The 57,671-nt window shown below is 54.6% G+C and carries 41 protein-coding genes and 1 riboswitch (2 of these 42 cut by a window edge); of the genes, 7 read left to right on the forward strand and 34 right to left on the reverse strand.

Translation table 11 applies throughout. From position 1 onward, the window contains the following. The 5 genes from BN3277_RS16995 to BN3277_RS17015 form a co-directional block, all read right to left on the reverse strand. Positions 1-900 carry the 5' portion of a carbohydrate ABC transporter permease gene (locus BN3277_RS16995; protein WP_089153359.1) on the reverse strand. Its footprint begins 27 nt before the window's first position, so 900 of the gene's 927 nt are visible here — the first part of the coding sequence; the start codon lies at positions 898-900; its stop codon lies off the left edge, out of view. Next, positions 897-1,784, reverse strand: a complete 888-nt coding sequence (locus BN3277_RS17000) for a carbohydrate ABC transporter permease (RefSeq protein WP_059044586.1) — start codon at positions 1,782-1,784, stop codon at positions 897-899. Before BN3277_RS17000 ends, BN3277_RS16995 begins: the two co-directional genes overlap by 4 nt. A 27-nt stretch (positions 1,785-1,811) precedes the next feature. Beyond that, on the reverse strand, positions 1,812-3,137 hold the full coding sequence (locus tag BN3277_RS17005) for an ABC transporter substrate-binding protein (RefSeq protein ID WP_059044588.1): 1,326 nt from the start codon (positions 3,135-3,137) through the stop codon (positions 1,812-1,814). A gap of 629 nt (positions 3,138-3,766) precedes the next feature. Then, a complete protein-coding gene (locus BN3277_RS17010) occupies positions 3,767-4,951 on the reverse strand; it encodes a GntR family transcriptional regulator (protein ID WP_059044591.1) in 1,185 nt (394 codons plus the stop codon). A 120-nt stretch (positions 4,952-5,071) separates the two neighbouring features. Continuing rightward, on the reverse strand, positions 5,072-5,947 hold the full coding sequence (locus tag BN3277_RS17015) for an ROK family protein (RefSeq protein ID WP_059044594.1): 876 nt from the start codon (positions 5,945-5,947) through the stop codon (positions 5,072-5,074). 116 nt (positions 5,948-6,063) lie between these two features. Here BN3277_RS17015 and BN3277_RS17020 point away from each other — a divergent pair, with 116 nt between their 5' ends. After that, complete coding sequence (locus BN3277_RS17020) at positions 6,064-6,909, forward strand: M15 family metallopeptidase (protein WP_157688728.1); 846 nt, start codon at positions 6,064-6,066, stop codon at positions 6,907-6,909. Positions 6,910-6,931: 22 nt separating this feature from the next. Here the strand turns inward: BN3277_RS17020 and BN3277_RS17025 are convergent, their stop codons facing one another. The 8 genes from BN3277_RS17025 to BN3277_RS17060 all read right to left on the reverse strand — a co-directional run bounded on the left by BN3277_RS17025 (position 6,932) and on the right by BN3277_RS17060 (position 21,802). Next, positions 6,932-7,888, reverse strand: a complete 957-nt coding sequence (locus BN3277_RS17025; protein WP_059044596.1) for a 3'-5' exoribonuclease YhaM family protein — start codon at positions 7,886-7,888, stop codon at positions 6,932-6,934. 157 nt (positions 7,889-8,045) lie between these two features. Next, positions 8,046-9,101 (reverse strand): protein-glutamate methylesterase/protein-glutamine glutaminase, encoded by a 1,056-nt coding sequence (locus BN3277_RS17030; protein WP_059044601.1) that lies wholly within the window; start codon positions 9,099-9,101, stop codon positions 8,046-8,048. Positions 9,102-9,125: 24 nt separating this feature from the next. Next, a complete protein-coding gene (locus BN3277_RS17035; protein WP_059044603.1) occupies positions 9,126-9,941 on the reverse strand; it encodes a CheR family methyltransferase in 816 nt (271 codons plus the stop codon). 3 nt (positions 9,942-9,944) lie between these two features. Further along, a complete protein-coding gene (locus tag BN3277_RS17040; RefSeq protein WP_059044915.1) occupies positions 9,945-11,765 on the reverse strand; it encodes a methyl-accepting chemotaxis protein in 1,821 nt (606 codons plus the stop codon). Positions 11,766-11,785: 20 nt separating this feature from the next. Then, positions 11,786-12,280, reverse strand: coding sequence for a chemotaxis protein CheW (locus BN3277_RS17045; RefSeq protein ID WP_059044605.1), 495 nt, complete (start codon positions 12,278-12,280; stop codon positions 11,786-11,788). A gap of 24 nt (positions 12,281-12,304) precedes the next feature. Further along, a complete protein-coding gene (locus BN3277_RS17050) occupies positions 12,305-14,434 on the reverse strand; it encodes a chemotaxis protein CheA (protein ID WP_059044607.1) in 2,130 nt (709 codons plus the stop codon). A gap of 144 nt (positions 14,435-14,578) precedes the next feature. Then, a riboswitch (cyclic di-GMP riboswitch) is annotated at positions 14,579-14,663 on the reverse strand. A 161-nt stretch (positions 14,664-14,824) separates the two neighbouring features. Further along, positions 14,825-17,056, reverse strand: a complete 2,232-nt coding sequence (locus BN3277_RS17055; protein ID WP_059044610.1) for an FMN-binding protein — start codon at positions 17,054-17,056, stop codon at positions 14,825-14,827. Positions 17,057-17,422: 366 nt separating this feature from the next. Beyond that, positions 17,423-21,802, reverse strand: a complete 4,380-nt coding sequence (locus BN3277_RS17060) for a WIAG-tail domain (protein ID WP_059044612.1) — start codon at positions 21,800-21,802, stop codon at positions 17,423-17,425. An 83-nt stretch (positions 21,803-21,885) separates the two neighbouring features. Between BN3277_RS17060 and BN3277_RS17065 the strand changes: the two genes are divergently transcribed. Then, positions 21,886-22,656 carry an MFS transporter gene (locus tag BN3277_RS17065; protein ID WP_330981637.1) on the forward strand — a complete coding sequence of 257 codons (771 nt, stop codon included), beginning with the start codon at positions 21,886-21,888 and terminating at the stop codon, positions 22,654-22,656. 47 nt (positions 22,657-22,703) lie between these two features. Here the strand turns inward: BN3277_RS17065 and BN3277_RS17070 are convergent, their stop codons facing one another. Continuing rightward, positions 22,704-24,680, reverse strand: coding sequence for a glycoside hydrolase family 127 protein (locus BN3277_RS17070; RefSeq protein WP_059044615.1), 1,977 nt, complete (start codon positions 24,678-24,680; stop codon positions 22,704-22,706). 131 nt (positions 24,681-24,811) lie between these two features. Between BN3277_RS17070 and BN3277_RS17075 the strand changes: the two genes are divergently transcribed. After that, positions 24,812-25,708, forward strand: a complete 897-nt coding sequence (locus BN3277_RS17075) for an AraC family transcriptional regulator (protein WP_059044617.1) — start codon at positions 24,812-24,814, stop codon at positions 25,706-25,708. A gap of 373 nt (positions 25,709-26,081) precedes the next feature. On the opposite strand, the gene BN3277_RS17080 is transcribed toward BN3277_RS17075, so the two are convergent. From BN3277_RS17080 to BN3277_RS17095, 4 genes are all read right to left on the reverse strand, one after another. Further along, positions 26,082-27,002, reverse strand: coding sequence for a hypothetical protein (locus BN3277_RS17080; RefSeq protein WP_059044619.1), 921 nt, complete (start codon positions 27,000-27,002; stop codon positions 26,082-26,084). Between the two features lie 154 nt (positions 27,003-27,156). After that, a complete protein-coding gene (locus BN3277_RS17085) occupies positions 27,157-27,597 on the reverse strand; it encodes a disulfide oxidoreductase (protein WP_232436445.1) in 441 nt (146 codons plus the stop codon). Between the two features lie 177 nt (positions 27,598-27,774). Further along, on the reverse strand, positions 27,775-28,488 hold the full coding sequence (locus BN3277_RS17090; RefSeq protein ID WP_059044624.1) for a DsbA family protein: 714 nt from the start codon (positions 28,486-28,488) through the stop codon (positions 27,775-27,777). Between the two features lie 187 nt (positions 28,489-28,675). After that, positions 28,676-29,314, reverse strand: a complete 639-nt coding sequence (locus BN3277_RS17095; RefSeq protein WP_059044626.1) for a 50S ribosomal protein L25 — start codon at positions 29,312-29,314, stop codon at positions 28,676-28,678. Between the two features lie 259 nt (positions 29,315-29,573). Here BN3277_RS17095 and ppk1 point away from each other — a divergent pair, with 259 nt between their 5' ends. Then, the gene (ppk1, locus tag BN3277_RS17100) at positions 29,574-31,688 is read left to right on the forward strand and encodes a polyphosphate kinase 1 (protein ID WP_059044917.1); all 2,115 of its coding nucleotides are present in this window, start codon (positions 29,574-29,576) and stop codon (positions 31,686-31,688) included. Here ppk1 and BN3277_RS17105 read toward each other — a convergent pair. The 11 genes from BN3277_RS17105 to BN3277_RS17155 form a co-directional block, all read right to left on the reverse strand. Beyond that, positions 31,630-33,168, reverse strand: a complete 1,539-nt coding sequence (locus BN3277_RS17105) for a Ppx/GppA phosphatase family protein (protein ID WP_059044628.1) — start codon at positions 33,166-33,168, stop codon at positions 31,630-31,632. The genes ppk1 and BN3277_RS17105 overlap by 59 nt on opposite strands. 173 nt (positions 33,169-33,341) lie before the next feature. Then, on the reverse strand, positions 33,342-35,054 hold the full coding sequence (gene ptsP, locus BN3277_RS17110; protein ID WP_059044631.1) for a phosphoenolpyruvate--protein phosphotransferase: 1,713 nt from the start codon (positions 35,052-35,054) through the stop codon (positions 33,342-33,344). Beyond that, the gene (locus BN3277_RS17115; protein ID WP_059044632.1) at positions 35,047-35,322 is read right to left on the reverse strand and encodes an HPr family phosphocarrier protein; all 276 of its coding nucleotides are present in this window, start codon (positions 35,320-35,322) and stop codon (positions 35,047-35,049) included. The genes ptsP and BN3277_RS17115 overlap by 8 nt, the downstream gene beginning before the upstream one ends. A gap of 130 nt (positions 35,323-35,452) precedes the next feature. After that, on the reverse strand, positions 35,453-37,513 hold the full coding sequence (gene ptsG, locus BN3277_RS17120; protein WP_059044635.1) for a glucose-specific PTS transporter subunit IIBC: 2,061 nt from the start codon (positions 37,511-37,513) through the stop codon (positions 35,453-35,455). Between the two features lie 233 nt (positions 37,514-37,746). After that, the gene (gene glcT, locus BN3277_RS17125) at positions 37,747-38,592 is read right to left on the reverse strand and encodes a glucose PTS transporter transcription antiterminator GlcT (RefSeq protein ID WP_059044637.1); all 846 of its coding nucleotides are present in this window, start codon (positions 38,590-38,592) and stop codon (positions 37,747-37,749) included. A 197-nt stretch (positions 38,593-38,789) separates the two neighbouring features. Beyond that, positions 38,790-40,370, reverse strand: coding sequence for a flotillin family protein (locus tag BN3277_RS17130; RefSeq protein ID WP_089153363.1), 1,581 nt, complete (start codon positions 40,368-40,370; stop codon positions 38,790-38,792). 24 nt (positions 40,371-40,394) lie between these two features. Next, entirely contained in the window at positions 40,395-40,925 is a 531-nt protein-coding gene (locus tag BN3277_RS17135) for an NfeD family membrane protein (protein WP_059044639.1), read from the reverse strand. Between the two features lie 142 nt (positions 40,926-41,067). After that, complete coding sequence (locus BN3277_RS17140; RefSeq protein ID WP_059044641.1) at positions 41,068-42,231, reverse strand: iron-containing alcohol dehydrogenase; 1,164 nt, start codon at positions 42,229-42,231, stop codon at positions 41,068-41,070. A 183-nt stretch (positions 42,232-42,414) separates the two neighbouring features. Continuing rightward, positions 42,415-43,992, reverse strand: a complete 1,578-nt coding sequence (locus BN3277_RS17145) for a UDP-glucose--hexose-1-phosphate uridylyltransferase (protein WP_059044642.1) — start codon at positions 43,990-43,992, stop codon at positions 42,415-42,417. Between the two features lie 14 nt (positions 43,993-44,006). Beyond that, positions 44,007-44,993 carry a UDP-glucose 4-epimerase GalE gene (gene galE / locus BN3277_RS17150; protein ID WP_059044645.1) on the reverse strand — a complete coding sequence of 329 codons (987 nt, stop codon included), beginning with the start codon at positions 44,991-44,993 and terminating at the stop codon, positions 44,007-44,009. 2 nt (positions 44,994-44,995) lie between these two features. Continuing rightward, the gene (locus BN3277_RS17155) at positions 44,996-46,174 is read right to left on the reverse strand and encodes a galactokinase (RefSeq protein WP_059044647.1); all 1,179 of its coding nucleotides are present in this window, start codon (positions 46,172-46,174) and stop codon (positions 44,996-44,998) included. Between the two features lie 179 nt (positions 46,175-46,353). Here BN3277_RS17155 and BN3277_RS17160 point away from each other — a divergent pair, with 179 nt between their 5' ends. Beyond that, positions 46,354-47,217, forward strand: coding sequence for an AraC family transcriptional regulator (locus BN3277_RS17160; protein WP_059044649.1), 864 nt, complete (start codon positions 46,354-46,356; stop codon positions 47,215-47,217). 8 nt (positions 47,218-47,225) lie between these two features. Here the strand turns inward: BN3277_RS17160 and BN3277_RS17165 are convergent, their stop codons facing one another. Next, the gene (locus BN3277_RS17165; protein ID WP_059044651.1) at positions 47,226-47,975 is read right to left on the reverse strand and encodes an NAD-dependent protein deacylase; all 750 of its coding nucleotides are present in this window, start codon (positions 47,973-47,975) and stop codon (positions 47,226-47,228) included. Positions 47,976-47,978: 3 nt separating this feature from the next. Continuing rightward, positions 47,979-48,770 carry an HAD family hydrolase gene (locus tag BN3277_RS17170; protein WP_082691490.1) on the reverse strand — a complete coding sequence of 264 codons (792 nt, stop codon included), beginning with the start codon at positions 48,768-48,770 and terminating at the stop codon, positions 47,979-47,981. A gap of 220 nt (positions 48,771-48,990) precedes the next feature. Between BN3277_RS17170 and BN3277_RS17175 the strand changes: the two genes are divergently transcribed. Together BN3277_RS17175 and ilvD are read left to right on the forward strand one after the other, a co-directional pair. Then, a complete protein-coding gene (locus BN3277_RS17175; protein WP_059044656.1) occupies positions 48,991-49,257 on the forward strand; it encodes a KGG domain-containing protein in 267 nt (88 codons plus the stop codon). A gap of 187 nt (positions 49,258-49,444) precedes the next feature. Continuing rightward, positions 49,445-51,130, forward strand: coding sequence for a dihydroxy-acid dehydratase (gene ilvD, locus BN3277_RS17180; protein ID WP_059044658.1), 1,686 nt, complete (start codon positions 49,445-49,447; stop codon positions 51,128-51,130). 87 nt (positions 51,131-51,217) lie between these two features. On the opposite strand, the gene BN3277_RS17185 is transcribed toward ilvD, so the two are convergent. The 3 genes from BN3277_RS17185 to BN3277_RS17195 all read right to left on the reverse strand — a co-directional run. Next, entirely contained in the window at positions 51,218-52,636 is a 1,419-nt protein-coding gene (locus BN3277_RS17185; RefSeq protein WP_059044660.1) for a polysaccharide deacetylase family protein, read from the reverse strand. Between the two features lie 127 nt (positions 52,637-52,763). Beyond that, the gene (locus tag BN3277_RS17190; protein ID WP_059044661.1) at positions 52,764-54,548 is read right to left on the reverse strand and encodes a peptidoglycan D,D-transpeptidase FtsI family protein; all 1,785 of its coding nucleotides are present in this window, start codon (positions 54,546-54,548) and stop codon (positions 52,764-52,766) included. Positions 54,549-55,542: 994 nt separating this feature from the next. Beyond that, positions 55,543-57,671, reverse strand: the 3' portion of a protein-coding gene (locus BN3277_RS17195) for a methyl-accepting chemotaxis protein (protein WP_059044663.1). 49 nt of this gene lie beyond the right edge of the window; only the last 2,129 of its 2,178 coding nucleotides appear in the window; its start codon lies beyond the right edge, outside the window; it ends in the stop codon at positions 55,543-55,545.

Genomic DNA, 57,671 nt, shown 5'->3' on the forward strand with positions numbered 1-57,671 from the left:
CCCCTGGATAAAATACCGCTGCAGCAGCAGGAACAACAGCAGGATCGGCAGAATCGCCACCAGCGCCCCCGCCATCATCGGCCCATAGTCCGTCTGGTAATTGTACGAAAAAGCTTGCAGCCCCATCTGAATCGTCGCTTTTGCCGGATCGTTCAGGACGATCATCGGCCACAGGAAGCCGTTCCAGCCGGCTTGGAACGTAAAGATGCCAAGTGTGGCCAGCGCCGGTTTGGTCAGCGGCAGATAAATGCGCCAGAAGATTTTGAATTCACCGCAGCCCTCAATCCGAGCCGTCTCCATCATGTCATTCGGCAAAGTCAGAAAGAACTGTCGCATGAAAAATACCGCAAACGTCCCGGAAGCCCCCGGCAAAATAATCCCCCAAAATGAGTTCATCAGGCCGTGTCCCCCGCTGCCAAACAAGTCGTTGCCGCCGAAGAGCGGGATATGGCGCAGCACGTAGACACTAGGGATCATCGTCACGATCCCCGGCACCATCATGGAGACGAGCAGGATGCGGAAGAACGGCTGGTTCATGCGGAATTTCAACTTGGCAAACGCATAACCGCTCAGCGAACCGAAGAACAGATTGCACAACACCCCCGCCGCCGCCAGGATAAAGGAATTCCAAAAATAAAGTCCAAAAGGCACCGTCGTAAACGCGTTATAGTAATGCTCGAACGTCAGGTTCGTCGTAAACCATTTGATCGGTAAGGTGAACATGTCATCGTCATGTTTAAATGAGGTCATCACGCTCCAATAAAAGGGCAAAAACATAATAACCGCAATGATACCGCCAACCGTATAAAACAGTACATTCGCCAATCGCTTCTGCATAGGTACACCGATTTGTGGACGCCGGGTACCGATGCCCGTTTTTATCGTCTCTGGATTTGTCATACGATCGGCTCCTCCGCTTTGGTGATTTTCATGCTGACCAGCGAGAAGACGAGGATCGCCATCGCCAGCACAAATGCCTGCGCCGAGGCATACCCCATCTGCAGCTGATTAAAGCCCTGCTGGTAGATCAGGTAAACCGGGGTTTTGGTGACGTTCGCCGGCCCGCCCTGCGTCAGGACAAACGCCTGGTCAAACAGCTGCAAGGCCCCAATGATGGACATGACGCTGACGAGGAACGTCGTTGGGCGAAGCTGCGGCCAAGTGATATAGCGGAAGCAGGCGAACCGCGACGCTCCGTCCAAACGGGCCGTTTCATACAGATAGTCCGGAACGCCTTGAAGGCCGGCCAAATAGATAATCATGTTGGAGCCAACCGACTGCCAAAGCGTCATCACGATGATCGACAGCATCGCCGTCTCCGTCTGCGAGACCCAAGCCGGGCCGGTGATGCCAAAGTAGGCGAGCAGCCCGTTGATCAACCCGTATTCGGGATGCAGCATCCAGATCCATACCGTGGCCGCAGCGACGGCCGAGGTCAAGGTCGGCAGGTAGTAAAACGTGCGGAACAGCTTAACCCCGCGGATCTTTTTGTTAAGCAGCATCGCAAACAGCAAGGATATCAATAAATTCAGCGGTACAAAAACAATCGCATAATAGAACACGTTGATGAAAGTCTGCCAGAGTAGAGTATCGCCGATCAGGCGCCGGTAATTGTCCAGCCCCACCCAATCGTTGCTGCTCAGCACATCATAGTTGGTGAAGCTGAGGTATAGGGCCATCACGACGGGGATGACCATGAATACGGCAAACAACAGCATGGTTGGTGTAATGAACAGATAGGCCATACGGGCCTGATGCCGTTCGAGCTTATTGACGGATGCCATTCTTCGCTCCCCTTTCAGAGGCCGGTATTATTTCACGACCGCATTTTCCTCAAGCAGCTTGTCACCTTGCTCTTGGGCTTTTTTCAGCGTATCGTCAATCGATTGCTTGTTCTGAAGCAGCAACTGCAGATTGGGAATTAATGCGTTCTCCTCCATGACGGAGTATCCCGGATGCGTCGGACGCGTTTTCGCAAATTCCAATGTCTCTGTAAACGGCTTCCACAATGGATCTTCGGTGAAGAACGGGTCTCCCAGCGCCGGCTTAAAGCCCGGCAGGTTCAAGCTTGTTTTCGCCCACAGCAAAGCGTTGTCCTTGTTCGCCGTCCACCATTTGATGAACTCCCACGCCTCATCCGGGTGCTTGGAGCCTTGCGGGATGACAAGCCCGAAGCCGCCCATCACACTGCCTTTATCCCCATTTGGACCTGCTGGCGGCGGTACGATGCCGTAATCCAGATCCTTGCCGTATTTGTTGTATGTGCTCATCATCCAAGGTCCGGTGTACAGCATAGCCACTTTACCCGTAACAAACGCGTCGGTACCTTCGCCAAGCCCTTGTTCGAAGCCAACCTTATACACTTTGTCCTCGTTCAGCAAGCGCTGCCAAAACTCCAGAACCTGTTTGCCCTGCGCGTTGTTGAAGTTGGTTTTACCGTCCTCGCCAAGCATTTGCCCGCCAGCCTGCTGCAGATACATATTAAACAGACCCGCATCAGCCATGGAGAAACCGGAGGTTTCCAGCTTGCTGCCGTTCCATTTCGTCAACGTCTTGGCCGCCTGCTCCAATTCCTCCCACGTCGTTGGCGCCTCCAGCCCTGCATCCGCAAACATCTTCTTGTTGTAGAACAACGCGCGGGCATCCACTGTCAACGGCAGGCCGTACAATTTATCGTTATTAGTCAGTTCCTTTAAGGACTCCTCGAAAAAGTCCGCTTTGTTCACCCCGTCGCGCTCCATATAGTCATCAATCGGGCGAAGTACGTTTTTTGGAGCGTACAACGACGTTCTCCAGCGGTCCCAGAACAAAATGTCCGGCGCCCCGCCGCTCGTTGCAGCCGTCAGAAACTTCGTGACCATATCCTGCTGGAGCACGTATTTCACTTCAATCTTGTCCTGCGACTTGTTAAAGGCATCAACCATCGTCTCGAATTGCTTTTGCCCTTCGCCGCCCCAGTCGCCCCAGAACGTCAACTTCACTTTCTTGGTGTTGCCGCTATCCCCGCCGTCACCACCATTACCACTGCCGCTGCCGCCGCCGTTTCCAGCGTTGCCGCTGTTACCGCCTCCTCCACAAGCAGCCAGCATTGCACCAAACAAGACGGTCACCAGCATCACAAGCATCCACTTTTTCATTTCGTAAACCTCCCCTTTTCATTTCGAATAACATAGCAATTAAAGCGTTTTCAATAAGCATAGTATATTGGCATCATATCATTATGTCAATAGGGAAAAGGGTCAGGGTTGTTGGTATATGAAACACATACCAAGCTCCCCCTCTTGCTTTCGAATGCTGCAAAAAACCCTCTGGACGGGGGACTTGCTCAGCCGAATCGATTCATACCCACTTTGATCCGCCCAATGGTGAAGTACAGTTCTTGTTGATGCGGAATGTGCTAACGCAGGGCTTAAATGTAAAAGTACAGTTGGTATGTTGCGGATTGTACTGACAAGGTGGCTCAAATGTAAAAGTACAGTTCATTTCTGGTAAAAGGGGGCTGACAGGGGCATTCAACTGTAAAAGTGCAGTTCATTTCGGTTGAAATCGCCCATTTCGGCCAAATCGTCCATAATTAGATGTACTTTTACATTCCAAGGCCCGTAAAAAGGAAAAATGCCGAAGATCAACTGCACTTTTGCAGCTGATCTTCGACATCCATATGGGGGCAACAATTGGCTCCGCCAGAGGCTGCAATTCAAGCCCGATCTGGCGCTTGCGCCAGCCAGCGACTCACGTGCAATCGTGCACCTCATCGAATCATGCCCTACTTGCGCTCCGCCCTTGCGGGTCCGGTGGATTCCCCCGGAACAAGCGCGGCGGGCAGCTTGATTTTGTTCGCCACCGGCTGGTTCTCCAGCAAGGCCAGCACGTTCTCCACGGCCAGCTTACCCATATCTTCCTCGCTTTGGCGCATATGCGTGAAGGCGTAGCCCTCGCCGATGCGGAACTGCGGGCTGTCGAAGCAAATAATGGAGATATCTTCGGGAATGCGAAGCCCGAGCCGCGTCACCGCAGCTTTGGCCAACAGCGCAATGTTATATTCGATAGCAAAAAACGCCGTGATCGATGGATGCGCCTGCAAATGAAGCATAATCTTGTTAATGTCGCGTTCGATGTTCTCGTCGTAGAAGGAGTTCGGCAGCGTGGAGGTCAGGTCGCTGATCCATAGCTCACGCTCCGCGGCGATCCCGCGCCCGGCATGCGCCTGCACGAATCCTTCGATCCGCTCCTCAACGGCCGACGTATCAATCGGCGGCGGGGACAATAACGAAATATGCGCGTGCCCAAGATCAAACAAATACTCCGCCGCCTCCTGCGCCGCCTTCACATTGTCGGTGCTGATGGAAGCCGCCGCTACACCCTTCAGCTCCCGGTCAATCAATACCAGCGGAAAGCGTTCGATCACCATTTTCAAAATTTCCGCATTAAAATACTCCCCTTGCGCCGGGAAAACGATTAAACCGTCCACCCCCAGCTGCAACAGCTTGCGAATGGTCGCTTCCTCGTTCTCCTGGATGCCAAACGTCCGCTTCAGGACGAGAAAGCAGTCCTGTTCCCGCGCCGCATCCTCCATCCCGTAAATCAGCCGGGTTCCATAGCTGCCGGCGAAATCTGTCAGTACGACGCCAATCAGCTTCCCGGCGGCTTCCCGATCCGCTCCGTTTCTGCCGTAGCTCCCGTCCAGCCGGTCATGCTCCGCCGCGCTGGCCCCATCGGTCTCCGGATCGGCGACAAACGAGCCGCGCCCCGGTTTTCGCACGATGATGTGCTCGGCGGCGAGCATTTCGAGCGCTCGTTTGCTCGTAATCCGGCTCACTTGATATTCCTCGGCCAGCTCCTTCTCCGAAGGGATCCGATCCCCCGGCTTATAGCTTTGGTCCAGGATTTGCCGTTTCACATCATCAAAAATTTTCTCGTACATCGGTTTTGACGAGGTGCTTTCACTCATGACGTTCCTCCCACGTTCCCCACAAAAGGACACGATATATATTATAATATATCATGATATATCCCGTTTGTCGAACCCTGTTTGAAAAGGTTCCCAAAACGTGGAGTCCCCTAGTCAGTTTCAGTTCGTCAAGGCCTCCAAACCCAGCGCAAGCGCGCCGCACAACCCCGCCCGGCTGCCCAAGCCCGGGGGGACAATGTAATCCTCGATACCGCTTAAGATCGCCGGCGCGTTCACATAACCAGCCAGATTCCGGCGAACCTCCTCACGAATCAACGGGAACAGCTGCGGCTGCTGCATCACGCCGCCGCCCATGATCACCTTTTGCGGCGAGAGCATCAGGATCGCCCCGGTCACCGCCTGCGCCAAATAGTAGGCTTCGATGGACCAAGCTGGATGATCCGGCTCCAGCTCCTGTCCCTTCACCTTCCAGCGCGCTTCGAGGCTTGGCCCCGCGGCCATGCCCTCCAAGCAGTCGCCATGATAAGGGCATAAGCCGGGGAAGTCGTCATCCGGATGCCGCCGCGGCAGCACGTGCCCCCCCTCCGGATGGATTAACCCGTGCACGAGCTTACCTTCCGACAGTACCCCCACGCCGATGCCGGTCCCGACCGTATAATACACGCAGCTGTCCAGCCCCTGGGCCGCGCCCCACTTCGCTTCACCCAAGGCGGCGGCGTTCACGTCCGTATCCCAACCATAGGGAACATCCCATTTCGATTTTAGCTTGCCGAGCACATCATACCCGTTCCACCCCGGCTTCGGGGTAGTCGTGACGTAACCGTAAGTGGCACTGCCACGATTTAAATCAAGCGGGCCAAATGAACCCACGCCGATCGCCTCCACCTTTTTATCGCTGAAATAGGCGATTACCCGTTCCAGCGTTGGTTCCGGCAGCTCCGTTGGGAAGCTGACACTGTCCTCGATCACACCGTACTCATTTCCAACGCCGCAGACAAACTTCGTCCCACCCGCTTCAATCGCACCGATCCGCATCTAAATCTCCTCCTTCGAATGTCCGGGGTATGCTATAATCCTATAATCATAGAATGAGCCATAGAATTCAAACACTGCATCCTATCTATCATTTTATCCGTGTAAGGAGCATGATCATGTTACCTTTCCTTAAAAGCAAACAAGCCCACCACCCAACAGCCAAGGCTGGTTACAACTTGTCCCGGTCAGCGCGCAAGATCCGCATGTTCACCCTAGCCGCCTTGCTCTTAATGACCTGCGTGAGCGCAACCAACACGGGGGATACCGCTGCCGCCTCCCAGCCCGCCAAGCCAACCGAATCATCGGCCGTCTCCTCCAAAGCCGCGGAAATCACCAAGAAACATCAACTCCCTAAAGGGAAAGGCTTCGTATACCTAGACGAGGTGATCCCGAACGCCGTTTACGATCTCCGCTATTATACCGGCGATAACTTCATCGGGGAGCGAATCGACGGATACAACGGACCGTTCGCTATCCTGACCCTACGAGCGGCCCGCGCTTTGAAAAAGGCCAACGACGACCTAGAAAGCCAAGGCTACCGCCTAAAAATCATCGACGCCTATCGTCCGCAGAAGGCGGTGAATCATTTCGCCCGCTGGTCCAAGGACCCGCTGGATACCGAGATGAAAGAACGCTTCTATCCCGACGTGGAGAAGAAGAACTTGTTCAAACAAGGCTACTTGTCCTCCAAATCCGGCCATTCCCGGGGCAGTACAGTGGACCTGACTCTTGTATATAAAAAGACCGGCGAAGAGGTCGATATGGGCAGCCGGGTGGATTTCCTTGGCCCGATTTCCGCGCATGGTGCGAAGGGACTCACCAAGTCGCAGCGCGCAGCTCGCTATATCCTCAAAACGGCGATGGTCAAGCAAGGCTTCAAGCCTTATAGCAAAGAATGGTGGCATTATACGCTAAAAAACGAACCTTACCCGTCTACCTATTTCGATTTTGATGTAGAATAGCCTTCCGTCATTAGGCTGCAGCTTACCACTTCAACCGGTAAATCGCCTTGTTCTCCAGTCCCCGAATCAGCGGTGTCCACGCTTCGGACTCCGGCGTCGTAGCCAGCGCGTCCTCCACCATCTGCAGCTTGGCGTCCAGCGCGTCGATATGGTGCAGGGCGACGGCTTCCGGCGTCTGCGGCTGCACCGGGCTGCCCCATTCCCCCAAGTTGTGGTGGGACAACACCAAATGCTGCAGCCCGAGCACTTTCGGCGAATCCAGCGCAATGCCAAGACGAATCGCCGCCTCGGTCACCCACTGCGACGCCATCGAGATATGTCCCAACAGCTTGCCCGGCGTACTGTATTCGGACACGATGCCTAGCTCGGCCACCATTTCTTCCGGCTTGGCGATATCGTGCAGAATAATCCCCGCCTTCAACAGGTCCGGGTTCAAAAACGCACGCTGCCCGCACAGAAAATCGCCGATTTCCAGCATCCGCACCATATGGTAGGCCAATCCGCCGAAATAAGCATGGTGATGCGTTTTCGCCGCAGGATAATGGGACAGCTTCTCCTCCACCTTGCTAACGCAATATCGGACGATCGCCTGGATCTCCTCATCGGCAATATCGGTAATGACGCCCTGAATCGTATGAATCAACGCTTCCGATGAAATCGGAGCGGAACGGATAAAATCGGTCAGCCTCACGCCATCTTCCGGGTTGGCCGGCCGAATCTGCATCACCTTTACCTGCAGCTTCTCCCGATAAGTCTGTACGATCCCCCGCACTTTCACCAACCCCATTGGAAAAAAGGTCTCCTTGTCGGTTGATGAGGCATCCCAAAATTTCGCCGGCATTTCCCCGGTTGCATCGCACAGGACGATATCCAAATAATCCTTTGGCGGATTGGCGTTGGTCTGTTTTACCTCCAGCTCCTTCAGCAAATAAAAGCCAACGAACTCATCTTGATTTCTTAATTGATTAATTTGCGTCACCCAAAATTCCTCCAAACCCAAGATAGATAGACCCATTATACTATGGGAGCGCCAAAACCTCAGCGCCTTTTCGCCGCTGACAAGCCATCTTGGCAAAAAAAGGACGCCCCCCCCCCCGCGATCATCACGGAGTTGGCGTCCTTCTTTTCCCGGGAAATTACGATTCCCGTTTCGATTCCTCTTGCAGCAGGGAGCTTAATGCCCGCGGCAGCAGCTCCAGCGAGACCTGCTTCTCCACCGCGCCCAATTCGTAAGCCACTTTAGGCATTCCATATACCACCGAGGAGGACTCGTTTTGCCCCAGCGTCCGTGCCCCTTTGCGTCGCATCGCCAACAAGCCTTTGGCTCCGTCATAACCCATGCCGGTCAAAATGACGCCAACAGCCCGCGGACCGCATTCCCGAGCGGCCGATTCGAATAAGACGTCAATCGACGGGCAATGGCCATTGATCTTGTCGCCTTCAAAGCAGTCGACCCGGTAGCGGCCGTCCACCTTGCGCAACCGCATATGCCGGTCTCCCGGAGCGATCAACACTTTCCCCGGCTCCACCATGTCGCCGGTAGCGGCTTCTTTTACGGTAAAGCCCGTGCTCTGATTTAAACGGTCCGCGAACATCCGGGAGAAAACCGGCGGAATGTGCTGGACGATCACGATTCCGGGAAATGACGAAGGCAGCCGGTTCAACAAATAAGAGATGGCCTCGGTCCCTCCGGTGGATGCGCCGATGGCGACCACCCGGCCGGCGCCAAAGGGGCGCTCCGGTACTGGGAGCCCCCCACCCTTGGATTCGCTTGGATTACGGCGGGGCAACACGTTGGTCTTGGCTGCCATTTTTACCTTATCGATCAAATCGAGGATAAACCCTTCAACGCTCTTAGGTGACCTGGGATCCGGCTTGCAGGCAAACTCGACAGCGCCCGCCTCCATGGCGTCGAAAACAGCATGGCTGATCGTACTCACCACGATGACAGGCAGCGGGTATTGCGGAAGCAGACGGCGGAGAAATTCGATGCCGTTCATCTTCGGCATCTCCACATCGCAGATCATCACGTCCGGATGAACCCGCAAAATTTGATCCCGGGCATCAAACGGATCCACCGCCTTACCTACAACCTCGATGGCCGGGTCCGAGGACAACCCTAAAGCCAATACCTCACGGTACATCATGGAATCATCGACGATCAGCACGCGCAATTTACGATTGTCCCCCATGGCACCCTCCCCTTGGTATCCTTGTTATTCCTTCCGGTAAATCGCCGGCTTGATATACTTAAACGGCGTCGTTTCCCGATGCAGTGATTCGGAATGGCCGATGAACAAATACCCTCCGGGTTCCAAATGCTTGTAGAACTTGTCCACCAGCGCTTCCTTCGTCGGATTATCAAAATAGATCATTACGTTCCGGCAGAAAATAACGTGAAACTTGCGCCTAAACGGAAACGTCGGCTCCATCAGATTAAATTTGCGGAAGATCACTTCCCGTTTGAGCTTATCGTTAACGGTGAAATGCTCGCGGTCCCGGGCATTCAAATACTTCATTCGCCAAGAAGGGGGCAATGCCGAGATGTCGTCGGCCCCATATTCCCCTCGCTGCGCCTTGGCCAATATTTCCGCAGAGATATCCGTTGCCAGCACCTTGGCATCCCATAACGGTTTGCTTGCGCCAAAATATTCGTCCAGCAGCATCGCCAGCGTATACGGCTCCTCGCCCGAGGAGCAACCGGCGCTCCAAATCCGCAAATCCCGGTCCTTGACCACCGCTTCCAAATACGGCAGGACGCGGTCGCGGAAATACTCGAAATGATCAAACTCCCGCATGAAGAACGTATGGTTGGTTGTGATTTTGTCCACCAAGGTCATGACGGCTTCCCCGGTACGGTCCGAAACGACGTACTGATAATATTCCTTAAAGCTCGAGAATTGTCGGCTGACAAGAACCTGCTGCAGCCTGCCCATGACTAGCGCGCGCTTCTCTTCCTTCAGATGAATTCCGTAATGTTGGCGAATATATTCGGACAGCTGCCGAAACTCCTCATTCGTAATAACAATCATAACTTAATACTTTCCGAATTCCGAGTCGCTGAGCAAAATTTTCGGAGCTCCGGTTCCGCTGGCGCTGGCAACCTCGGATTTACGGGGTTCATTCATCTGTTCCAAAACACGCAGCACTTCGGGATTCATTTCCTCCCTGCCGGTATATTCGGTATAATGGCTGCGCTTCAATTTAAACCGAGCCACCTGCTGCTTCAGCAGTCCAGCTTGGCTCGACAATTCCTCGCTGGCAGCCGCGCTTTCCTCCGAGGTAGCCGAGTTCGTCTGAATTACTTGAGATACCTGCGAGATCCCTTGATTAATCTGCGTGATCGCGGCGGCCTGTTCGGTGGAAGCCATGGCAATATCGCCGACCAACCCAGCCACCCGTTCGATATCACCTACGATGGACTTCAACGCTTCGGCCGTTTGATCGGCGATACGTGTGCCATCCTGGACCTTGTTGATCGAACCCTCGATCATGTCGGTCGTCTCCTTGGCGGCATTCGCCGACCGGGCAGCTAGATTGCGCACCTCCTCAGCGACAACAGCAAAGCCCTTACCGTGCTGCCCGGCGCGCGCAGCTTCCACCGCAGCATTCAGCGCCAGGATATTCGTTTGAAATGCGATTTCATCAATGACTTTAATGATCTTGGAAATGCTGCTGGAGGCCTCATTAATCTCGCGCATCGCGCCTAGCATATCTTTCATCTGCTCATTCCCCTGCAGTGCGCTTTGTTTGGAATCCGCAGCCAGCTTATTTGCTTCATTGGCATTCTGTGCGTTTAGCTTCGTCTGGGTGGAGATCTCTTCCAGCGAGGCGGTGAGCTCCTCAACGGAACTCGCTTGTTCGGTGGCGCCTTGAGACAATGCGATGCTGGAATCGGAAACCTGCTTCGAACCGGAAGCGACCTGATCTGCAGCCGTATTGATGCTGGCCAGGATCTCGTTGTTCCGATCCACCATCTCCTGCAGCTTGATCCCCATCAGGTCGCGCTCGGATCTCACCTTCACCTGAACGGTCAAATCGCCGTTGGCTACCTGTTCCACAACGCGCGCTTGGTCGCGGATGCTCGCGATCATTCGGGAGAAGACTTGCATCAGCTTGCCGATCTCGTCTTGACTATTCGTTTCTACGCTGACGTTCACATCGCCCAGCGCCAGAGCCTCGGCGGCCTGTGACAGCTTGCCGATGGGTCTGATGATGCTCAGAACAATCAAAATCGCCAACCCTACGGCCACCAACGCCATGACGATAATGATGGTGATCAGGACGACGAAAGTGCTGCTGTACAACGCATCACCTTCATTGCTTTCTCTTTCCGCATTTGTCTGATTGAACTTGACAAGATTTAAGATTGTATCCGATGCCTCATCAAATTGGGTTCTCGAATCACCAGCTATCAAATCCATCGCTTTATCTGTTTCATGCTGAGAGACCAGGCTGCGGACCTGTTCGCCGGTATTCAGGTAATCGCTCCATTCCAGCTTAAAATTCTCGAATAGCCCCTTATCTTCTTCCCCTTGCAGCATGGTTTCATAATTCGCGATCTGCTGCTCTATCAATTGCCCTTCCTCTCCAAGGCGCTCCTTCATCTGCGCTAACTGGTCCGCATTCTCTCCCGCCATGACATAACGAAGCTCGGAAACTCGATAATTGGACGTTAACGTATTTAACGTATGTGCCGCGTCCATGGCCGGCAGCCATTCATCGCTGATCAGTGTGGATTGCAGGTTTACCTTGTTTACAGAATTGATCGAGTACAGGCCAAGCCCCACCAGCGCAAGGACCAAGATAGAAAAAGATAGAACTAACCGCGTTTTGATCGTCAACTTCTTCAGCATGTAGATTCCCCCGTTAGTATTCATAGATGACTTAAATGCTCCGCTTCCTCATGCTGAAGCAGCTTGTCGCCGTCCAGCAGCAGCTTGATTTCTCCTCCTACCTTTCCGACTCCCTTAATAAATCCCTGCGGGTTCCCCGATTTGATATCCGGCGGCGGGACGATGTCCTCCTCAGCGATTTGTACAACCTCGGACACGCTGTCGACGATCAAACCGATCGAGACCTCGCTTAATTCCACGACAACGATGCAGGTCCGGTCGTTATATTCGCGAAAAGGCTTTTTAAAACGCAACCTCACATCCATCACCGGAATGATTTTACCGCGCAAATTAATAATTCCGCGAATATGCTCCGGCAGCTCCGGCACCTCCGTAATCGCTTGAATTCCGATAATCTCGGTGACATACCGGATTTCGATGCCGTATACATCAGTTCCGATCAGAAACGTGAGGAACTTTCCCGTTTGGGTATCATCACTTGGCTCTGTCTGCAGCTGTGTGTTCTGGTCTGTCATGACTCGCTTCTCTCCTTTGCTGTTCTAAGATGTAAGGGCAAGTCCACCTACGTCGAGGATGAGGCTGATGCTGCCATCCCCAAGCATCGTACAGCCTGCCAAGCCTTGGATATTCCGGATTTTGCGGATATAGGACGGCAGGCTCTTCACAACGACCTGCTGCTGACCCAGCAATTCGTCGGCAAAGATGCAGAACGTCTGATCGTCCTGCTCCACCATGATGAGAATCCCTTCCTCCATGGCCGTAATCGGGGTCATCACTTTAAATCGTTCGTATAGGCGCAGCACGGCGTAACATTGTCCCCGCACCATCACCATTTCGTTTCCGTCGGGGTCCACGACCACACTGCCTCGATCCGCCCGGAACGATTCCTTGATTGCCGTGGTTGGGATCGTATACCGGGACGGCCCGACCTTGACATTCATGCCATCGATGATCGCCAACGTCAACGGGATACGGATCGTAATCGTTGTTCCCTCGCCTGCGGCGCTGTCGACGGATACACTTCCTCCCACACTTTCGATATTCCGCAGCACAACATCCATGCCAACGCCTCGACCGCTAAATTCGGTAATGACCTCTTTGGTCGAGAATCCCGGCAGGAAAATCAGGTTATAGATATCACGATCGCTCATTTCCGCTTCGTCTCGGAAAAGCAAATTACGCTCCCGGGCGCGCTGCAGGATTTTCTCCCGGTTTAAGCCGCGGCCGTCGTCGCGAACGAGGATCAACACCTCCCCGCCGACATTTTTGGCCTCGAGCGTTAGCGTTGCCGTCTCGTTCTTCCCGGCACTCGACCGCTCCCCCGGGGCTTCGATGCCATGGTCGATCGCATTGCGCACCAGGTGCATGATCGGATCCGAAATTTGCTCGATAATGTTCTTGTCCACTTCCGTATCCTCGCCGATCAGTTGAAGCCGAACCAGCTTTTCCTGCTTCTTGCACATATCGCGCACAATGCGGTGCATTTTCTGGAACGTATTCACCAGCGGTACCATACGGATAGACATGACCTTATCCTGAATTTCCCCGGTGATCTTCCGCAGTTGCCTTGCTGCCTTCCGAAACTGTTCCAGCTCCAGTCCCGCTAATTCCGGGTTTTGCGTAACCATCGACTCGGCGATGACCAACTCCCCGACCAAGTCCATCAGCTCATCCAGCTTGGCCAGATTAACGCTGATAAAGCTGGATTGCTGCGCTCCCGTCGAGGAAGCGGACGGTTTGGCTAGAGCTGGTGTTTCCTGCGGCGGATGCGAAGGGACATTGGGTTGGGCTGCAGCCGGCTGAACCGTGGCAAGCGATGCATCTGCAACAGAATTTGAATCCTTAGAGTTCTCTGCCACCGTCGTCGACGTTACCGCGGGCGGGGAAGCGATTTCCACCTCAGGTAGCGTCAGTTCCCTGATCTCCAGCTGCTTGAGACAAGGCGCTTGCGACAGAATCGCGCTGATCGTTTCGGCGCTTTCTCCATTGCGGAAAAACAGCTGAAACCCCTGATCCTTGATCATTCCAGCGGTGTCCGGGTTGTTTTCAATGTCTTCCGGCCAGCAGTTGAAGTCCTCCGTTAGCTCCTTCAGGCTATGAACCACCTGGAATGCCCGTACATTTTCCATATTGTAATCGTCGTCGAAGAAGAGAATCGCCTGCAAATGGGCGCCTTGCGCGATGGAGCGAGCGCTCTCGTCCAGAGGGTCACCGCTGGCGTCCTCATCGGGGGCAGTACGGTCCTGCTGGCCGGCATGCCGGTGCTTAAGCTCCTCCAAGTAACGGTGGATGCTGATCTTCAGCGGCGAGCTGTCGCCGTCGGGCGCATCACCTTGCCTGATCTTATAAAGCTCAAGCTTGATAAAATCGCCCCCTTGGAGCACCAAATCGGATAACGTGGAATAATCGGTTAATCGGGGTTGATGTTCGCGGATAAAGGCAAATAAATCCTCAATAACATGGGATAAGGCCGCAATATCGTCAAAGTTCATCATCGTTGATGAACCTTTAATCGTATGCATAATACGGAAAATGACGTCAATCGCGGCGGAGGAAAACGCATTCGCTTGCTCGCATTCCAAAATACACTGCTCTAGTTGTTCCAGCAGCTGTGAGTTTTCGTGAAGATAGATCTCCAACAAGGGATCTGAGGTACCGAATTCTGCCATGACATAATCTCCCTGTTACTTCAAAGTTCGACAAAATTGTTTAATATTCGACAAAATTCATTGAATAAAAAAACCCTTTCTCGATAACACTGCCTTTTCGAAGAAAGAGAACTTTTTGAAAGATAGATACGCATTCACAAGTTACTATGAAACCCGGCTGCCCTAGTATCGCTACGTTAGGCCCGTGGCTTTGCGTCCTTGTCTTTCGGCAAGTTTGCCCTTTAAGTAAAATTGCTATTTTTTAGTTAATTTATACTAACATGCCAGGACAGAAGTTGTAAACTATGAATTTCATGACGGTTCTACCAATATAGCAAAAGCCCCCTCAGATCTCTTCTGAGAGGGCTTTATGCACCAAGCCTTTAGGCCTGATGAATACGAGTTGGACAATTATCTGCCGGCGTTCTCAAGCGCGTTTTTCACAGCGTCGATCACTTGAGCCGATACCGCTTTTACGCCGTCCGTTTCGCCAAAGGCTGCCGGGCGATACCCGTATTTATGCAAGGAACCTTCGGTGGTTGGCGTTTCAATTTCCGTCTTGACGGTCTTCTCGTCGTTGGATAATTGGTCTTCGGTTTTGATTTTGCCGTTCGCATCCAGATAAAAGACTTCCATTTTGAACGGAATGTTGTTTTGCACCGTTACCATGACGTAAACGGATTTGTCTTTATTAATGCCGGCAAAAATGCCGTTGATGTAAGCCGTTTTGTAAGTCTCGCTGATTTCCGCTTTCTTAAAGGCATTTTCTACGGCTGTTTTCAAAGCCGTGCTGCTGCTGGTTGCCCCGGTTACTACATCCACTTTCGCGGCTTGTTCTCTCGTTCCGGCAAACAGCAGATCGCGAGTCAGGATTGGGATCGCTCTGACGACATCAGCATAAGCCGAAGCGCCGCGATCCACCATGTTTACGCCCACGCGATACAGCTTCAGGCCAACGATGACGCCGTTGCGCAGCGTAACATCCGCACGGTTCGTCCCTTTGTCGTAAGCGTCGCCGAAGGCCGTATACGTACCGTCCTTATAGGCACCTTGCGTTTTCGATGCGTTGTTGAGCAGGTCGGCAAATGCGGCTCTAGCCGCAAGGGACAAATCTTCTTGAAGAACGATCGGCGTCATGTTCGCACCTTTTTGGGTCAAACCTTCGGTCAATTGAGCCACAACGGTTTGTTGCTCTTCAGTCAGCTTGTCGGCGGCGATCAATTTGCCGTCTGCACCAAACAGGTGGACTTTGACATTCGAGACCTGATCTGCTTGGATGTCAGCCAGAACCAACAGTTTGGACAGGTTGTCAACCCCTGCGAAGGTACCTTCAAAATACTTCGCTTTCCCCGGAACCTTCAGCGCTTTCTCGAAGGCTCTTTCTACCGCAAGATTCCAGCTGTGGCTGCTTTCGGTCGCGCCGGCAATCGCATCAACATCATCGCTGTAGTTCGCGATAAACGAGCCGTTTGCAAGCAGCTTCGCCGTCATCGGCGCGTTAGCCTTGACCACATCGGCATAAGCTGTGTCGCCGCGGTCGATCAGGTTGGAACCCAGTCTATACAACTTCACGTCAACCAGTTTGCCGTTCCGGATGTAGACGTCGGCTCTTTCAACGCCTTTATCACGGGCTGTACCGTAAGCGGAGTAGAAACCATCAACGTATTGGGTGCTGTTGTTGATTTTCGCGTTTTGCTCCGCATCCCAATAAGCCTTCACAGCCGCTTTGAATTCGGCCTCCTGGCCTTTAGGGCTAACGGCACCCGTACCTTTAGTCAGCAGCTCGGCAGTGATCGCTTTCACCGTTGCCGCTTGCTCCTCGGTCAGATTCGCTTCCTCGATCGCGCTGCCGCTGGCGTCAAGCGGGTACACCTTAACAGCCGTAGCTTTCGTTGCGTCGAAGGTTACGAAAATCATATATTTGCCTTCCGGATCAACGCCCATATGTTCACCGGCAAAATAGGTTACACCCTCCGGCTTCACTTTCAGAGCTCTTTGGAAAGCGCGGTCAACGGACAACTTCCAGCCGTTGCTGGAACGGGTTGCGCCGGACACCACATCTACTTTGGCAGCTTGTTCCTGCGTTTTGCCGAGCAGGTTGGCTTTCATCGTTTCATAAGCGTTCCAGAGCCCGCTGTAATTGTTGCGAACATCTCTGTCGATCAGCTTAGGGCTTGTTCTGAGCAGTTCGATCGCGGCGACTTTGCCGTCCTTGATCGTCACTTTGGCTCCTTCGGTCCCTTTGGAATAAGCGTCGCCGTAAGTAACGTACACGCCGTCAACATACTTGCTCTCAACCGGCTTAACAACCGGAGCGGTTGTTTTGGCAGGTGTTGTTGTCTTGCTTGGTGTCGTTGTTGTCTTGCTTGGTGTTGTTGTCTTGCTTGGTGTTGTTGTCTTGCTTGGCGTCGTTGTCTTGCTTGGCGTCGTTGTCTTGCTTGGCGTCGTTGTCTTGCTTGGTGTTGTTGTCTTGCTTGGCGTCGTTGTCTTGCTAGGTGTTGTTTCTTTGACTGGCGTTTCCGTTTCCGAAGCAGCGGATACCACGTCAATCCCGGTCAGTTTGTAACCGGATACACCGACGGTAAGCGACAAGGATGATAATACCAATGTTGCGCTTACGGTAAGGCTAATCAGCTTTTTCAAATGCGATCCTCTCCCTTGTGAATTTCACCAAGCTATGTAAAATTACATAACCTGTTTCTTCCAAAATGGCATTTTCTCTTTGATTTCTCGACTGCGCTCAGATCACGATGAATCATTCTCCAAGCAATCGCGCCCCTCCCTCTTGCACGATGGTCTATCCCCAAAACCGCTCCTCTTGCAAACGTGAATGAATTCACATAACGAAGGATAAAAATAGATGCGAGCGGTTTCCATTAAATACTAGGTAATTTGGCTCAAAAAAGCTGTATTGAAAATCACACCGCCTGAAAGATTTGTCACTCTCACGAGGACACTTATCAAAAACAGCCGCCGGAATCCTCCGGCGGCTGTTGCATTGATAAACGTCTACCGTGTGCTGCCGATCGCCATCCATGTGACAAAACCGTAATTGACGCCGCATTCCTTCAGCTTGGAGATCGTGATGACGGCCGATTCGGCCGACTGATCCTTCAAAGAGGCGGAATACGCCGCATGGTTCGTCATGGCAACGACCACAAAGTTGGACGATGTGAACGGCGAATCGAAGTTAATCGTTACCGTTGTCTCCTCCTCTTGATGCTTCAGTAAAAAAGCGGCCATCCCAAATTGCAATTTCGCTGGTTGACCCGTCAGCGTTTGTACCGGAGCAAAGCTCAACTGCTCCACCCCAACGGAGCCCGGCTGCAGATGGCGGGTGCCGACGGCTCCATCGGCCAGCTGGCTGCTGTCAACGGCACCTTGAGCCAGGTGGGCGTTCCCGACGGTTCCCGCCTGCAGATGACTCGCTCCAACCACGCCTTCGGCCAAAGCTCCGGCATCCACTGCGCCTGGCTGCAGATGCGCCCGGCCGATGGACGCTGGGCGGATGTCTTCGCCGCCGATGCCCTCCTCGGGCAGCAGACCCTGCTGCTGGATCTCGGCGGACAAATGCCACACGTTTATGGCTTCGAGGGAGATGTGGTGCGCATTCACCGCCCCATCGCTTAGATGCCGCGATTCCACGCTGTCGGCGGCCAGATTCCCCCCGTGAACGACGTTTTCCGCCAGGTGTCGGTTGTGAACAGCCGCATTCGCCAGTTGGCCGCTTTGTACGGAACCCTCCTGCAAGTGGCGGGAGCTAATCGTTGCGTCACCGAGGTGACGTTCCGATACGCTGCCTTCGGCTAAATGGCCGCTTACCACTGCGCCATTTTCCAAGTGACGGCCTTGGATCGCTCCGTCAGCCAAATGCAAGCTTTGCACGGCCCCAGCTTTCAGATGGCCGCTGCCAACCGCTTGCTCGCCCAGCGCGATGGCGTTCACCGCGCCGGCTTGCAGATGCCGGCTCGTAATGGACGCGGCTTGCAAATCCTCCCCGCCGATACCGCCCTCCGGCAATAAACCGTGCTGCTGCAGTTCGGCGGACAAGTGCGAGGCGTTCACCGCTTCGGGCGCAAGATGGGAGCCATCCACCACCGCCTCCCCTAGGTGCTGGGACTCGACGCTGCCTTCGGCCAAATGCTCGCCATGTACCGCGCCTTCAGCCAGGTTCCGGCTTTGCACGGATGCATCCGCCAGATGGCGATGATACACCGAACCGCTCTGCAAATGGCCGCTGCTGACCGCCTGCTCACCCAGCGCGATGGCGTTCACTGCACCAACCTGCAAATGCCGGTTGGAAATGGAGGCTGGCTGCAAGGCTTCCCCGCTGATACCGGCTGCGGGCAGCAGACCGCGCTGTTGCAGCTCAGCGGACAGGTGCTGGACATTTACGGCTTCGGGAGCTAGATGGAAGTCATCCACCACTGCCTCCCCAAGGTGCCGAGACTCGACGCTGCTTTCGGCCAAATGCTCGCCTTGCACCGCACCTTCGGCCAAGTGCTGGCTTTGGACGGACCCTTCTTCCAGATGGCTGCTTTGCACCGCACCTTCCTGGAGATGAGCACTGCCGACCACCTGCTCGCCCAGCGCCTCGGCGCCAATCGCACCGGCCTGTAAATGGCGGCTGGTGATGGACGCCGGCTGCAGGGACTCCCCATCGACACCCGCCGCAGGCAACAGCCCGCTTTGCCGCAGCGCTGGAGTCATATGCGCTGCGCTGATCGTTTCGGCAGCGATATGGTACGAGCCGATCACCGCTACGCCTAGGTGACGGTCCGTCACACTGCCTTTGGCCAAGTGCTCGCTTTGGATCACATCTTCGGCCAAATGCCGGCTTTGGACGGCCCCGTTCGCCAGATGGCCGCTTAGAACTGCCCCCTCCTGCAGATGCGTGCTGCCAACCACCTGCTCACCTAACGCATCCGTTCCAACCGCTCCGGTTTGCAGATGCTCGCTTGTAATGGAAGCCGCCTGCAGCGACTCCCCGCGGATGCCGGCTTCGGGAAGCACCCCGTTCTGCCTCAAATCGGCGGACAGATGCCCGGCATCGATTGCCTCAGCGGCGATATGGCGCGAATGGACGACGGCTTCACCGAGGTGCTGCCCCGTCACGCTGCCATGAGCCAAATGAGCGCTTTGTACCGCACCTCCGACTAAATGCTGGCTTTGGATCGCCCCTTTTGCCAAATGAACGCCTTGCACCGCACTCGCCTGCAGATGCGTGCTGCCAACCACCTGCTCGCCGAGCGCTTCCGCTCCAACCGCCCCCGATTGCAGATGGCGACGGGTGATCGAGGCGGGCTGCAGGTCCTCCCCGGAGATGCCTTCCTCCGGCAATACCCCGCTTTGCCGCAGCGCGGCAGACAAATGCTCGGCATCGATCGCCTCAGCGGCGATATGTTGAGTTTTCACCTCCGCCACGCCGAGATGACGTCCGGTCACACTGCCCTTGGCTAAATGCGCCCCATGCACCGCCCCTTCGGCCAGATGATCCGCCTGTACGGCGCCTGTTGCCAGTGCTTCGGGCCCAACTGCACCGGGTGCGATATGCCCGGAATCCACCGATTGCGACGCCAGCTTTGGACCGGTCACGCTGCTTACCGCCAGCTTCGCGGCCGTCACCGCCAGATCACCAAGCTTATCTGTCGTTACACTTTCCGGCGACAGCTTCAAGCTGGTGACCGCGTAATCTTGAAGATGCGGGGAGAAGACGGCACCTACGCCCAAGTGCTCCTCCCGTACCGCGCCGGCCCCGATCTGGCTGCGGGTGATGGAACCCGGAGCCAAGTGCCGGGTCTGCACGATGCCCGCTCCCAGATGCTCCGCCGTGATTTGCTGTGCGGCAATCGCGGACTCCGTCACCGCACCGGGAGCGATCACCCGGGCGGTTACGCTGCTTTTGGCTAATTTTTCGGCCGTGACGCTCCCCGGCTGCAGATGCTCCGCCGAAACGGCTTCCTCCGCTAGATGCTCTGCGGTCACCTCGCCCGGCGCCAGCTTCTCCCGGGTCACCGCCTCATCCGCCAGGTGCCATTCCTGCACCGCTTCCGGTACAAGGTGAGCGCTTTGCACCGCTCCTTCGGTCAAGTGCTGGCTTGTCACCGCCCCGCGGGCAAGCTGCGGCGATTGGACCGCCCCTTTGGCCAAGTGCCGGGTTAATACGGCTTCGTCGGCGATTTTCCCCGGCAGCACGCTTTGATCGGCGATTTTGGAGGAGGTTACCGCCTGTTCGATGATATGCGAGGTGCCCACCGATTGGTCAGCCAGCTTGGTGGAGGGAATCGATTTATCGGCAAGATGGCGGGCTTTGATTTCTCGATCGGCGATATGCTCCTGCCCGATGCTGCCCGGCTGAACATGTTCGCTGCCTACCGCGCCCGGCGCAATATGGCGGGTTTCGATGACAGCCCCGCTTAAATGGGATGACGTGACGCTACCTTCCTGCAGCTGCTCCGCTCCTACGCTGGACCAGGCCAGCAGTTCCCGGCCGATCAAGCCGGGGGCCAGGTGGCGCGAGTTGATCAACTGATCCGCCAAATGGCGGCTTTCAACCGCCCCCTCCGCCAACTTCTCCCCGGTCACGGAGCTGTCGCGCAGCTTGGACGTGGTGACGGAAGCGTCCCCCAGTTTGGAGGTATCAACCGCCCCGTTGGCCAGATGCTGTGCGTTTACCGCGCCGCTGCGGATTTTATCCCCCGTAACGACTTGGTCCTGCAGCAGATCGGTTGTCACGATCCATTCCGCCAGATGGCGGCTTTCGACCGCACCCTCCGCCAGCTTCTCCCCGGTGATCACCCGGTCCGCCAGCTTCTCCGGGGTTATGCTGCCGTCCGTCAGCTTCTCTCCGCTAATGGAATGATCCCGGATCGCCCGTCCTTCGATTGAGCTGTCCACCAAATGGCTGCCGTTCACCGACGACGGAGCGATTTTGGTGGAAGTCACCGACCGATCGGCCAGCTTGATGTTCTCCACGGCGTAATCGGCGATCCAAGCGGTGTCGATCGACCCCCGTGTGATCCGCGAAGCATCGATGGTAAACGGGGCGATTTTCTCCCGGGTGACGGCCTCATCAATGATATCGTCGGTATAAATGATGCCTTGCTCCTGGTTTGGAGCTGTTTTTTCATTCAACAGTTCCTGCAGTGCGGCACTCCCGTTAAGTTTCTCAGGCTCCGGCTCCACCTCTATGGGAGCCTTCAACGTGGTCTCCTCACCTTGTTCCGGCAGCGCGGGCGCTGCGGTTTCATGGAGCCGCATCTCCTTGCCGCCGGCTGGCAGCGAGGCCTTTCGTTCCTCCAACAGCGTTAATTCGTTGATTTCCGGATTATCTACGAAATAGAGCGTTTTCTTCGGTCTATTGGGTTTCGCTGGTTTTTGTCTCTTCAAGAGCCGCCCTCTCCTTTGCCAAAAGTTAATCATCTTCGGTATCATATGCGGGCGTTTAGGCTCTTGTCACAGCTTTCGAGAAGCTGAGCTTCGCGGAAACCTTCGTTGGCATCATGGGTCCGGCCTTATCCGGCCTAATCCTGATGTTGTCCGACGTCTCCGATGGGCTGCTTATCACGTCGGCCTGTTACCTGATTTGCATGGGGTTGTTTACAAAGCTGAATCTAGCCGGGGAAAAAGAAACCCCGCGGCAAACCAAGCTCGCCGCGGAGTTTTTGGAGGGGTGGCACGCTTTTTTCGCCAATAAACCGTTGATGTTGATGACCGTGTTCGTCGTCTTTCTGAACTGCACGTATACCGTGATTAACACTTCGGCAATCTACTTCGCCAAGGACCACCTGCGGTTGTCCTCGTCCCTGCTGGCCGTTGTGCTCTCCGCTTCGGGAGCCGGAGGTCTGGCCGGAAGCCTGATCCTGCGCCGGCTAAGACAAGCCTGGGGGCTCGGCAAAGTATTTGGCGCCTCCATCGTGTTAAATGCGTACGCTTATGCTCTGCTGTTTCTGACCAAAGGTCCCTTGCTGTTTGCCGTTGCCCTTTTCTTGTGCGGGTTTGCCGCCACCCTGTACAGCGTCATGGTATACGCCTTCCGCCAGGAGCAGACGCCGGCTGCACTGATGGGTCGGATCACCGGAATTACCGGGACCTGCTTCCGCATCGGTATGCCCCTCGCCGTCTACGCTTCCGGCTGGGTTATCGCCTGGTGGGGCACAGGCGTTATCTTTATGGCCTGCGCGTTGTGGAATCTGGTCACGCTGGCTGTTTACGTGCGGACCCGGCTGTGGAATGTGCCATGACTTCATCTTCGTACAGAAGCACCGGACGGACTATCGCCCCACTTCTTCTAGCGCTCGCGCACCCACACCGTCATTTCCCCTTCGCCGCGGTTCGCCCAGGCGTAATAGGGAATAAATTTGAGCGTTGACGGTTGCTCCGTCAGGCGCGCCGCCCTGCTGTACAACCCGCCGCCGCCCCATTCCGGCCCGGTAAGGCGGACCGAGTCGGCCTGTACGGTAACGACACCGCCGAGCAGATCGGCTTCGTGCTTCGCGTGAAGCTCGGCCCCCCGCGGCAGAACCACCTCGTGCAGGTTCGGTCCATTGTCGGCTTGCTCCAGGCAATAAACGAGCGGGCCGCGTTGCAGCGCAACTTTGCCGGCATTCGCCCGCACGAGCGGGTGGCTGTACATGCGCGTCACCGGCATCTCCAGCTTGAGCTCGACGACATCGCCCGCACGCCATTGCCGCTGCAGCCGGATGTAGCCGTCCTGGAGCAATCCTCCCTCCAGCGCCACCTCTTCTCCATTGATCTGGAGGCTTGCTTCCGGACACCACTCCGGCAGCCGCAGGGCCAGTGTAAAGCGGCCTTCTCCTTCCGGCTGCACTTCGAAACGTACGTCTCCGTCCCAAGGGTAGTTGGTCGTTTGCGCCAGCTTCACCTTGCCCGCGCTCGTCCGCAATTCGGCTTCCCCGCCGATATAGAGATGAGCATACACCGTGTCGCCTTGCACCGAATAGATATATTCGCCAAGCGATGCCAGCAGGCGCGCAATGTTTGGCGGACAGCAAGCGCAGCCGAACCATTCCTGCCGAACCGTTTTAATATGGTCAAACTTATGGTTTGCCCCTCCGCAAGCCTTCGGGTCGACCTCCAACGGATTCACGTAGAAGAAGTGCTTGCCGTCTCGGGCCATCCCGCCGACCACCGTATTGTACAAGGCTCGCTCCATCACATCAGCGTACCTTGATTCCGGCGATATCCGCAGCATCCGCTGGGCGAAGAAGATCAGCCCGATCGATGCGCAGGTCTCCGCATACACCGTGTCGTTCGGCAGGTCGTAATCAAACGAAAACGCCTCCCCCTGCGGCATGGAGCCCACCCCGCCGGTGATGTACATCTGTTTGCCGACAATGTTGTCCCACAGCTTACGACAGGCCGTCAGCATCGACTCGTCACCGGTCAGCGCCGCCACATCGGCCATCCCGGTCAGCATGTACAGCAGCCGGACGGCATGGCCCACGGCGGTCTCCTGCTCCCGTACCGGCAAATGCGCCTGATGGTATGCGAGATCCACGTGCTCGCTGCTTCCTGACCAGTGCGTTTTGCCTCCCCGACGTCTCAGCTCCTCCTCAAAAAAGAAAGGCTGCTGCCCCCGTTGATCGAGGAAATACCGGCTGAGGCGTAGATAGCGCTCTTGTCCAGTTGCCTCGTACAGCTTGACGAGCGCCAGCTCGATTTCCTGATGGCCGTCATAGCCGGGCAGCTTCCCGGGCTCTGCGCCAAATACGCTGTCGATGTAATCCGCGAATTTAGCGACCACGTCCAGCAGCTTTCTTTTTCCCGTGGCCCGATAATAGGCGACTCCCGCTTCAATCAAATGTCCCGCGCAATAGAGCTCATGGCATTCCGTCAGGTTCGTCCAGCGCTTGTCCGGCTCCTTCAGGATGTAATACGTGTTCAAATACCCGTCTTCCCACTGAGCCATGGCCATGGTATCGATCAATCCGTCAGCGAGGGCCTCCAGCTCCGGGTTTGCATCCGCTTCCAAAAGATAAGCCGCCGCTTCCAGCCATTTGGCCAAATCGCTGTCCTGGAACACCAGCCCGTAATAATCGCCTTGGACTTGCCCGGCGGCAATCTGAAAGTTGCGTACCGACCCGCTGGGCTCCGCGCCTTCCACCCGGTCGTTTAGCGCCTCCCATTGATAAGGGACAACCACCTCCTTCACCAATTGAATATAGTAGCTCCAAAACGCGTCGCGTATTTGTACCCGGTTTAATTCGATCCGTTCAGAACGCGGCATTTTCCCGGCTATGTTCATGACAAGCTTCCTCCTCTTTTTCGAAAAATCATACTGACAAATCTCATTTTATCTCATATATTTAGATCAAAATACGAATTCCATCAACCTCAAATTTATAATATTTCACACTCAGAATGGAGGAGGTTGCTATGTCAAAGCCAACGGACCTGGTGCAGCTTACAGCCCCGCCTTTGCCCTATTTTCTCGAGTGCGGGCACTCGGTGTATCTGCCCGGAGACGAGCATCCCAATCGGCGAAACATCGGGATATTCGACTGGATCGTCGTGGAGTCCGGCACGTTATATCTCGGGGAGGCCGGGCAGTCCTGGAGCTTGGGAGCCGGCCAATCGCTGCTGCTGCTGCCTGATCGGCATCATTACGCGGTAAAGCCATGCGAGGAGATGACCTCCTTCTACTGGCTGCATTTTCACACGGTTTGCGCGTGGCAGCAGCTCCCGGCGGAGGAAGCGGACCACCGCTATCCCGATGCGGACGAGCATCACGGCCGCTTTCTGGCTTCGCCGTATTCCCTGCAGCTCCCCAAAGCCTGGGATCTTCCCTCTCCCGACCAGACATTCCGCTTGTTCCGGCAACTGCTGGAGAGTCTGGGAGAACGCCAATCCCGGGCGTTTTGGAACCGGCAGCAGCGGTTTGAGGAGCTTCTCCGCACAATGGACCTGCGGCAGCTGGAATCCCACACCTCCCCGGTTGTGACGGTTGCGGAGAAGGCCGAAGCCTACATCAAAAGCAATTACCGCTCGGAGCTAAACAGCGGACAAATGGCCGAAGCGCTGCATTACCACTACAACTACATTACCCGCTGCATGAAGCAGGTGTACGGCATGACGCCAAATGACTATTTGCTGCACTACCGGCTAGAGCAAGCGAAGCTGCTGCTGCTCAAGACGGAGTGGCCGATCGCGGAGATCGCTACCTACGTTGGCTTCAACAGTACACCTTACTTCTCCAACCGTTTTGCGCTCAAGAACGGCTGCTCGCCCCGGGCATTTCGCAAGCAGTATGTTGGTAACGTCAAACACTTTTAGCTGCTGCTAGATGCTGCTCCGCGCCCATCGCCGTATGTTTCTTCTTAGGCTGCAGCACATCGCAACTGCAAAATGTTGTATTTCCTACAACATTTCAGCGGCTATCTCGCTCCACACCCGCAAAATGTTGTACCAAGTACAACATTTCCGGCGATTTTCCCCCGAGGTGCTCGATAATGTTGCACTTTATGCAACATTTTGGGGCGAACCTCCTAAACTAGAGTCAATAATGTTGTACAAAATGCAACATTTCCTCTTATCCCTCTCCATCCCCATGAAAAAACCGCCCGCTGCAGAGCCCTGCGCGGACGGTTTAAGTTTAATTTAGATTGGAATATTGGTTTCGCTTACTGTCACCAGTCCGCTAATCGCGTTAATCCGTTGCCACAACGGTATTGATGGACGCAAATGCCAGCGGACCAAAGCCTTCCGACGCTTCGCCAACCGGCTGATTCAACAGAAAGGCAAATCCCTGCCCGTCGATGTTCTTGACGATATACTGCTGGGTCAGCCCCTTGCCTTGCGCGAACAAGAACAGCTCGGCATCGCGCATCGTTTCGTAGATCTGGTCGCCGGTACGCCGCTCAACTTTGCCGACTTTAGACATGTCACTTTGGGCTGCCTTCGCCAGCTCCTCGATATCGTAATCGGCAGGCAGCTTCGTGATGACCACATGATAGTCCGAGTCGTAATTCATCATGAGTTTATTGGTCTTCGCGTCAAAAGAGAAGATATCGAACATATAAAATGCGTACCCCTCCCCCTTAGCCAAGGTCGTGGTTCGCGTCTCTTTCATGCCTTCCAGCTCAACCTCGATCGATTTCTCGGCCGGCAGTTCCGACATCATGCCTTTGGCGGGAGCCGCCTCCAACTTCGTTAAGATCAACTGCTTCAGCGTAGCATCACCTTCCACTGGCCGCTCCACGTACTCGAACGACACAGGCGTCCCTTGCTCCAAACTTTGCGCCGCCGCACTTAACGTTTCATCCATTTGAAAAGCGGCTGGTGCCCCATCCATCTCAATCTCTGCCGAATGGTTGTCAATGAATCCAACGAACGTGCCCGTTCCCTGCTTTGTTTCGCCTGCGGTGTCATCTGGTGCGTTGTTGTCAGGATTCGTTTGTTCGCTATTGTTGCCTGTCTCCGTCTGGTTCGCGTTCGCTTCCCCGCCTGCATTCATTCCTGTCTCAGAGTCATTCCCGGAGCACGCCGTCAGCGCGATGACCAGTAAGATCATTCCCATCCAGCCGGTGGTCTTCTTCCATTTATGTTTCTTCAAGCTCATGTTTGTCATTATAAGCACCCCCACATACACAGACGGCTTAAACCCTTGAAAAGTTGCCATCACGAGGCATTTCTCACAGCGATACCCCGTAAACGCAAAAAAGAGGCAAAATCTCCTCATCGAGGAGGCTTTGCCTCATCCCCTTACGTTTCCAATTTCCAGGTTATTGCACCACGTCTGCTTCCTTTTTTTCGCGAGCCGCCAGCAAAAATAGGGTGATCAGCACAAAAGCCACCAGCGCCATAAACGGGATCGTAATAAATCCGAGCCAACCTTGGCCTAAGTAATCCACGTTGCACGGCACGCCGATTTTGCAGGGAAGTAGCTTGGCTAATGCAGGGATTTTTTGCTCACTGTAGTGGTAGATGGAGATACAGCCGCCGATGATGCTGAGCGGAAGCACGTATGAAATGATCCGACGGTCGTTCTTATAAGCGGCCATCCCCAGCAAAATGACCTGCGGATACATGAAGATCCGCTGGAACCAGCACAGCCGGCAAGGCTCATAATGCAGCACTTCGCTTAGATATAAGCTGCCCGCCGTCGCGACCAGCGCGACCAGCCAGGCGAGGTAGATGCCGTAGTCTTTCAAGAACCCCCGCATCCCCATCCCTCCCTCATTATAAGGTAGTTGAAAAAGACATCTTTGGATCACGAAGCAATAACACCGGAGTTAATTCGGCATCGAATCTTGCACTCACCCGGGCCCTCCGCCCACTCCCGTAGGCTACGGCTACGCTGCGCTACTCATTTCCTAGCTTCGTCCAACCTTCGAATAAAATTATTTTGCGGCTAATTCGTTATCAAGCGTCTTCTTCAATGCTTCGTAATCGCCGAGGTTACCGGCATACTCGATCCCGTTGATGAAGAACGTCGGCGTACTGTCAACGCGCAGCTTGTCCCCTTTGGACAAATGCGCTTGGACCTCGTCTTGATAAGTCGCCTCTGCGATATCCTTCTGCAGCAGCTCGTAATCGATCGGCAGCTCCAATTCTTTGGCTAGATTCACCAAGAATTCAGGTGAAGCCCATCCGCTGTTCTCCGCCCCCTGACGCTCAAAAATCGCATCGAAATACGTCCAGAACGCTTCATTGCTTTGATGATACACCGATTGAGCGGCCAAGGCGGCCGTAAACGAATCGGAGCCGATAAACGGCAGGTTCATGAAATAAAAGGCGACTTTGCCTTGATCTATATAATCCTTCACCAAATCCGGCTTAATGAGTTCGTTAACGTGTTTACAGGACGGACATTGATAATCCCCGAACTCCAGCACCTTCACCGGCGCGTCGGCTTGTCCCAGCACGGGCAAGGCGGCGTAGTCAAATTCGGCAGCCTTCGGCTTCGGCTGAATGGTCAGCACCACAATGATGAGGACCAGAAGCAGCCCCACCGTCGTAAACCAGATCAGGCGTCTTCTTTTCATTTGCTGCTGCTGTTTGAGTTGTTCGGCTTTGCGCTTGGCCAAAGCGTTGCTTGTTGTTTTCGGCGGCATGCGACCCCTTCTTTCCTTATAAATAGTGGATTCTAGATTCGTTTTATCCTGCAACCATTCTAGTTACAAAAGCAGGATTCGTCAAGCCGGACCAAGGCCCCTGCCGCACCCTCCCAACGAAAAAAGACCGCCCCTAGCGCTCTCAGCGTTAGGGACAGCCTCCCCCTTGAAACGGTATTACCGCGAGTTATTCTGCCGCCTCGTCCGAGCCAACCGTACCCTCTGGTTCCCCGTCGGCAGCGGCATCCTCAGCTAAATCGGTATCCGCTACCCGCGGCAGCACGATCGACGCCAGCAATTCCTCCGGCTGGGCGTGCATGGTTACCCCTGTCGGCAGCTTCACGTCTCCCGCCATCAGCTTGTCCCCGGCATTCAGCGAGGTGATGTCTATATCCAAGGACGCCGGTAAAGCATCCGGCAAGCCCTCCACTTCCAGCTCCGTGGCCTGAATCTGCAGAACGCCGCCCACCTGGGTTCCTTCCGCCGTACCGGTATAATGCAGCGGGATTCTCACGCGAATCGGTTTGTTTTTGGATACCTGTTGAAAATCAACGTGCAGGATCTTCCCTTGCTGTTGTTGGACTTCTTTAATCAGCGCTGGAATCGTTGGGCCTCCTTCCACCATCAGGTCGAAAAATTCCGATCTTCCCGTCCGCACGACCTTCACAAGCTCCTTCACATCCACATGAACCGCGAGGTTCTCGGACTCCGCTCCATACACGACCGCAGGAACACGTCCATGTTGTCTCAGCTGGCGCAGCGATGAACGGTGGAATTCCGTTCTAGGCGTGGCATTCAGTTGAAACGTGTGATGGCTCGTACTCATCTTGCAACAACCTCCTTGAAATTGGGCCTGTTTTGGCGATTGGCTTGAACTGCCATAACTGCCATAAAAGTATATTACCCATTTTGGCCGCCAGCCTAATCAGAAACATCCCGATTTGACGAACCGGCTTTACCTAGAGTTATAATTTTTACATAGATTTTACATAACCAAGCATTTCAATATCTCGCGTCATAGTAAAATAGAAGGATCATAGGAAGAAGAACAAGGCGGAGGTCATGCGAACATGACGGATAGAGTCATGAAAAAACAAGAACCGCGATATTTGAACCGCGACCTCAGTTGGGTGGAATTTAACCGCCGCGTGCTGCAGGAAGCCAAGGATGCCGGCACGCCTTTGCTGGAGAGGGCTAAATTTCTGTCCATCGTCTCCAGTAATTTGGACGAGTTCATGAGCGTTCGCGTCGCCGGGATCCAGGATCAGATCCGTGCGGGTTATACGAAGAAGGATTTTACCGGCTACACGCCGGCTGGACTCTATAAAAGGTTGATTCTGCGAATCTCGGCCATGGTTTCCGAGCAATACCGGACTTACCGCGAGCTGACGAGACAACTCGCCAAAGAAGGCATTCAGTTCCTGCCCTATGACGAGCTAAACGGAGCGCAGCGGAAATCGATGGAGACGTATTATCACGACATCGTCTTTCCGGTCTTGACGCCCATGGCGGTAGACCAGAGCCGTCCGTTCCCGCTTGTGCACACCGGATTCGTCTATTTAGCCGTCGTATTGAAGCGAAACGATACGGCACCTTTGGAAGAAGAGGAGAAGGAGCCTTATTTTGCCATCGTGCAGATTCCTTCGAACTTGTCCCGGATCCTACCGCTGCCGCAGCATTCCAACAGCAAGAAGCAATCCTTCCTCCTCATCGAGGAATTGATTCGCCATCATATCCAAACGCTGTTCAGCGGGTATACGCCGCTGGCCGTCGACGAATTCCGGCTGACGCGCAATGCCGATCTGGCTTTTGACGAAGAAGGGGCCGAGGATTTGTTGGAGGAGATTGAAAAAGAATTGCGCAAACGGCGCTGGGGCGCCCCGGTCCGGCTGGAGATCCAGAAGGGCATTCATCCTTATGCCCTGGAGGTGCTGAAGGAAGAATTTGAAATCACGGATGCGGTCTTCGAAATCGAAGGACCGCTGGATCTAGGGTTTCTAGGTAAGCTTCCGGGCGCGGTTAAGGGGTATTCAAGGCTGCGTTTTCCGCAAGTGGATCCGGTGTATCCCCGGGAATTTGACGTAAACGAGGATTTTTTTGAGGTATTAAAACAGAGGGATGTACTCGTATACCATCCGTACGAGAGCTTTGATGCCGTGACCGATTTCATCGATCAGGCCGCGGAGGATCCGGCAGTGATGGCGATCAAAATGACGCTCTACCGCGTCAGCGGCAACTCGCCGTTAATTCAGGCGCTTGCGCGGGCCGCAGAGTCTGGCAAGCAGGTTACCGTCGTCGTGGAGCTGAAAGCCCGCTTCGACGAAGAGCGGAACATTGCCTGGGCACGAACGTTGGAGAAGGCCGGCTGCCACGTCGTTTACGGTCTGATTGGGTTGAAGACCCATGCCAAAATCCTGCTGGTCGTGCGCCAGGAAGGACGCGACCTGAAACGTTACGTCCATGTGGGCACCGGCAATTACAACGATATCACGGCTCGGCTCTACACCGATATCGGCTTGTTTACGACCGATTCCGCGATCGGGGAGGACGCCTCCCAACTGTTTAATCTCATTACGGGTTACTCGGAAGCTGAGCAATGGCAAGCGTTGACGGTTGCTCCTACCATTATGAAGGACAAGCTGTTCGAGCTGATCCGGCGGGAAGCCGAACATGCCGCAGCGGGCCGCCCGGCGCGGATTATCGCCAAGATGAACTCCTTATCGAACCAGGAGATGATCGACGAGTTGTACGAAGCCTCCGCCGCCGGCGTCCACATCGATTTGATCGTACGCGGCGTATGCTGCTTGCGCCCCGGCGTCGAGGGCTTAAGCGAGCGAATTACGGTGCGCAGCATCGTCGACCGCTTCCTTGAGCATTCCCGCATTTATTACTTTGAGAACGGCGGAAAACCCGAGGTTTGGCTGTCCAGCGCTGACTGGATGACGCGCAACCTGACGCGACGTCTCGAGTTGATGTGCCCCGTTATCAAGCCGCAGACCCGGGAGACGCTGGTTCGGATCCTGATGTTATCGCTAGCTGATAACGTAAAAGCCAAACGGTTGGTGCCCAGCGGCAAATACGAGCCCATCCCCAGCGGCACGCAGTCGGTGCCTTGCCGAAGTCAATTTGCCGCCCGGGTGATCAGCGCGTGGAAAGTGGACGAAGATCCCACTCCAATCGAAGGTCCCACGCTTTCTTGAAGCTCTTGGCCGCAGCCTCTAGCTGCCTGGTTTCCAGGTAAGCTTGGCTGCGGCAGTTTAGCTTCAGCAGCAAAACCTCCCCTTCCCTAATCGCTTCGACAGCTTCCACCGTCTGCGTCTCGCTGGCATCTAGTGCAACAGCCACCTCCAACAGCGCTCCGAGCTTCTGAACGAACTCCTCATCCTTCTCCTGCAGCAGCGCACCAAACTCCTCCATGCCCGACTTTTTGCCGTGGTTAGCCGGATAGTCGGCGATAAAGCTGCAAAGCACCGCCTCCCGATGGGTGAATGCACCGAGAGGCGCCTGCAGCAGCCAGTACAAGGTATGTTTATCATATTGGTGGTAGCGAATCGTACCGCCGACTTTGTATACCATCGCCGCGGTTTGAAGCAGCTTGATCGGTTCCTTATCGTCAGGCTCTTTCGCGACGATCCGATATAACAGCTCCGCATGCCGCCGAACCTGGTGGTAATGGGCAGCAGGGGCCAGCGCATGGAATGCAAGCAGCGTCCCGGCCTGCCGTTCCAGCACCTCATTTGCAGACGGCACGCCGAGCCCCAGCGTATCCTGCAGCAACCCTTCGCGCAGCCCAGAGCCGCTGACCAGGCAACACGCCGCTCCGACGCGATCGAAGACGGCCTGAAGAATGGTGATTCCCGGCACAATGATATCCGCCCGCGCTTTGGACAACCCATCGATCCGTTTGCGCTTCTCCAATGGCAGCTGAGGCAGCGTTTCCGCGTAGTGGCGAAGGCTCTCCGGCTCCAGCCGGTAATGATGGGCCAAGCGGAGCGGATATTTGCGCCGCCGCTGATCCAGCTTGCCCAGCGTCCGGATCGTCCCTCCGAGCCCAATCAGCGGCAATCCTGGACGGGCCCCGATCCAAGGCAGACTGTCCAGCATCCGTCGAACTTCCTCCTGGAGCTGTGCAATCTGTTCCGGCGGCCAAGGCTCCTCCGCCACCCCGAATTTCACCTGGGCATTCACCGCGCCGATTGGCAAAGAGGCACTCTCGATCAGCGTCCGCCCGCGGAAATAGGTAATTTCCGTGCTTCCGCCCCCAATATCAATCAGGAAGCCATCATCGATCGCCATCCCTCCGGCGACCGCGACAAATCCGAAATACGCTTCCTGTTCGCCGGTCAGGATTTCGACCGGCAGGCCGGTTTCCTCCTCCAGCATTCGGCCGATTTCCTGTGCATTCACCGCATTTCGAATCGCCGCCGTCGCCGCCACGCGTAGGGTCCGACAGCCGTAGGCTCCGCACACCTCGCGGAATTGGCGTAGGATCGGAACAATCGAATGGATCTCCTTCGCTTCCATAGCTCCTGCGGCATTCATTTTTCCGCTTAATCGCGCCGATTCCTTTAATTCGTTGATCAAACGATAATATCCTTGCGGCGTGGTTTCATAAATGGCCAAACGTATGGAGTTTGACCCGATATCAATGATACCAACACGTTCATGGTTATTTGGCATACGATGTTTAACTCCCGTAACATTTGAAGTTGGGTACAGCAGACCTTACAGTTTTACCTCACTTTATCCCAAAATCGACCAAAAATAAACCATATCCACGAAAAAAACCGGCGCCTTAGCGGCACCGGTCTAAGAAGAAACCCGTAATTTCAGTTGGAAAAGATAGGGGTAAATTAAGCTTCGATGGCGCGAACCAGCTCGACAACCTGTGCGGCGGTTTGCATTTGCAGCGCTTTGGATGCCAGTTGCTCCATGTCCGCTTTGGACAGCTTGGAGATTTGCGAACGAGCCGGGAGAATCGAGGTTGCGCTCATGCTGAATTCGTCCAACCCGAGTCCCAACAACAGCGGAATCGCCGTCGCATCGCCGGCCATTTCGCCGCACATACCGGCCCATTTGCCTTCCTTGTGCGCCGCATCGATGACCATTTTCACCAGACGCAAAATCGCCGGATTGTAAGGTTGGTACAAATAAGAGACACGTTCGTTCATGCGATCGGCTGCCATCGTATATTGAATAAGGTCGTTGGTTCCAATACTGAAAAAGTCCACTTCTTTGGCGAACTGATCGGCCAAGACAGCCGTTGAAGGAATCTCCACCATGATGCCGAGCTGAATCTCATCGGACACCTGAACGCCTTCGGCGGTCAACTTCTCCTTCTCTTCCAGGAGAAGCGTCTTCGCCGCGCGGAATTCGTCCAACGTTGCGATCATCGGGAACATAATGCGCAGCGAGCCATAAACGCTGGCCCGAAGCAGGGCGCGCAGCTGCGTGCGGAACAGATCCTTCTGCTCCAGACACAAGCGGATCGCACGGAAGCCCAGGAACGGGTTCATTTCCTTCGGCAGGTTGAGATACGGCAGCTCTTTGTCGCCGCCGATATCCAACGTCCGGACCACGACTGGCTTGCCTTCCATTTTTTCGAGTACCGTCTTGTAGGCGTTAAATTGAACTTCCTCCGAAGGAAGCTCCGTGCGTCCCATGTACAAGAACTCCGTCCGATACAGGCCGACGCCTTCTCCGCCGTTCTCCAGTACGCCAACCACGTCATTTGGCGTGCCGATGTTGGCCGCCAGTTCGACGTGAACGCCGTCTTTCGAGGTCGTCTGCACACCGCGCAGTTTTTTCCACTCTTCGATCTGCATCAGGTGCTTATCGCGTTTCGCCTTGTATTCGTTTAATACCTCTTCAGTCGGATTGATAATGACGCTGCCGTCCAATCCGTCTACGATTACAAGTTCGCCGCCGTTCACTTTCTCCAGCACCTCTTTGGTGCCGACAACGGCAGGGATTTCCAGCGAGCGGGCCATGATCGCCGAGTGCGACGTGCGGCCGCCGATATTCGTCGTAAAGCCCTTGACATAGTTGCGGTTCAACTGCGCCGTATCCGACGGGGTCAAATCCTCCGCGATCACAATGACCTCTTCACTGATATCCGCCGGGTTGACGTAAGTCAAACCGAGCAGATGCGTAAGCACGCGCTTGGTGACATCCCGCATATCCGCAGCACGTTCCTTGAGGTAGGCGCTTTTCATATTTTCAAACATCGTGATAAATTCGTTGGCGGTTTCATTTAAAGCATATTCCGCGCTGAGGTTGTCGGAAGCGATTTTGTCGCGAACCGGCGTCAACAGCTCGGGGTCGTTCAGAATCAACAGATGGGATTCGAAAATCTCCGCTTTCTTCTCACCAAGCTCTTGAAGCGTGCGCTCTTTGATCGCTTCAAGCTCCTGCTGGGATTTGGTCAAAGCCTCATCCAGCTTCGCCAGCTCTGCTGCCGAATCGGAAGCATCCCGACGTTGAATCGTATAATCGGGATGCTCCAGTTTGAAGGCTTTGGCGATGGCCACGCCGGCCGAAGCGGCAATGCCTTCGATTTTAAGCATTCACTTCCCCCAGCCCTTCGTTAACCATTACTTCGGTGAGCGCTTGAAGTGCTTCCGCAGCTTCGTCTCCTTCGACGATCAGCTTCAGCGAATCGCCTTGCTCCAAACCCAGCGACAGTACGCCAAGAATTGATTTCAACGTCACTTTTTTGCCGCCCGCTTCTGCGAAGGATTCGGCTCCTTTGAATTTATTAGCTGTATTCACCAGGGCCGTTGCCGGGCGTGCATGAATTCCGTCTTCATCCGTAATTTTGAACATTCTTTCCATGATTAATCCTCTCGCTTTCTCATTTATAATTTGGAATATTTATACTAGATACGCTCCCTAACCTATTGTAAGGGATCGCAGTTACTAAAGCCAAATGCACCGCCGCGATGGAACGACGGCGCATGGAAACTTACTTAATCGTGATGATATCGGCTTCGCCTTTTGGCAGCTTGCCGGTCTTATGCAACGTTACAGACGCGCCTTCCGGCAGGTTCGAGAAGACGATTGGTGAAATGATCGATGGGGCATGTTCCTTCACATAATCGAGATCCACTTCCAGAATCGGTTGTCCGGCAGCGACCAGATCGCCTTCCTGGACCAGAACATTAAAGCCTTGGCCCTTCAGCTTCACGGTATTGACGCCGATATGCACAAGAACTTCCTTCCCGCCGTCCGACATAATGCCAATCGCATGTTTGCTTGGGAAGACATTAAATACTTTCCCGTAAACCGGAGAGCAAATCACGCCGTCATGCGGCAAAATCGCGAACCCGTCGCCGGTCATTCTTTCGGAGAACACCGGATCGGGAACATTGGAAATATCCATCAGTTCACCGTTCACCGGCATGACGATATCTTCCTTGATGATCGCATCGCCGTCTTGGGCGGCTTGCTGTTCAACCTCGGCAGGTTTCACGTCCTCTGTTTTCACAGCAGCACGAGGTGTCTTGCCGCTCATGATGTCGGCAATTTGCGATTTAATTGTGTCGGAACGGGTTCCGAAGATGGCTTGAATGTTGTTGCCGACCTCCAATACGCCGGATGCCCCCAGCTTCTTGAGGGTGTCTTTGCTTACGTTGCCTTTGTCCTTTACTTCAACCCGCAAACGGGTGATGCAAGCATCCAGGTGAGCGATATTCTCTTGTCCGCCAAGCGCAGCCAGAATATTGTGCGGCAGCTCATCCTGACTCACCGCTCCGCCCGTTCCAGTACCTTCCGTATCGCTCTCTGCATCTTCACGTCCCGGCGTCTTCAGGTTGAACTTCCGGATAACAAAACGGAATCCGAAGTAGTAGATCACCGCGAGGATCAAACCAACGATGATGACGTTCCACCATGGGGTACGGTTTGGAATCACCCCGAAAATAAGATAATCGATCAAACCGCCGGAGAAGGTCATCCCGATTTTCGTCCCCAGAATATGCATGGTCATAAAAGACAACCCGGCAAAAATCGTATGCACCGCAAACAAAACTGGTGCAACGAACAGGAACGAGAACTCGAGCGGTTCCGTGATCCCCGTCAAGAACGAGGTCAACGCGGCCGAACCCATAATCCCGGCCACATATTTCTTATGCTCCGGTCTAGCTTCGTGGTAAATCGCCAACGCTGCGGCTGGAAGACCAAACATCATGAATGGGAATTTACCGGTCATAAAGGTACCGGCAGTGAATGGCACGCCGTCTCGCAGCTGAGCCATAAAGATCGATTGGTCGCCGCGAACAAGCTGGCCTGCTTGGTTCACGTATTCGCCGAATTCGAACCAGAACGGCGAGTAAAAGATATGGTGCAAACCAAACGGAATCAACGCCCGCTCAACCACCCCGAAAATAAACGCGGACAACGTCCGGTTCTGTTCCAGCATAAAGTGGGAAGCGGAGTTGAGGCCTCCTTGGATCGGCGGCCAGATGACCACCATCAGCAAACCGAGAAGCAGTGAAGTAGCGGCCGTCATAATCGGCACGAATCGCTTCCCGGCAAAGAACCCGAGATACGACGGGAGCTCGATCCGGAAAAACCGGTTATACATCGCCGCCGCCAGAATCCCGACGATAATCCCGCCGAAAACCCCGGTAGCCAACGTTGGGATACCAAGTACACTCGCGTAGGCCGGATCGGTCCCGATCATCGACGGCGTTACGCCGATCACCGTCCCCATCGTCACGTTCATGACGAGATAACCGATGATCGCGGCCAGACCGGCAACGCCTTCACCTCCGGCTAACCCTACGGCGACGCCTACCGCAAACAGCAAGGCCAGGTTCGAGAAGACGATTTGGCCTGCGTTCATCATGACGGTAGCCACAGCATGAACGCCATGATTATCCAGCGCAGGCACCAGGTCCAGGAACTCGGGGCTGACCAGCATGTTGCCGATCCCGAGCAGCAGCCCTGCCGCCGGGAGTAGGGCCACCGGCAGCATGAGCGCTTTACCTACCCGCTGCAAAATACCAAACAAACGCTTAAACATAAATACCCTCCTGTTATGACATAGTGCAACAAACTAAAAAAGCATGAGCCAATATAGGTTGTTTGTAATGTACCGTTATCGCTTACGGATATAATACCCCGTAACCGTCCAATACAATCCAAAAAAACCTTTATCAACTCATGCCTGATCGAATCAGTCACACATTGTGATTATGAAGTTGTTGCCAATGCACTTAGGAATTATAGCAGACCTTTTTTTATTGCGCAAGCAAGCTACTGAAGATTTGCCGGAGCTACCCGGTGCAAGTGCATCGTTAAATAGCTAACCTCAGCCTGATAAACCGGCATCTTAAGCCGTTGCTCCATCACCTTGGTCAATTTGTACGCAAGCGAATACAAGACTGGATATTCCTGCTTCAGCAGCATTTCCAGTTTGTCGACCTCACCAACCTGCTCTCCCCGCCGAATCCGCTCGATCGCAAACCGCAGATGGGTTAACAAACGCGAATAATCCAGGGAGTTCCGAAGAATCGTGAAGTGAAGCTCCGTCTCAATGATCCCGACTAAGTCGGCGATCAATTGGGCATGTCCGCGAACCTCGCTGATATGACGGTTCGTCATGGCGCTGTTAATGTGGAGCGCAACGAAGCCGATCTCGTCCTCGCCTAGATCAACCCCCAGCCGCTCCTTGATTAAACGAATGGCATATTCCGCCAGCTCGAACTCCACCGGATAAATCTCTTTGGTTTCGAATAGAAACGGGTTATGAAAAGCGAGATCCTGCTCCGCCCGTTTGATCGCGAACGCCAGGTGGTCGGTCAAGGCGATATGAATATGCTCGTTCAGCTCCGTTTGCGTCTTCCGGGTGATATACATAATGATTTCGCCGATGATTTCAATCAACTGCTCATCTACCTGGGGGACGAGCTGTTTATATTGCTCCTGCTCCTGCTGATTCGTGAGAATGAACATCTTCTCTACCGCTTCAAGCGGGATGGAGTCCCCTGGTTTCCGGTTAAATCCGATGCCTTTGCCGATCACAACGACCTCGCCACGCTCCGGGTGATTAGCGATGATGACATTGTTATTCAACACTTTGGCCACGCGCAGGCTGTTCACAACAGTAGCACCTCTTTTTCCTATTCTCCGAAAACGGGTTAAGCCCATTATAATGGATTTTTCGAGCCGCGTCAGCCGATTCCCAGGCATTTCAAAGGCGTCCGCGCCCATAGATGAGCGGGACGCCGAATTGTCTTTTTGTCCTATGACAAAGTACACGGATTACAGGCGCTTGTCAAGCCGGACCTTAGGTCCTACTATTGGTCTGGATCCGGTTCCTTCGATGCAGCGGTCTCCAGCGTAACAGGCTCCGGTGCTTTCATACTCATCCCGGATTTTGCGGCTGGCACCTCGGCGGCCGGCGGAGCGGCAATTTTGCCCTTGGTTAGGCCTTGGATTAACCGATCCAGCTCGATCCCCGATACGCTCTTCAGCATGTCAGGCGCCGTGGCCATCAGCTCGGTCACGTAATTGCTGACGCGGGCCGCCCCTTCGCCTTTGCCGGTATCGACGACGGTCAGCTTGTCGATCGAGGACAACGGAGCAGCGATTTTGCCTGCCAGCTCCGGCAGCATCTTCGTCACGATATCGAGAATTGCAGCCTCGCCGAACTTCTGGAATGCTTCGGCCAGCTTCTCCTTTGCTTCGGCCTCGGCCAAACCGCGCAGACGGATGATTTCGGCATCCGCAGTCCCCTTGGCCCGCTCGGCATCCGCGATCGCCAGACCTTCCAGACGCTTCTGTTCGGCGGAAGCTTTGGCCTGCGTCTCGATCGAGTATTGCAGTGCGTCGGCCTCCCGCATTTTCCGCGCCTTTTCGGCTTCGGCGGCCTGCTCGACCGCATACCGGTCCGCGTCGGCCTTCTTCTTCACTTCCGCGTCATATTGCTTCTGACGGACGGTGATTTCTTTGTCCTGCAGATCGATTTCCCGTTCCTTCCGCACCAGTTCGACCTTCATCTGCTCTTCAACCATCACTTGCTTGGCCCGAGCTTCCTGAATGTGGTAAGCCTGGTCGGCTTCGGCTTTGGCGGTGTCCTGCTCTTTCTTAAACTCTGCCACCTTCAGCTCTTTATCCTTCTCCGCCCCGGCGATGTTCGTATCACGGACCAGTTCGGCTTTCTGTCCAGCTTCTTCCGCTAACGCTTTTTGAATCCGGGCATCCCGCAGGGCTTCCGCCTCAGCGATGTCGGCGTCCCGCTTCACCGCAGCGATCCGCGGCTTACCAAGCGCCTCCAGGTAACCGTGTTTATCCCTTACATCCTTGATCGTGAACGAGACGATCTGCAGCCCCATTTTCTTCAGATCGCGAGCCGCCACGCCTTGCACTTCCTGGGCGAACTTATCGCGGTTGCGGTACACTTCCTCAACGGTCATGGAGCCCAGAATCGAACGCAAATGGCCTTCGAGCACTTCCTGCGCCTCGCCCTTCAGCGATTCTATCGGTTTGCCCATAAATTGTTCGGCGGCCGTTGCGACATCCTCAATCGAGCTGCCTACCTTGATGATGGCCACACCGTCTGCAGATACCGGAACGCCTTGCTCGGTGTAAACCTCCGGCGTCATCACATCCAGCTTATGAGATAGCAGCGACATAAACTCGGCTTTCTGAAAAATCGGCCAGATAAACGCCCCGCCGCCCCGCACGATTTTGATTTTGCGGCCGGATTGGTCGTCGGAAATGTTCTTGCCCCCTAGAAATGAACCCGTAACGATCATCGCCTCGTCAGGGCTAACCGTTTTGTACCTCGCCCAAAACGCCAGCCCAAGCACGAGAATGACCGCGATTACGATCACAGGGATTAGCAGAAAATCCGGAATACTTTCGAACAATGACATCAGCTCCCTCTTCTTGTTTTGCCATTACATCGGGTGGGGATAAAGCTCGGAAACCTGAACAGTCCCATCCTTCGTCGTCTCGACCACGACAACAATCGTCCCGGCGGGAATCTCCTTCCGGTCCCAGCTGGAGGCGATATGTAACGTATTGCCGCCTACCAGCTTTACCATCACTTCGCCAAATCCTTGCGCCGGAATCGGTACGGTGACTTCGCCGACTTTGCCGGGCAGCTCCGCTTCGGAGAAGCCTGTGGAGTTTTCGCTGTTCTCCATCGGCCTCACATAGGCAAAATACACGACGGCGGACAACAAGACAGCGGCTACGATCGCCAGAATCAACACGCCGCCCTTGCCAAGCCCGGTGTACCGATCCAGCAAAATGCCGGCTCCGCCAAAAGCCGTAATTGCCGAGGCTGTGATGATCGGCTTAAGAAAATCTGCGGACAGGAAATCGAACACGCCGTCCAGCCAGCTTCCGAGCAAGTCGCCAAGCAATGCGCTGATGACGGCAAACAAGGCACCGCCGACGAAACAACCCCAAAACAGCGCTTCCATCCTGTTCCTCCCTCTACCCAAAATATTGATGGACTCTACAAATACATACGTAAATTGGAGAAATATGTTTCGAAAAAGAAAAACCGGCCCGCGGGTCACGCCGCGAAACCGGTGATGTGTGGCGAATATTTAAAAAAGGATTTTACAGCGACATCCGATATATTTCAAGCACGTCTTGCTTATCCAACTCCGCGAAATTGCCGAATGAGCCAAAGCGAACCGCCTTATCGGCCATGGCTTCCAGTTGACTGTCGTCAATGTCGTAATCGGCTAAGCGGCTTGGCGCGCCGATTGAGTTCCAGAAGGAGCGCAAAGCTTCGATGCCCTCGAGCGCAATCGTCTCGTCGCTTTTGCCTGCAGGATCCACATGGAAGACGTTGATAGCGAGACGCTTAAAGCGCGGGAGATCCTGTTTCAGGTTATATTTCATCCAATTCGGGAACAGAATGGCCAGACCGCCGCCATGGGGAATATCGTAAACTGCCGACACGGCATGCTCGATATTGTGGCTTGCCCAGTCCCCGGACAAGCCCATGTTCAACACGCCGTTCAGCGCCATCGTACCGCACAGCAGAATCGTTTCCCGGAGGTCGTAGTTCTCCAAATCCTGAACCAGCTTCGGCGCTGCTTCGATGACCGTCCGCAACAGCGCCTCACAGAACTCATCCTGCAGCGGAGTGTGTGGCGTCGGATGGAAATAATGCTCGAACACATGAGACATGATGTCGACCATGCCGTACACCGTTTGATCCTTCGGCAACGAAGCGGTGAACTGCGGATCGAGAATGGAGAAGGCCGGATAAGCCAGTTTGCTGCCCCAACCAAGCTTCTCCTTGGTCGCCTCATTCGAGATCACGGAGCTGCCGTTCATCTCCGAGCCGGTGGCGGCCATGGTGAGCACCGTCCCCAGCGGCAGGGCCGCTTTCGGTACGGCTTTCCGCTCCGCAAAATCCCACATATCCCCGTCGTATTTGGCGCCAACGGCAATCGCCTTCGAGCAATCCAGCACGCTGCCGCCGCCGACGGCGAGGACCAACTCGATGCCGTTTGTCTTGCACAGCTCGACCCCACGGTGCACCGTCGATAGACGCGGGTTCGGCTCAACACCCGCAAGCTCCGTCACTTCGGCGCCGATTTCCCGCAGAATCGCCGTCACTTGATCATACAGTCCGCTGCGTTTGATGCTTCCGCTGCCGTAGACCAGCAACACTTTTTTTCCGTAAGCCGGCACCTCGGTCCGAAGCGAATCCAGCTGGCCTTTACCGAAAATCAGCTTCGTCGGATTATGAAACACGAAATGATCCATGCCGTAACTCCTCCTTAAAATCGGTTATGTAAAAGGGGCTAATCTGCCGACTTGACTTGCTTATTTAGCCTCTTCAAACTTCCAACCTATTATACTTCCAACTGTAACAAAATAACAAACAGAAAAAGGTCGTCCCCGCCTGTCACAGCTTAGGGCGACCTATTCTATTAAATTCGGTTATGCCTACCGTCTGCGGTAACCGATCGACACGACAAAGCGCTCGAACGCCTCACGGCCTTCCGGCGTCGCTTTGAATACACCGGCATGTCCAAGGATCTCCGCAAACTTGCTGCCTACCTCGTCGCGCAGGAGCGCTTCCGCCTCTTCACGAGCCTGCGACATGCCCGTGCGCGCGACCAGTTCCTTCACCCAATCCGCATGTACGGCCAAGCGGGCATTGGGATCGGATACAGTCTGCTCGTAGAGCGCCTTGTCGCCGCTCAGAATGTCAGCAACCCCGGCCAGTTCTTCCTTCAACCGGCCCGGCAGGATCGCTACCCCCATCACTTCGATCAGGCCGATGTTCTCCTTCTTGATGTGATGCATCTCCCGGTGCGGATGGAAGATTCCCTCAGGATGCTGTTCATTCGTCCGGTTATTGCGCAGGACGATATCGGCTTCATACCCGCCGTCTGCGCTGCGGCGAACGATTGGCGTTACCGTGTTATGCGGTACGGATTCCCCGTTCTCCTCAGAGAAGGCCAGGACATCGGCGGACGGATCGCTGTATTGCTTCCATTTCTCGTACAGATCGTCCGCTGCTTCCAGTACAGCTTCGCGGTCTTGGCCATTCACTCGCAGGACGGACATCGGCCACTTTACCATGCCGACGGTGACGCCGGCAAAGTCCGGGTGTTCATACACGGCTTCGACCGGAGCTTTCTCCAACGGAAACGTATGGTGCCCTCCTTGGAAATGGTCATGCGTCAGGATCGAACCCCCTACGATCGGCAGGTCCGCGTTGGAGCCGATGAAGTAATGCGGGAACAATGTCGTGAAATCCAGCAGCCGCTTAAACGTCTCGCGGGTCAGCTTCATCGGCACGTGATCGTGGTGGAACACGATGCAATGCTCGTTGTAATAAACGTAAGGCGAGTATTGGAAAAACCACGGTTCTCCGTTCAGCGTGAGCGGGATGACGCGTAAGTTCTGACGGGCCGGATGATTTAAGCGCCCGGCATAACCTACGTTCTCTCGACACAGCTGGCATTTAGGATACACCGGCGGCGGCAGCAGCTTAGCCATGGCGATTTCTTTCGGATTTTTCTCTGGTTTGGATAAGTTAATCGTGATTTCCATGGCCCCGAACGGGGTAGGCTGCTCCCAATAGATGTTCTGGCGAACCCGGTCCATCCGAATGTAATTGCTGTCCACGGACAGCTTATAGAAGGCGTCAGTCGCCGCAGCGATCCCCTGTTCGCTTTCCGTTTTGCGAAAAGCAGCGATCGTTTCCGACGGGCGCGGCATCAGCAGACCCATGATTTGGGCATCCAGCAAATCGCGGTACGTAGCGGTATCTTCCGGAATCAGGCCGATCGCGAACCCGTAATCAATCAAGATTTCCAGCGGCTCCTGCGGTCCGGTTAACGCCTCCTGCGCTACATCCCCGGCGTATGGCTCATCGAACGAAAACAACTCGAGAAGACGGTTGCGCGAGTAGTCCACGTCCCACCAATCGATCAAACCTTGCTCCAGCGCATAATTCACCAGTCGTTCAATGGCATGAAGTGCGTCTTGACGATTTCTCTCTTCTACTCCCATCCCATAACACTCCCTTAGTCGTTATAGCCGTTTGGATGGCTGTTATGCCACTGCCACGCGCTTTCGATGATGTTCGCCAATTGGTTGCGGGTCGGATTCCAGCCCAGCACGCGGCGAGCTTTGTACGATGAAGCGATGAGCACGGCCGGATCGCCGGCACGGCGCGGGCTGATCACAACCGGGAAGTCGCGGCCGGTAACCTCCTTCACGGTTTCGATCACTTCCTTGACCGAGAAGCCTTGCCCGTTGCCGAGGTTAAACACGTCGCTCTCCCCGCCGCCAAGCAAATGATCTACCGCTCGCAGATGGGCATCCGCCAAATCGCTCACGTGGATATAGTCGCGGACGCAGGTCCCGTCCGTGGTGTTATAGTCATCGCCGAATACTTGGATGGATGGACGTTGCCCCAATGCCGCCTGAATGATCAACGGGATTAGATGGCTTTCCGGACGATGGTCCTCGCCGATTTTGCCGCTCTCATGGGCACCGGCTGCGTTGAAGTAACGCAGGGACACGTATTTGATCCCCAGCACCTGGTCGAACCAGGCCATCATCCGTTCCATGGTCAGCTTGGTTTCGCCGTACACGTTGGTTGGCCGAGTCGGATCGTTCTCCTCAATCGGTACTTTTTCCGGTTCGCCGTAGGTTGCCGCGGTGGAGGAGAATACGATTTTGCGGACATTCGCCTGATCCATCGCGTCGAGCAAGCAAAGCGTACCGTATACGTTGTTATCGAAATATTTCACCGGGTCCTTCATGCTCTCTCCAACCAGGGAGTTCGCGGCAAAATGGATAACCGCTTCGATCTCATTCTCGGCAAACAGCTTGGCCAGAAGCGCTTTGTCGCGCAGATCGCCTTCATAAAGCTTGCCGCCGAGCAACGCCTCGCGATGTCCGGTCTGCAGGTTGTCGATCACGACAACCTCTCTTCCTTGCTCCAGCAACGCCGCTACTGTATGCGAGCCGATATAACCGGCTCCTCCCGTGACTAAAATCGCCATGGTTATTTCTCCCCTTTCATCTCATGTACGCCGTCGCCTACGCCGCACACGTAGAATTCGCCTTCCAGTCCCGTCCGTTCTTTATAAGCCTGGCCGACCTCCGCCACGAACCGCTCCACGGAGTCCTCGTGTACCAGTGATACCGTACAGCCGCCAAACCCGGCCCCGGTCATCCGAGCGCCTAATGTACCCTCGATCTTCCGAGCTTCCTCAACCATCACGTCCAGCTCCAGGCAGCTCACTTCGTACAAATCGCGCAGCGAATCATGCGAGGCGTTCATCAGCTCGCCAAAAGCCTTCAGGTCGTTGGCGCTCAACGCATCCACCGATGTCAGCACGCGTGCGTTTTCTTCCACAACGTGTTTGGCCCGCTTATACAAGACTTCGTTTGTAAAATCCCCCGTCCATTGCTCCAGCTGTTCCGGTTTCAGGTGGGCCAAGAACTCCAAGCCCGGCTCACGTTTTTGCAAAATCTCCAGCGCAGCATCACATTCCGAACGTCGCTCATTATATTTGGAATCGACCAGCCCGCGGCGTTTCTTCGTATTGCCAATGACCAGCTTATAAGCGCCCGTCCGGAATGGCACCAGCTTATATTCTAAGGTGTCGCACATCAGCAGGATCGCGTGGTCCTTGGCGCCGTTTGCCACGGCGAATTGGTCCATGATACCGCTGTTTACACCAACGTATTGATTCTCGGCCCGTTGAGACAACCGCGCGATTTCCACCTTGTTAGTCTCTTTCCCTTCCATGCTCAGGAAGGCGAAGGCTGTCACCACTTCGAGCGAAGCGGAGGAGGACAAGCCCGATCCGTTTGGAATCTCGCCGTGGAACAGCAGGTCATATCCGCTTGTAAGCGAGATGCCGAGCTTCTTCAGTTCGACGTAAACGCCGATCGGATAGTCGATCCATTCGCCGGTTTTGCTAGTACCGAGCTCTTCCACTGCCAGCTCCGCCGTAAAGGGAAGATTGCCGGAAGCGAAGGAGACTTTGCCGTCGCCGCGTTTGCGAATCGCCAGCGTCGTCCCGAATTCCAGCGCCGCAGGGAAGACATAGCCCCCGTTATAGTCGATATGCTCGCCGATCAAATTGACGCGGCCCGGCGCGTTAAACACGCGAATCGACTCCGTGCTTTCCCCATACTTGGATATAAACAATTGTTCCATTTCCTGCTTTTTCATCAACGTACACCCCATCGTCATGGAATCTTGGATTTCTTGTACCCAGTATAATAAAATCGCTTTGCTTTGATAATGCAACTTTGCGAGAACAATATAGATAAATGTGACTTTTAAGAGTAAAATGTGTACAGAGTCCTATGGGGCGTTTCCCATTCCCCTGCCAAAAGGAGACAAGACCCATGATGAAAGAAACCTATAGCGCGGCCGCCAACCCGGATTTGTTCGAAGCGGAGGAACTGCATGTCCTATTCGGGGGCGAAAGTCAGACCCTTCCTGATCACCGGCTGGGTCCAAAAGTATATGATTATTTCCTCCTGCATTTTGTGGAGCAGGGCAAGGGCACGTTTCGGACCGAATCCGCCTCTTATGAGCTCAGCGAAGGGGACGGCTTCCTGATTCTTCCCGATCAGCTCGTCACCTATGCTTCCGATGTGGCCGAGCCATGGCGTTACCGCTGGATCGCCTTCACCGGAGCGAAGGCGGCGGAGCTCGTGAAGCGGGCCGGCTTCACCCCGGAGCAGCCGGTGTTCCGGCACGGCGGGAACAGCCCGATCCCCGCATTGTTGAGCAGCGTGCTGCAGACCTTCCAAGCGAAAAAAAGCAGCTCCCATCTGTTATCGTTGGGGCTGCTGCATCAGATCATGGCCGAAGCCCAGGAGACGCTTGGGTTGGCTTCGGCGCTGCCGTCGGGCGAATCCGGCGTTCAGCGGATCGTCAAACAAATGATTCATTATATGGCCAGCCAATATGCGCATCCGGTCTCGATCGAGCAGATGTGCGCATCCTTGGGCTATAACCGGGCTTATCTTTCACGGATTTTCAAAAAAGAAACCGGCATTACCCCTGTCACCTATTTGCTGAAGCTGAGAATCGATAAATCCCGCCAACTGCTGCGCGAACGTCCAGAGCTGTCGATCGAGCAGATCGCCGCCTCCGTTGGGCTCACCGACCCGCTCTACTTCTCACGGCAATTCCGCCGGTTCCATCACGAATCGCCCAGCGAATATCGCAAGGCGGTCACCCGGAATCCCGCCAAGGAGTAAGTCTCGTCTTACTCCGCCAAGCCTAGCTTCCGGGAGACCGCTCCCAGCACCGCGCCGATCGGCTCGGTGATCAGCAGGTCGGCTCGGCTGTCGTACGCGGTAGACGAGGCGTTGATCAGTACGGTCCGCGCGCCGCGGAAGTAAGTGATCAAATGCGCCGCAGGCTGCACCGTCAGAGAGGTGCCGCCAATCACCAGCAGATCGGCGCCGGCGATCGCGGTGACCGTGTCCTGGATGACCTGATCATCCAGGCTCTCTCCATACAGAACCACATCCGGCTTGATGATTCCGCCGCAATCGCAACGCGGCACAACAGCTTCACTAGCCATTACGTCGTCTAACGTATAGGTGCGGCCGCAGTCCATACAGGTGTTGCGGTGTACCGACCCGTGCAGCTCCAGCACGCGACGGCTTCCCGCCTGCTGGTGGAGCCCGTCGATATTTTGCGTCACCACGGCGCTTAGCTTCCCTGCTCGCTCCAGTTCGGCCAAACAGCGGTGCGCGGCATTCGGCTGCGCTTCCGTATGGATCATTTTCGTTTTATAGAAATCGAAAAACACCTCCGGGTGCCGCTCAAAGAACCGCCGGCTTAAGATCTCCTCCGGCGCGTAAGGCGACGACTTCTCCATCTGGTAAATGCCCGCTGCCGAACGGAAGTCGGGAATCCCGCTTTCCGTCGATACCCCAGCCCCGCCGAAAAATACGATGTGATTGCTCTCCTCAACCCATGCCGCCAAAGTGTCGATCTCCTTGGTCATCTCCTACTTAACCTCCTTTTCATATATCCTTAACTCTTGATAACTGGAAATGATAACGTCCGCGTCCCGCAAGTAAACCGCGTCCAGCGGGTCTCCACTAAACTCCTCCGCAATGCCGATGGTCATCACCACTTCCGCACGTTTTCCCATTTGCATGTCGGCGTTGCTGTCGCCAATAACCACGGCTTCGCTTGGCGAGATCCCCAATTCGCGGCAGGCCAGCAGCGCCATATCCGGTCCCGGCTTCCCCCGGGCAACGCGATCCCGACCGACCACGCTGGTAAACGCGTCTCGGATGCCCATCCATTCCAGATGCTCCAACGCTCCCGCTGTTGAGTCGGAGGTGACAACCGCGAGCTTCACCCCGACCTCTTGGCAGCTCTGCAGGAATTCGCGCAGCCCGGGCAAGGGAACGGCATCCCGACGCTGCTTAAGCTCCTCCATGGCCGCCCCATTTAATTCGCGTACGGCGGTTACCGCTTCGTTCCAGGGAAGCCCTGCGGCATACAATGTCGAAGCCAACAGGGCGATCACCTCTTCTTCCGTTCCCATCGCGACCGGTCCGGTTTTGTCGTAACCGATGACCCGGTTCTCCTCGTCCGTATGCAGACCTAGCAACGCCGCTTTGTTTAGCCCTCCAGGTGAACCCAACTCGGCCAACTTCCGCTCCATCAAGTCGGTTAAGGCCGCCGCCCAGCTTCCCCACAGGCCCATAAAATTCAACAACGTTCCATCCTTATCAAACAAAATGGCGCGGCAAATTGCCTTCTGTCCCTGCGCTTCGATCGTGGCCAATGCCAGTTCCCCTCTCCTTAAATACATTGTCCTTATTATACCATTTTCGTACCTTGTACCGAGTTCCTCAAGGCCATTATCCAACGGCTGTATCCGATGGCCCAGTTCACAGGTCGCTTTTTTAAATCACTTAAAATTTTATCTATTTATTTCGTTTCAACATGGAAGTCTGTGGTAAATAAAACATACGTACTCCAAAATAAGATCAAGGAGGGATTCGATGGCACGAAGCCAAAACAAAATGACCCGGGAAGAAGCGGGACGGTTGGGAGGACTGGCCACAGCCAAAAATCATGGCAAAGCCTTTTACCAGGAAATCGGGCAAAAAGGCGGCGAAGCGACCTCGAAAACCCATAACCGCGAATTTTATCAGGAAATCGGCCAGAAGGGCGGCGAAGCAACATCCCAGAAGCACGATCGAGGCTTTTACCGAGATATCGGCCGCAAAGGCGGGGTCTCCCGCAGCAAACCAGGATTTAATGCATAAACCTTGCGAAATCTCCGGAATTCCGGAGATTTCTTTCTTTTCATAGACCGTTAGAATACCCTGTCCATAAGCTGTTTCCTGTGATCTACGGTAGAAAATCATAACCACTTGTGATAGACTTTAGAGAAAACCTTTAGCGGTGTAAAGCTCCAAAAACTATAAACTACTCATGGGGGGATCGGAGATCATGACAGCCAAGAAGATGCGTTCTGATATGATCAAAAAAGGCTTCGACCGTGCGCCGCATCGCAGCTTGCTGCGTGCCGCCGGCGTAAAGGAAGAAGATTTCGGCAAACCGTTTATTGCGGTCTGCAACTCTTATATCGATATCGTGCCCGGACATGTGCACTTGCAGGAGTTCGGCAAGATCGTCAAGGAAGCGATTCGCGAAGCCGGCGGCGTGCCGTTCGAGTTTAACACCATCGGTGTGGATGACGGCATTGCGATGGGACATATCGGGATGCGTTATTCCCTGCCAAGCCGGGAGATCATTGCCGATTCGCTCGAAACCGTCGTTTCGGCGCACTGGTTCGACGGGATGGTTTGCATTCCGAACTGCGACAAAATCACCCCGGGCATGATGATGGGCGCGCTTCGCGTCAACATCCCTACCGTCTTTGTCAGCGGCGGCCCGATGAAAGCCGGCGTGGACAGCAAAGGCCGTAAATTGTCCCTGACCTCCGTCTTTGAAGGCGTAGGTGCGCACCAAGCCGGACAAATCAGCGATAACGACTTGCTGGAGCTGGAACAATACGGTTGTCCAACCTGCGGCTCCTGTTCCGGGATGTTCACGGCCAACTCGATGAACTGCTTAGCCGAAGCGCTTGGCCTGGCGATGCCGGGGAACGGCACCATCCTTGCGGTAGCTGAAGAACGTAGAGATTTCGTGCGGGAATCCGCGCGGCAACTGATGAAGCTGATTGAGCTTGATCTGAAACCGCGCGACATCGTCACCAAAGAATCGATCGACAATGCCTTTGCACTGGATATGGCGATGGGCGGCTCCACCAATACCGTCCTTCATACGTTGGCTTTAGCTCAAGAAGCAGGCATCGATTACCCGCTGGAACGAATCAATGAAGTGGCTAACCGCGTGCCTCATATCGCCAAGCTGGCTCCGGCATCCGATCTCTTTATCGAAGACGTGCATCGGGCCGGCGGCGTCAGCGCCGTGATCAACGAGCTGCTCAAGAAGCCGGGAGCGATCTACGGCGAGCAAATGACCGTAACCGGCAAGACACTGGCCGAGAACGTCGCAGGCTGCGAAATCCTCGACCCCAACGTCATTCGTCCGCTCGACAAAGCACATTCAGAGAAAGGCGGCCTCGCCATTCTGTACGGGAACCTGGCACCGGAAGGCTCGGTTATCAAAGTTGGCGCTGTTGACCCTTCGGTTGGCGGCTACCATAAAGGTCCAGCCATCTGCTTCGACTCCCAGGAGGAGGCGCTTGAAGGAATCGCTGGCGGCAAAGTCAAAGAAGGCTGTGTCGTTGTTATCCGTTATGAAGGGCCAAAAGGCGGACCGGGTATGCCGGAAATGCTGGCTCCAACCTCGCAAATCGTCGGGATGGGCCTCGGTGCCAAGGTGGGTCTGATCACCGACGGACGTTTCTCCGGCGCTTCCCGCGGCATCAGCATCGGGCATATTTCTCCGGAAGCTGCCGAGGGCGGCCCTATCGCTTTCGTGGAAGACGGCGACATCATCGAGCTCGACCTGAACAACCGCAAGATCGAGCTGCATGTCAGCGATGACGAGCTCGCACGCCGTAAAGCCAATTGGAAATGCTTCGAACCGAAGGTCAAAACCGGTTACCTGGCCCGTTATTCCAAACTGGTTACCAACGCCAGCTCCGGCGGCGTCATGAAAATTTAATTCACTGCTTCATAAAAAGGCCGTACCCGGATCATCAGATCCGGATACGGCCTTTCTTTGTTTACAAGATATTAGCAAAAGAATCCGTTACCGAGTTGGCAAGGAGACAGTTAGTAAAGACTCCTCTTCTAAGGACTCAGGTTTCTCTAGGGTCGAGTGGCTGCGATGCGAGCCAGTTTCAGTGAACCGTGCCAAGAGGTGATCCATCGGCATGACCATCATTTTGGGTACCAATTCTTGAGGTTGCTCTTTTAATCTCGACGTTCCAGCAGGATGTATAACGCTCATCAATAATTTCAGATAGATTTGGGTCGAGCTCGCAAACCAACCTTTCGGCAAATCCGTAATAATAAATCCAAATTGCTCAGGTCCCCGGTTTATCATACTGACGCCATACAAAGCTTTGACCTCTTGGAGTTCGGGATGGTCGTAGATGTATTGGGCCAGTTTAGGCAGTGTTTTCTCAAAATTACGAATCATTTGGATCGCCAGCTGCATCGTAGTTCTGGAGCGAGTCCCGATTTCGTAGAGTTTCTTATTATCGAAATGAAGCTCCATAACCTGATCTCCGGCTTGGAGGATCTTACCATCGTTTAGGGCCACCGGCTCCCCATGGTAAGGACGGATACGGAAATGAAGGAAAGGATTTTGGGTGTCCGGCGTTTTCAGCTGGAATATCACGTGAAAGATCTTCTCCCACAACAGCCATAAGGCCACGATACCACGTTTAAACCAGGAAACCTTTACCGGTGTTCTTCCTTTCGGTGCGGCAGCTTCGGCCGGTTTCCCTTTGCCCCGAGCCTCTTCCGTCACCTGAATCAGATCGTCGATACGGATACTTCGCAAACCCCGGCGATCCGCTTCCGTCAGCACACGTTCGAGGGCGGTGAGCATCTCCGCCGGAGCACTGGCGTTGGCGCCTAAAGTGGCTCCACAGTCATGCAAGAGGAACACCTCGCCACCGCGCAGCTTCTTCATCATGCGTTTCGTCAATCGATCCGCGCCAACCTTGACGCGCCAATCGCTAAACATCGCCGACCAGAGGACGATTTGCGTGTTGCCCCGGTTCGCGAAGTCGAACAGATTTACGATCCCCCAAGGTGGCCGATAGTAATGGGAATCCACTCCGGTCACGTCGTAAATAATCTTATTGGTTTTCTCAATCTGTTTCTTGACGGCGGCCGGTCCCATCAGCCAGTTGGTTTTGTGCACATAGTTGTGCGTTCCGATCAAATGGCCCTCGTCATGAATCCGCTGAATCAATTCGGGATATTTCTCTGCATTCGAGCCGACCAGGAAAAACGTCGCTTTCGCTCCGTGGCGCTTTAGCAACTCCAGCAATAACGGAGTGTATTTCGGATCGGGACCATCGTCGAAGGTGAGCGCAAACTCCTTATCGCTAATCCCGTGCTTAAATACGCGAAAACCGAAGATCCGAGTGATCAATCCGGGTATAAAAGCGTACAGCGTAGAGATATAAAATAACCATAGCAGCAAAGTCTCCATATGCTTTCCCCACTTTTCTATGATCAATGACTTTGGCATGCTCCGTGAAAAGCATAGCATCTACACTATTTTATCACAGACACCCGTAGTTTAGGCGCATTTTTTTGGGGAAAGCATAGGAAATCGGTCAACCTTGGGAGGCTAATACGTCCATGGTCCGCCGAAACAACTCCGCAGCGAGATGCTTAGACCCTTTCGGTCGGTTCTGCACCAGGACGGCCACGGCATACTGGGGCCGATCCACCGGCCCGTAACCGATAAACCACTGGTTATTCCGTTGTTCGTTGTTCTTTAAGACTTCCGCTGTGCCGGATTTGCCGGCCAAAGGCCACTTTGCCTGCTGCAAGGTACGTCCGGTGCCGTCCGTCACGACCAGCCTCATCCAGGATAACAGCCGGTTGGCGGTCTGAGGATGAATCTGCCCGGCGGAGGAAGGCGAAGCTTGAACGGGCAAATCGGACAATAGGGAACCGTCTTTATAACGGATCTCGCGAACGAGGCGCGGTGCCTTAACTTGCCCGCCGTGGAGCAGCGTCACAACGAGATTTGCCGCCTGAAGCGGAGAAACGAGCACATCGCGTTGGCCGATGGCCGTTTGCGCAAGGACGCCTCCGTCCACAGCGGCCGGATTGCTGAACAGCGCCCCCGCCTCTTCTTGATCAAGGGGCCGCAACACGTCACCGCCCAGGAAAGCGGGATCACGCCAACCGATGGATCGGCCGATCCCCAGCTTGGCGGCCGTCCGAGCGATTACGTCCGCATTTAACCGTTCTCCCAATGTGGCAAACACAACGTTACACGACTTGGCGAACCCTTCCTCCAGCGTGAGGTTCCCGTGTCCTCCTTCCTTCCAGCAAGACAAGCCGTATTTTCCGTACTGGCCATTACAGTGAAACACCTCCCCGGGAGCAGTGACATGCTCCTCCAGCGCCGCCGCCGCAATGACCGTCTTAAAGATGGAGCCGGGAGCGAATGCCTTTACCGCCTTGTTGCCCCAGTTCTCCAACGCCGGGTCTACATGGTGCGGATCGTAAAAAGGCAGCGACACCATCGAAACGATATCAGCTGTCTTAACATCCAGCACAACCACCGCTCCTTCCGTCACGTTCAGCTTTACTGCCAAACGCTCGAGCTTCTGCTGCAAAACATCGTCTATCGTTGTTTGAATTTGCAGCGGATAATATCGGCTGGTGTTCGCATTCACCCGCGTGCCCATGCCGCCGAGCGGATCTTTGCGGCCATCCACGGTGTAGGCTGCCCTGACGCCGCCAAGTCCGCGCAAAAATCCATCAAGCGTTTTTTCCAGTCCCGCAGCTCCAACCTGCAAGGTCATCGCGTAGTCCGGTTGGTGCTTGTGCTCCCGCAGCTTGCGAATGACATCCGGCCGTTGCGTCACGAAACCAAGCCATTGGTTCCCCCGATCACCCGGACCGTAACGCGCCATATACGGAAGGACCTCCAGTCCTTCGATCCGCGGCAACGTGTGGGCCGTGGCTTCGTCCAACCGCAGCGGTTGACCCGATTCTCCCCCCGGCTTCGGCCAGACATAAGGTCGCTCCAACCGTTCCCAAGTGCTTCGGAGTTCAGGGACCGTTGTCTTTAGCACGGTCGCTAATGCCGTGAGCTGAGAATCCTCGGGTAACCGGCGGACCGGAAACAGAATCGGGGTCCAGGCTATTTCTCCTGTCAGCGCTTTCCCGTTGCGATCAAAAATATGCCCTCGCCCCGGATCCAGCTCAATACTCTCCTCGCGCTGCCGAACAGCCAGTTCATTAATCGTCTTGCCGCCGACGGTCACGGCCCTGAAAGCCGAAGTCGTCTGAATCCAGGCGATGCGCAGCGCAAATAACCCAAGCACGGCTGCAAATGACAGCAGCAGGTAAAATATCCGTTTTTTGCGCAATAACGACATCGTTCGAGCCCTCCATTCTTGTTCCCATTATTTCCTGGGAAAAGTCGGTGTAAACAAGTGTCGGTTTGGGCTGATGGCTAAATGAGCGGGCGTCTGAGGGGGGGAAGCTGAGGGAATGGGCGGTTGGACTGGTGGGTAGTGGCTAGCTGGGGGACGGGCGGTTGGACTGGTGGGTAGTGGGTAGCTGGGGGATGGGCGATTGGACTGGTGGGCAGTGGGTGGCTGGGGGACGGGCGGTTGGACTGATGGGTAGTGGCTAGCTTGGGGACGGGCGGTTGGGAGGCTGGGCTGCCGAACGGCCAGACCTGACCGGCAATGCCGTTGGAATGAGTTCTCACGTGCGACAGATCCGATTTCCTCGAATACTGTAGTTTTGATTAGAGGAATATTCATGATCGCTCGATGTCCGAACCCTTACCTCGCAAAACAGAGCGTAGACAGTAACGGGCTGTCGTGACGGTGAACTCTGTACTCTAGACGGCCAAAGGAAACCTAACGGACCTGAGAGACGCTAATAGGCCATTTCCCGCATATTTCCCAATGTAACGGACTCAGCAGACGTTATTCCGTGCTAAATGGAGTCAACGGCGCTGATTTCGTCGAAATAAGGACTCCTGAGTCCGTTACATCCCTACGGCCCCACCCTCCAGGTCAATAACGCTTCCTGAGTCCGTTGGAGCACCCGCATACATCAAAAACCCGGTGATCCGCGCTACGCAAGATCGCCGGCCCTCTACCACCTACTGGCTCGCGGATGAAGACGCGAGCCTCCCCGCTCACGTCCGCATGGGGGAGCCGCTTGTCTTCCTTCCATCTCATCCTAGGACAAGCGGCGGACATGAGCGGCCCGTGGTCGTTATTCGCTTCCGCTGACTCCGCTACCATAAGCAAAAGCCCGGCCAAACCTGCATCGCAGATTGGCCGGGCTTCTTCTCCCGCTCCCCGGAACCCTCGGGGAGCAGAATAAATTACTTTCAGGCGCTAAGCCTGTCTTCTATACGGTGAACTTCGACAACGACTCTTTCAAGCCCGTGGACACGTTCTCCAATTTGCTCGACAGTTGCACCAGCTGATCGCCAACCGTTTGCTGCTCGCTGGACAGTGACGCAACCTCTTCGGACGTGGCGGACGATTGCTGTGCAACCGCACTGACGTTGCTCATCGCTTCGGACAAGACCGATTGCGATTCGTTCAGATGGTCGATGGAAGCCGTCACGGAATCGAGATGCCGGACGAACCCTTCCATTTGCTGCTGCACGGATACAAAAATTTGACTGGTCTCTTGTACCGACGCGATCTGCTCTTGGAAGATCGGGCTTGCTTCGGACAAAGTCTTGACCGTCTCGTTCATCTCTTTCTGAATCGTATCCGTTATTTCGCCAACCATCGTGATCGATTGACGCGATTGATCCGCCAGTTGACGAATTTCATCGGCGACAACCATGAACCCTCGACCGGCAGCGCCTGCGCGGGCGGCTTCGATCGTCGCGTTAAGCGACAGGATGTTGGTTTGCTGCGTAATGTTTTGCATCACGTCGAGCACTTTCAGAACGGAGCTTGTACTTGCTTTAAGCGAGTCAACTTTGGCGGTCAAAGCGTTGATCATTTCGACCGTCATATTCGTTTTCTCCATCAATCCGCTCAAATACTCGGTTCCTTGTTGACTGGATTTCTCTACTTGACGAGCCGATGTTTCCATCTCTTTATTCGTTTGGATCACGCGTTCCATTTGACGGGAAATATTCTCGGTCAACTCGTTACCGCGCTCGGCTTCGTTCGCCAGGCTCGTTGCCCCGTTGGCGATTTCCTCGGTAGCTACCGCGATTTCTTTCGCGGACAATGCCGTTTTGTTCGAGGCTTGTGTCAATTCAGAAGCCGTATCCAACACATCCTGAGCAGAGTTGTTGGTTTGCTTAACGAGAGCGGTGATATTCTCCATCATCACGTTAAAGCTGACCGTCAATTGACCAATTTCATCTTTGGCTTTCGTGTTCATCCGGACGTTCAGATTCCCTCGGGAGCCTTCCTCCATCAGGTTTCTTAGCTTGCCTAACGGGTGAGCGATCATCCGCACCATCCAAATGCCGATCAGAATTGCGATAATCGCTACGATTACCAAAGAGAACATGGTGAACATCAAAATGCGGTTTGCACTCTTCGTCAGTTCCGCTGCGTCCACGGTACCGATCAGCTTCCAACCGGACGCCTGGGTGTTAAAGGAAGCAAGGACGGAGTTGCCGTTGGCATCCTTGGTCCGAAGGCTGCCCGAAGGGTCGCTGCTTTGTCCCAGATCAAATTCGGTAGGTTGTCCCTGATCGCCTTCGGCGGAGGAACCCACCACGATGTTATCTTGGGTTACCATTTGCAGCTTGGAGTTGTTCCCCAAGTTCACTTCTTTCAAATAACCGTTTAGAACATCCAAATTGATGTCGGTGATCAGAACAAAACGTTTCATGCTGTTTACGCTTTGTACCGAGCGAGCCAGGCGGAAAACTTCCGTGCTCTTCCCTTCCGACGGAACTTGCAGCCAAACCGTTTTGGTTGCGGAAGCTAGATCCTTAAACCAAGCCTCTTCACGAACGGTACCCAAGAAATTGACATCCGCGCTGCCCGAAGTCACATCATCCACGATCTTATCCGCCGATAACATATAAACTGCGGAGACACCCTTCGTGGAGAATGTCAGCGTATTCAAACGCGTTCTCATTTTATTGGTTGCTGTAAATTTGTCATAATCCGTGATGTTCGATAAGGAAGCATCCATGATAGCATTTTGCATTTCATCGTCCAGGAACATCTGCTGCAGATTTTCCTCATACTTTTGCATAACGATATCCAGCTTTTGTGAAGTTTGGACAATCGTTTGTAGGTTGGCTTGTTCCGCATTGTCCTGAATTGTTCCCTTTGCCATTTGGGAGGACATAATCCCGATGGTCAGCACGAAGAACATAATCGCAATGAAGAAAATCAAGAACAACCGAATGCCCACCGATTTCGAGGGGTTGATTTGTTTCGGCAACTTGTCTTGCAGCGAAGCCAATAGGGCCTTAAAATCCAGCGGCGCCTTTCCTGTTGGCTTGACCGCTTTTGACTTCGTGCGTTCCCCCTTTTGTTTCTTTTCCT

Origin of the sequence: Paenibacillus rubinfantis (assembly GCF_001486505.1) — a bacterium.
GTDB classification, from domain to species: Bacteria; Bacillota; Bacilli; order Paenibacillales; family Paenibacillaceae; genus Fontibacillus; species Fontibacillus rubinfantis.

Bases quoted from the DNA above. Each gene is read 5' to 3' on its own strand.
- BN3277_RS17000 (WP_059044586.1), bottom strand. From the start codon at position 1,784: ATGGCATCCGTCAATAAGCTCGAACGGCATCAGGCCCGTATGGCCTAT.
- BN3277_RS17005 (WP_059044588.1), bottom strand. From the start codon at position 3,137: ATGAAAAAGTGGATGCTTGTGATGCTGGTGACCGTCTTGTTTGGTGCA.
- BN3277_RS17010 (WP_059044591.1), bottom strand. From the start codon at position 4,951: ATGAGTGAAAGCACCTCGTCAAAACCGATGTACGAGAAAATTTTTGAT.
- BN3277_RS17015 (WP_059044594.1), bottom strand. From the start codon at position 5,947: ATGCGGATCGGTGCGATTGAAGCGGGTGGGACGAAGTTTGTCTGCGGC.
- BN3277_RS17020 (WP_157688728.1), top strand. From the start codon at position 6,064: ATGTTACCTTTCCTTAAAAGCAAACAAGCCCACCACCCAACAGCCAAG.
- BN3277_RS17030 (WP_059044601.1), bottom strand. From the start codon at position 9,101: ATGGGGGACAATCGTAAATTGCGCGTGCTGATCGTCGATGATTCCATG.
- BN3277_RS17035 (WP_059044603.1), bottom strand. From the start codon at position 9,941: ATGATTGTTATTACGAATGAGGAGTTTCGGCAGCTGTCCGAATATATT.
- BN3277_RS17040 (WP_059044915.1), bottom strand. From the start codon at position 11,765: ATGCTGAAGAAGTTGACGATCAAAACGCGGTTAGTTCTATCTTTTTCT.
- BN3277_RS17045 (WP_059044605.1), bottom strand. From the start codon at position 12,280: ATGACAGACCAGAACACACAGCTGCAGACAGAGCCAAGTGATGATACC.
- BN3277_RS17050 (WP_059044607.1), bottom strand. From the start codon at position 14,434: ATGGCAGAATTCGGTACCTCAGATCCCTTGTTGGAGATCTATCTTCAC.
- BN3277_RS17070 (WP_059044615.1), bottom strand. From the start codon at position 24,680: ATGAACATAGCCGGGAAAATGCCGCGTTCTGAACGGATCGAATTAAAC.
- BN3277_RS17075 (WP_059044617.1), top strand. From the start codon at position 24,812: ATGTCAAAGCCAACGGACCTGGTGCAGCTTACAGCCCCGCCTTTGCCC.
- BN3277_RS17080 (WP_059044619.1), bottom strand. From the start codon at position 27,002: ATGACAAACATGAGCTTGAAGAAACATAAATGGAAGAAGACCACCGGC.
- BN3277_RS17085 (WP_232436445.1), bottom strand. From the start codon at position 27,597: ATGCGGGGGTTCTTGAAAGACTACGGCATCTACCTCGCCTGGCTGGTC.
- BN3277_RS17090 (WP_059044624.1), bottom strand. From the start codon at position 28,488: ATGCCGCCGAAAACAACAAGCAACGCTTTGGCCAAGCGCAAAGCCGAA.
- BN3277_RS17095 (WP_059044626.1), bottom strand. From the start codon at position 29,314: ATGAGTACGAGCCATCACACGTTTCAACTGAATGCCACGCCTAGAACG.
- ppk1 (WP_059044917.1), top strand. From the start codon at position 29,574: ATGAAAAAACAAGAACCGCGATATTTGAACCGCGACCTCAGTTGGGTG.
- BN3277_RS17105 (WP_059044628.1), bottom strand. From the start codon at position 33,168: ATGCCAAATAACCATGAACGTGTTGGTATCATTGATATCGGGTCAAAC.
- ptsP (WP_059044631.1), bottom strand. From the start codon at position 35,054: ATGCTTAAAATCGAAGGCATTGCCGCTTCGGCCGGCGTGGCCATCGCC.
- BN3277_RS17115 (WP_059044632.1), bottom strand. From the start codon at position 35,322: ATGGAAAGAATGTTCAAAATTACGGATGAAGACGGAATTCATGCACGC.
- ptsG (WP_059044635.1), bottom strand. From the start codon at position 37,513: ATGTTTAAGCGTTTGTTTGGTATTTTGCAGCGGGTAGGTAAAGCGCTC.
- BN3277_RS17130 (WP_089153363.1), bottom strand. From the start codon at position 40,370: ATGTCATTGTTCGAAAGTATTCCGGATTTTCTGCTAATCCCTGTGATC.
- BN3277_RS17135 (WP_059044639.1), bottom strand. From the start codon at position 40,925: ATGGAAGCGCTGTTTTGGGGTTGTTTCGTCGGCGGTGCCTTGTTTGCC.
- BN3277_RS17140 (WP_059044641.1), bottom strand. From the start codon at position 42,231: ATGGATCATTTCGTGTTTCATAATCCGACGAAGCTGATTTTCGGTAAA.
- BN3277_RS17145 (WP_059044642.1), bottom strand. From the start codon at position 43,992: ATGGGAGTAGAAGAGAGAAATCGTCAAGACGCACTTCATGCCATTGAA.
- galE (WP_059044645.1), bottom strand. From the start codon at position 44,993: ATGGCGATTTTAGTCACGGGAGGAGCCGGTTATATCGGCTCGCATACA.
- BN3277_RS17155 (WP_059044647.1), bottom strand. From the start codon at position 46,174: ATGAAAAAGCAGGAAATGGAACAATTGTTTATATCCAAGTATGGGGAA.
- BN3277_RS17160 (WP_059044649.1), top strand. From the start codon at position 46,354: ATGATGAAAGAAACCTATAGCGCGGCCGCCAACCCGGATTTGTTCGAA.
- BN3277_RS17165 (WP_059044651.1), bottom strand. From the start codon at position 47,975: ATGACCAAGGAGATCGACACTTTGGCGGCATGGGTTGAGGAGAGCAAT.
- BN3277_RS17175 (WP_059044656.1), top strand. From the start codon at position 48,991: ATGGCACGAAGCCAAAACAAAATGACCCGGGAAGAAGCGGGACGGTTG.
- ilvD (WP_059044658.1), top strand. From the start codon at position 49,445: ATGACAGCCAAGAAGATGCGTTCTGATATGATCAAAAAAGGCTTCGAC.
- BN3277_RS17185 (WP_059044660.1), bottom strand. From the start codon at position 52,636: ATGGAGACTTTGCTGCTATGGTTATTTTATATCTCTACGCTGTACGCT.
- BN3277_RS17190 (WP_059044661.1), bottom strand. From the start codon at position 54,548: ATGTCGTTATTGCGCAAAAAACGGATATTTTACCTGCTGCTGTCATTT.